The sequence below is a fragment of the Exiguobacterium aurantiacum genome (assembly GCF_001766415.1).
Classification (GTDB): domain Bacteria; phylum Bacillota; class Bacilli; order Exiguobacteriales; family Exiguobacteriaceae; genus Exiguobacterium; species Exiguobacterium aurantiacum_A.
This window is the reverse complement of record NZ_MKXO01000006.1, coordinates 1-56379: the sequence shown is the minus strand read 5'-3', so window position 1 is coordinate 56379 and position 56379 is coordinate 1. Positions and strand designations below refer to the sequence as shown.

General features: G+C 49.8%; 61 protein-coding genes, 2 tRNA genes and 2 rRNA genes (1 of these 65 only partly in view). 17 read left to right on the top strand and 48 right to left on the bottom strand.

Annotated features, from left to right (window positions below):
- Together BJU60_RS11705 and BJU60_RS11700 are read left to right on the top strand one after the other, a co-directional pair.
- On the top strand, nt 1-160 hold the 3' portion of the coding sequence (locus BJU60_RS11705) for a hypothetical protein (RefSeq protein ID WP_070329031.1). The gene continues 68 nt to the left of window position 1, outside the view; the window shows 160 of its 228 coding nt (coding positions 69-228); its start codon lies off the left edge, out of view; its stop codon occupies nt 158-160.
- Nucleotides 160-375 carry a hypothetical protein gene (locus BJU60_RS11700; protein ID WP_070329030.1) on the top strand — a complete coding sequence of 72 codons (216 nt, stop codon included), beginning with the start codon at nt 160-162 and terminating at the stop codon, nt 373-375. The genes BJU60_RS11705 and BJU60_RS11700 overlap by 1 nt, the downstream gene beginning before the upstream one ends.
- A gap of 41 nt (nt 376-416) precedes the next feature.
- On the opposite strand, the gene BJU60_RS11695 is transcribed toward BJU60_RS11700, so the two are convergent.
- The gene (locus BJU60_RS11695) at nt 417-887 is read right to left on the bottom strand and encodes a hypothetical protein (RefSeq protein WP_070329029.1); all 471 of its coding nucleotides are present in this window, start codon (nt 885-887) and stop codon (nt 417-419) included.
- A gap of 72 nt (nt 888-959) precedes the next feature.
- Here BJU60_RS11695 and BJU60_RS11690 point away from each other — a divergent pair, with 72 nt between their 5' ends.
- On the top strand, nt 960-1388 hold the full coding sequence (locus BJU60_RS11690; RefSeq protein ID WP_035386765.1) for a DUF4279 domain-containing protein: 429 nt from the start codon (nt 960-962) through the stop codon (nt 1386-1388).
- 214 nt (nt 1389-1602) lie between these two features.
- Here the strand turns inward: BJU60_RS11690 and BJU60_RS11685 are convergent, their stop codons facing one another.
- The 7 genes from BJU60_RS11685 to BJU60_RS11650 form a co-directional block, all read right to left on the bottom strand.
- Nucleotides 1603-1815: a hypothetical protein gene (locus BJU60_RS11685; protein WP_035386766.1), complete on the bottom strand. Its 213-nt coding sequence runs from the start codon at nt 1813-1815 to the stop codon at nt 1603-1605.
- A gap of 429 nt (nt 1816-2244) precedes the next feature.
- A complete protein-coding gene (locus BJU60_RS11675; RefSeq protein WP_070329028.1) occupies nt 2245-2553 on the bottom strand; it encodes a nucleotide pyrophosphohydrolase in 309 nt (102 codons plus the stop codon).
- Nucleotides 2550-4214 (bottom strand): DUF2075 domain-containing protein, encoded by a 1665-nt coding sequence (locus BJU60_RS11670; protein WP_070329027.1) that lies wholly within the window; start codon nt 4212-4214, stop codon nt 2550-2552. The genes BJU60_RS11675 and BJU60_RS11670 overlap by 4 nt, the downstream gene beginning before the upstream one ends.
- Complete coding sequence (locus BJU60_RS11665; protein WP_070329026.1) at nt 4211-5500, bottom strand: TIGR02679 family protein; 1290 nt, start codon at nt 5498-5500, stop codon at nt 4211-4213. Before BJU60_RS11665 ends, BJU60_RS11670 begins: the two co-directional genes overlap by 4 nt.
- Entirely contained in the window at nt 5497-9591 is a 4095-nt protein-coding gene (locus BJU60_RS11660; protein WP_070329025.1) for a TIGR02680 family protein, read from the bottom strand. The genes BJU60_RS11665 and BJU60_RS11660 overlap by 4 nt, the downstream gene beginning before the upstream one ends.
- Nucleotides 9588-10745, bottom strand: coding sequence for a TIGR02678 family protein (locus BJU60_RS11655; protein ID WP_070329024.1), 1158 nt, complete (start codon nt 10743-10745; stop codon nt 9588-9590). The genes BJU60_RS11660 and BJU60_RS11655 overlap by 4 nt, the downstream gene beginning before the upstream one ends.
- Nucleotides 10742-12217, bottom strand: coding sequence for a TIGR02677 family protein (locus BJU60_RS11650; RefSeq protein ID WP_070329023.1), 1476 nt, complete (start codon nt 12215-12217; stop codon nt 10742-10744). The genes BJU60_RS11655 and BJU60_RS11650 overlap by 4 nt, the downstream gene beginning before the upstream one ends.
- A gap of 263 nt (nt 12218-12480) precedes the next feature.
- On the opposite strand from BJU60_RS11650, the gene BJU60_RS11645 reads away from it, so the two are divergent.
- Nucleotides 12481-13353, top strand: coding sequence for a tyrosine-type recombinase/integrase (locus BJU60_RS11645; RefSeq protein WP_070329022.1), 873 nt, complete (start codon nt 12481-12483; stop codon nt 13351-13353).
- A gap of 96 nt (nt 13354-13449) precedes the next feature.
- Here the strand turns inward: BJU60_RS11645 and BJU60_RS11640 are convergent, their stop codons facing one another.
- The 4 genes from BJU60_RS11640 to groES form a co-directional block, all read right to left on the bottom strand.
- Nucleotides 13450-14199, bottom strand: coding sequence for a hypothetical protein (locus tag BJU60_RS11640; RefSeq protein WP_070329021.1), 750 nt, complete (start codon nt 14197-14199; stop codon nt 13450-13452).
- Nucleotides 14196-15146, bottom strand: coding sequence for a hypothetical protein (locus BJU60_RS11635; RefSeq protein ID WP_070329020.1), 951 nt, complete (start codon nt 15144-15146; stop codon nt 14196-14198). The genes BJU60_RS11640 and BJU60_RS11635 overlap by 4 nt, the downstream gene beginning before the upstream one ends.
- A 133-nt stretch (nt 15147-15279) precedes the next feature.
- On the bottom strand, nt 15280-16920 hold the full coding sequence (groL, locus tag BJU60_RS11630) for a chaperonin GroEL (protein WP_070329019.1): 1641 nt from the start codon (nt 16918-16920) through the stop codon (nt 15280-15282).
- A gap of 42 nt (nt 16921-16962) precedes the next feature.
- Nucleotides 16963-17247 (bottom strand): co-chaperone GroES, encoded by a 285-nt coding sequence (gene groES / locus BJU60_RS11625; protein WP_016510840.1) that lies wholly within the window; start codon nt 17245-17247, stop codon nt 16963-16965.
- A gap of 258 nt (nt 17248-17505) precedes the next feature.
- Here groES and BJU60_RS11620 point away from each other — a divergent pair, with 258 nt between their 5' ends.
- Nucleotides 17506-18156, top strand: a complete 651-nt coding sequence (locus BJU60_RS11620) for a CPBP family intramembrane glutamic endopeptidase (RefSeq protein WP_070329114.1) — start codon at nt 17506-17508, stop codon at nt 18154-18156.
- 16 nt (nt 18157-18172) lie between these two features.
- Nucleotides 18173-18382 carry a YdiK family protein gene (locus BJU60_RS11615; protein WP_070329018.1) on the top strand — a complete coding sequence of 70 codons (210 nt, stop codon included), beginning with the start codon at nt 18173-18175 and terminating at the stop codon, nt 18380-18382.
- A 13-nt stretch (nt 18383-18395) separates the two neighbouring features.
- Here the strand turns inward: BJU60_RS11615 and BJU60_RS11610 are convergent, their stop codons facing one another.
- Nucleotides 18396-18797: a hypothetical protein gene (locus tag BJU60_RS11610; protein WP_070329017.1), complete on the bottom strand. Its 402-nt coding sequence runs from the start codon at nt 18795-18797 to the stop codon at nt 18396-18398.
- A gap of 171 nt (nt 18798-18968) precedes the next feature.
- The gene (locus BJU60_RS11605) at nt 18969-19346 is read right to left on the bottom strand and encodes a hypothetical protein (RefSeq protein WP_070329016.1); all 378 of its coding nucleotides are present in this window, start codon (nt 19344-19346) and stop codon (nt 18969-18971) included.
- A 120-nt stretch (nt 19347-19466) separates the two neighbouring features.
- Here BJU60_RS11605 and BJU60_RS11600 point away from each other — a divergent pair, with 120 nt between their 5' ends.
- On the top strand, nt 19467-19745 hold the full coding sequence (locus BJU60_RS11600) for a hypothetical protein (protein ID WP_070329015.1): 279 nt from the start codon (nt 19467-19469) through the stop codon (nt 19743-19745).
- A 55-nt stretch (nt 19746-19800) separates the two neighbouring features.
- On the opposite strand, the gene BJU60_RS11595 is transcribed toward BJU60_RS11600, so the two are convergent.
- Nucleotides 19801-20430, bottom strand: a complete 630-nt coding sequence (locus BJU60_RS11595; RefSeq protein WP_217265642.1) for a response regulator — start codon at nt 20428-20430, stop codon at nt 19801-19803.
- Nucleotides 20431-20652: 222 nt separating this feature from the next.
- Here BJU60_RS11595 and BJU60_RS11590 point away from each other — a divergent pair, with 222 nt between their 5' ends.
- Nucleotides 20653-21633 (top strand): arsenic resistance protein, encoded by a 981-nt coding sequence (locus BJU60_RS11590; RefSeq protein ID WP_070329013.1) that lies wholly within the window; start codon nt 20653-20655, stop codon nt 21631-21633.
- A gap of 16 nt (nt 21634-21649) precedes the next feature.
- On the opposite strand, the gene BJU60_RS11585 is transcribed toward BJU60_RS11590, so the two are convergent.
- The 9 genes from BJU60_RS11585 to BJU60_RS11545 all read right to left on the bottom strand — a co-directional run bounded on the left by BJU60_RS11585 (nt 21650) and on the right by BJU60_RS11545 (nt 30682).
- A complete protein-coding gene (locus BJU60_RS11585; RefSeq protein WP_070329012.1) occupies nt 21650-22294 on the bottom strand; it encodes a response regulator in 645 nt (214 codons plus the stop codon).
- Nucleotides 22291-23346 (bottom strand): sensor histidine kinase, encoded by a 1056-nt coding sequence (locus BJU60_RS11580; RefSeq protein ID WP_083274130.1) that lies wholly within the window; start codon nt 23344-23346, stop codon nt 22291-22293. The genes BJU60_RS11585 and BJU60_RS11580 overlap by 4 nt, the downstream gene beginning before the upstream one ends.
- Nucleotides 23343-24374, bottom strand: coding sequence for a cytochrome d ubiquinol oxidase subunit II (locus BJU60_RS11575; RefSeq protein WP_070329011.1), 1032 nt, complete (start codon nt 24372-24374; stop codon nt 23343-23345). Before BJU60_RS11575 ends, BJU60_RS11580 begins: the two co-directional genes overlap by 4 nt.
- On the bottom strand, nt 24368-25771 hold the full coding sequence (locus BJU60_RS11570) for a cytochrome ubiquinol oxidase subunit I (protein WP_070329010.1): 1404 nt from the start codon (nt 25769-25771) through the stop codon (nt 24368-24370). Before BJU60_RS11570 ends, BJU60_RS11575 begins: the two co-directional genes overlap by 7 nt.
- Before the next feature lie 35 nt (nt 25772-25806).
- Nucleotides 25807-26589 (bottom strand): sulfite exporter TauE/SafE family protein, encoded by a 783-nt coding sequence (locus tag BJU60_RS11565; protein WP_070329009.1) that lies wholly within the window; start codon nt 26587-26589, stop codon nt 25807-25809.
- A gap of 82 nt (nt 26590-26671) precedes the next feature.
- Entirely contained in the window at nt 26672-28054 is a 1383-nt protein-coding gene (locus BJU60_RS11560) for an MBL fold metallo-hydrolase (protein WP_070329008.1), read from the bottom strand.
- Between the two features lie 15 nt (nt 28055-28069).
- On the bottom strand, nt 28070-28633 hold the full coding sequence (locus BJU60_RS11555; protein ID WP_070329007.1) for a hypothetical protein: 564 nt from the start codon (nt 28631-28633) through the stop codon (nt 28070-28072).
- 11 nt (nt 28634-28644) lie between these two features.
- A complete protein-coding gene (locus BJU60_RS11550; RefSeq protein WP_070329006.1) occupies nt 28645-29838 on the bottom strand; it encodes an NAD(P)/FAD-dependent oxidoreductase in 1194 nt (397 codons plus the stop codon).
- Nucleotides 29839-30034: 196 nt separating this feature from the next.
- The gene (locus BJU60_RS11545) at nt 30035-30682 is read right to left on the bottom strand and encodes a peroxiredoxin (RefSeq protein WP_070329005.1); all 648 of its coding nucleotides are present in this window, start codon (nt 30680-30682) and stop codon (nt 30035-30037) included.
- 260 nt (nt 30683-30942) lie between these two features.
- Here BJU60_RS11545 and BJU60_RS11540 point away from each other — a divergent pair, with 260 nt between their 5' ends.
- Entirely contained in the window at nt 30943-31425 is a 483-nt protein-coding gene (locus tag BJU60_RS11540) for a Dps family protein (protein ID WP_236635990.1), read from the top strand.
- Between the two features lie 250 nt (nt 31426-31675).
- Here the strand turns inward: BJU60_RS11540 and bsh are convergent, their stop codons facing one another.
- The 7 genes from bsh to BJU60_RS11510 form a co-directional block, all read right to left on the bottom strand.
- Nucleotides 31676-32650: a choloylglycine hydrolase gene (gene bsh / locus BJU60_RS11535; RefSeq protein ID WP_070329003.1), complete on the bottom strand. Its 975-nt coding sequence runs from the start codon at nt 32648-32650 to the stop codon at nt 31676-31678.
- A 129-nt stretch (nt 32651-32779) separates the two neighbouring features.
- Nucleotides 32780-32938 (bottom strand): hypothetical protein, encoded by a 159-nt coding sequence (locus BJU60_RS15265; RefSeq protein ID WP_016509914.1) that lies wholly within the window; start codon nt 32936-32938, stop codon nt 32780-32782.
- A gap of 103 nt (nt 32939-33041) precedes the next feature.
- A complete protein-coding gene (locus BJU60_RS11530) occupies nt 33042-33644 on the bottom strand; it encodes an NADPH-dependent F420 reductase (RefSeq protein ID WP_254281701.1) in 603 nt (200 codons plus the stop codon).
- The gene (locus BJU60_RS11525) at nt 33641-34114 is read right to left on the bottom strand and encodes a hypothetical protein (protein ID WP_016509926.1); all 474 of its coding nucleotides are present in this window, start codon (nt 34112-34114) and stop codon (nt 33641-33643) included. The genes BJU60_RS11530 and BJU60_RS11525 overlap by 4 nt, the downstream gene beginning before the upstream one ends.
- A 97-nt stretch (nt 34115-34211) precedes the next feature.
- Nucleotides 34212-35015 carry an ABC transporter ATP-binding protein gene (locus BJU60_RS11520; protein WP_070329001.1) on the bottom strand — a complete coding sequence of 268 codons (804 nt, stop codon included), beginning with the start codon at nt 35013-35015 and terminating at the stop codon, nt 34212-34214.
- Entirely contained in the window at nt 35012-36058 is a 1047-nt protein-coding gene (locus BJU60_RS11515) for a FecCD family ABC transporter permease (protein ID WP_016509927.1), read from the bottom strand. Before BJU60_RS11515 ends, BJU60_RS11520 begins: the two co-directional genes overlap by 4 nt.
- On the bottom strand, nt 36055-37032 hold the full coding sequence (locus tag BJU60_RS11510) for a FecCD family ABC transporter permease (protein WP_254281696.1): 978 nt from the start codon (nt 37030-37032) through the stop codon (nt 36055-36057). The genes BJU60_RS11515 and BJU60_RS11510 overlap by 4 nt, the downstream gene beginning before the upstream one ends.
- Nucleotides 37033-37160: 128 nt before the next feature.
- Between BJU60_RS11510 and BJU60_RS11505 the strand changes: the two genes are divergently transcribed.
- From BJU60_RS11505 to BJU60_RS11495, 3 genes are all read left to right on the top strand, one after another.
- Nucleotides 37161-38096 (top strand): ABC transporter substrate-binding protein, encoded by a 936-nt coding sequence (locus BJU60_RS11505; protein WP_070328999.1) that lies wholly within the window; start codon nt 37161-37163, stop codon nt 38094-38096.
- Between the two features lie 247 nt (nt 38097-38343).
- Nucleotides 38344-39435: an RNA-guided endonuclease TnpB family protein gene (locus tag BJU60_RS11500; RefSeq protein WP_070328998.1), complete on the top strand. Its 1092-nt coding sequence runs from the start codon at nt 38344-38346 to the stop codon at nt 39433-39435.
- 170 nt (nt 39436-39605) lie between these two features.
- A complete protein-coding gene (locus BJU60_RS11495; RefSeq protein WP_035386443.1) occupies nt 39606-39788 on the top strand; it encodes a PspC domain-containing protein in 183 nt (60 codons plus the stop codon).
- A gap of 39 nt (nt 39789-39827) precedes the next feature.
- On the opposite strand, the gene BJU60_RS11490 is transcribed toward BJU60_RS11495, so the two are convergent.
- From BJU60_RS11490 to BJU60_RS11465, 6 genes are all read right to left on the bottom strand, one after another.
- On the bottom strand, nt 39828-41174 hold the full coding sequence (locus BJU60_RS11490) for an FAD-dependent oxidoreductase (protein WP_070328997.1): 1347 nt from the start codon (nt 41172-41174) through the stop codon (nt 39828-39830).
- Nucleotides 41175-41367: 193 nt separating this feature from the next.
- Nucleotides 41368-41661 (bottom strand): YesK family protein, encoded by a 294-nt coding sequence (locus BJU60_RS11485; protein WP_070328996.1) that lies wholly within the window; start codon nt 41659-41661, stop codon nt 41368-41370.
- A gap of 104 nt (nt 41662-41765) precedes the next feature.
- Nucleotides 41766-44411 (bottom strand): hypothetical protein, encoded by a 2646-nt coding sequence (locus tag BJU60_RS11480; RefSeq protein ID WP_070328995.1) that lies wholly within the window; start codon nt 44409-44411, stop codon nt 41766-41768.
- Between the two features lie 140 nt (nt 44412-44551).
- A complete protein-coding gene (gene tatC / locus BJU60_RS11475; RefSeq protein WP_070328994.1) occupies nt 44552-45340 on the bottom strand; it encodes a twin-arginine translocase subunit TatC in 789 nt (262 codons plus the stop codon).
- 3 nt (nt 45341-45343) lie between these two features.
- The gene (locus BJU60_RS11470) at nt 45344-45562 is read right to left on the bottom strand and encodes a twin-arginine translocase TatA/TatE family subunit (protein WP_016509907.1); all 219 of its coding nucleotides are present in this window, start codon (nt 45560-45562) and stop codon (nt 45344-45346) included.
- Nucleotides 45562-46218, bottom strand: a complete 657-nt coding sequence (locus tag BJU60_RS11465; RefSeq protein ID WP_070328993.1) for a redox-sensing transcriptional repressor Rex — start codon at nt 46216-46218, stop codon at nt 45562-45564. The genes BJU60_RS11470 and BJU60_RS11465 overlap by 1 nt, the downstream gene beginning before the upstream one ends.
- A gap of 149 nt (nt 46219-46367) precedes the next feature.
- Between BJU60_RS11465 and BJU60_RS11460 the strand changes: the two genes are divergently transcribed.
- From BJU60_RS11460 to BJU60_RS11450, 3 genes are all read left to right on the top strand, one after another.
- Complete coding sequence (locus BJU60_RS11460; protein ID WP_070328992.1) at nt 46368-48269, top strand: ABC-F family ATP-binding cassette domain-containing protein; 1902 nt, start codon at nt 46368-46370, stop codon at nt 48267-48269.
- On the top strand, nt 48266-48679 hold the full coding sequence (locus BJU60_RS11455) for a hypothetical protein (RefSeq protein ID WP_254281695.1): 414 nt from the start codon (nt 48266-48268) through the stop codon (nt 48677-48679). Before BJU60_RS11460 ends, BJU60_RS11455 begins: the two co-directional genes overlap by 4 nt.
- A 148-nt stretch (nt 48680-48827) precedes the next feature.
- The gene (locus tag BJU60_RS11450) at nt 48828-49277 is read left to right on the top strand and encodes a flavodoxin (protein ID WP_070328991.1); all 450 of its coding nucleotides are present in this window, start codon (nt 48828-48830) and stop codon (nt 49275-49277) included.
- A 136-nt stretch (nt 49278-49413) separates the two neighbouring features.
- Here BJU60_RS11450 and BJU60_RS11445 read toward each other — a convergent pair whose 3' ends face one another.
- From BJU60_RS11445 to BJU60_RS11415, 7 genes are all read right to left on the bottom strand, one after another.
- Nucleotides 49414-49980, bottom strand: a complete 567-nt coding sequence (locus BJU60_RS11445) for a hypothetical protein (RefSeq protein WP_016509915.1) — start codon at nt 49978-49980, stop codon at nt 49414-49416.
- Nucleotides 49981-49993: 13 nt separating this feature from the next.
- On the bottom strand, nt 49994-51016 hold the full coding sequence (tsaD, locus tag BJU60_RS11440; RefSeq protein ID WP_070328990.1) for a tRNA (adenosine(37)-N6)-threonylcarbamoyltransferase complex transferase subunit TsaD: 1023 nt from the start codon (nt 51014-51016) through the stop codon (nt 49994-49996).
- Nucleotides 51013-51474: a ribosomal protein S18-alanine N-acetyltransferase gene (gene rimI / locus BJU60_RS11435; RefSeq protein WP_070328989.1), complete on the bottom strand. Its 462-nt coding sequence runs from the start codon at nt 51472-51474 to the stop codon at nt 51013-51015. Before rimI ends, tsaD begins: the two co-directional genes overlap by 4 nt.
- Complete coding sequence (gene tsaB / locus BJU60_RS11430; protein ID WP_070328988.1) at nt 51467-52123, bottom strand: tRNA (adenosine(37)-N6)-threonylcarbamoyltransferase complex dimerization subunit type 1 TsaB; 657 nt, start codon at nt 52121-52123, stop codon at nt 51467-51469. The genes rimI and tsaB overlap by 8 nt, the downstream gene beginning before the upstream one ends.
- A complete protein-coding gene (gene tsaE, locus BJU60_RS11425) occupies nt 52120-52569 on the bottom strand; it encodes a tRNA (adenosine(37)-N6)-threonylcarbamoyltransferase complex ATPase subunit type 1 TsaE (protein ID WP_070328987.1) in 450 nt (149 codons plus the stop codon). Before tsaE ends, tsaB begins: the two co-directional genes overlap by 4 nt.
- Nucleotides 52570-52674: 105 nt before the next feature.
- A tRNA-Met gene (locus BJU60_RS11420) sits at nt 52675-52751 on the bottom strand.
- 25 nt (nt 52752-52776) lie between these two features.
- Nucleotides 52777-52853, bottom strand: a tRNA-Met gene (locus tag BJU60_RS11415).
- A gap of 141 nt (nt 52854-52994) precedes the next feature.
- Here BJU60_RS11415 and BJU60_RS11410 point away from each other — a divergent pair.
- Complete coding sequence (locus BJU60_RS11410; protein ID WP_016509933.1) at nt 52995-53777, top strand: sporulation protein; 783 nt, start codon at nt 52995-52997, stop codon at nt 53775-53777.
- Here the strand turns inward: BJU60_RS11410 and BJU60_RS11405 are convergent.
- Entirely contained in the window at nt 53772-54416 is a 645-nt protein-coding gene (locus BJU60_RS11405; RefSeq protein ID WP_070328986.1) for a uridine kinase family protein, read from the bottom strand. The genes BJU60_RS11410 and BJU60_RS11405 overlap by 6 nt on opposite strands.
- A gap of 51 nt (nt 54417-54467) precedes the next feature.
- Here BJU60_RS11405 and BJU60_RS11400 point away from each other — a divergent pair, with 51 nt between their 5' ends.
- Entirely contained in the window at nt 54468-54845 is a 378-nt protein-coding gene (locus BJU60_RS11400; RefSeq protein ID WP_070328985.1) for an HIT family protein, read from the top strand.
- Between the two features lie 9 nt (nt 54846-54854).
- Here BJU60_RS11400 and BJU60_RS11395 read toward each other — a convergent pair whose 3' ends face one another.
- The 3 genes from BJU60_RS11395 to rrf (BJU60_RS11385) form a co-directional block, all read right to left on the bottom strand.
- On the bottom strand, nt 54855-55793 hold the full coding sequence (locus BJU60_RS11395) for a hypothetical protein (RefSeq protein WP_070328984.1): 939 nt from the start codon (nt 55791-55793) through the stop codon (nt 54855-54857).
- Between the two features lie 118 nt (nt 55794-55911).
- A 5S ribosomal RNA gene (gene rrf, locus BJU60_RS11390) occupies nt 55912-56027 on the bottom strand.
- A gap of 117 nt (nt 56028-56144) precedes the next feature.
- Nucleotides 56145-56260: ribosomal RNA gene (gene rrf / locus BJU60_RS11385) — 5S ribosomal RNA — on the bottom strand.
- Nucleotides 56261-56379: the final 119 nt, after the last annotated feature.

Here is a 56379-nt window from a genome sequence, read left to right as displayed (position 1 = left end):
CGTCATCGTGTTGATTGTTCGTTTTATCGGTCGTTATGAAAAACGAGCTGACACGCGACTCGATCTGGAGCGTCAAGCCGCAGCTCATCAGCAACAACAGTTCGACGTTTTAGTGGAACGTCTCGAACGAATCGAAGAAAAGATGGAGGCACGCCCTTAATGTCGACATCATTCACAATTTGGACGAAACGTCTCGTCATCACAGCCATCATCGGCGGTGTGGTGCTATTTTCGACGATTGCCTGCCAACGCGTATTTAACATGTCGGAGATCAATCTGCTGGTCGATAAGGCAGACGAACAACAGCTCAGCTATGAGTTAATCATCCATAACCCGCTCACGAACGCCTACAGCTTCACGATCGTTCAGGATTAAAGCGAAAGGGAGTAGCGCGCGCTACTCCCTTTTGATTGCTTTCATTTCGGAAAGAAACCGACTTTTCCGCGTTCATAGACTTTATGCGTCACGTGTTCCGGGTCGATGGTGGCAAGCTTTTGATCAATTTTAGAAGAAGCCATCCACGCAAATAGGTTGAACGCCACAACGAGAATTAAAATATTTGCTTGTTCCGAACGTAACAGCAACGTCACAATCAATACACAAAAGATCACAATCATGGCCATACCGCTCCAATATTCATACCAGACGAGTCGCCGATAGTCGGGAGCATCGTTGAACGGGAGCATCGTCTTCGTTCGTGCCCGTATTTTGACGAACGAGACGACCGGAATGAACAAGACGAACCAAATTAGTTCGGCGAGTCGACGCTCGCCTGTAAACCAAAAGATAAGACCTAGTAGGACAATGAACAATCCAAGAAGAAGTGCTTGGCGGGTGGAACGTTTCCCCGCTTCATATAAATGATCAAAACGTTCGCGTTGAGTCATGTTGATATTCCTTTCTTTCGATTACTTCCTTTATACTCAAATAGACTGTCATACAAAGAAAAGAGGCTGTACATGATTCCTGCACAAACTGAAGTTTTGGTCTATTTCCGACTGCTAGCCGAGGATTTCTCAATCGAAGACGTGACACATCGGCTAGGACTCATTCCTACAGAAACCTTCAAACGAGGTGAGAAAGGCTATTCTTCTCGTCCTCGCGAACATACATCGTGGTCACTTGGTACAGGATATCAGCCTTCGTTTGATGTGAACCATCAGCTTCAACACATCATTACGCAACTTCGTGGAAAAGAAACAATTTTAGATGACATCTATAACACATATGACGACCTGCAAGCGCGATTCATCATCGTGATTATGATTGAAGAAGGACAAACACCTGCGCTTTCCTTTGATTTAGACACGATTCAATTCGCCCATCGGATTCGGGCCGAGTTTGACATCGATTTGTATGCGAATCCGTATCAAGATGAGGGTTGTTAGATCTCACCTGACTAACATTCATTTGTTTAATGACACTTTCTGTTCTTGTCTCGCTAACAGAATCTGAAACCCGCACAGTAGCAGCGGGACAATCATACGTGACAAAGGAAGTCCCACGATTGGCACGAATAAACCAATTATCCCGTGAAGGATAGCGAGCCCGTACCACATTTTGGCTCGTGCATTCATTCAATTGGTCTCCTTTTGATTTGGCTCATACAACTTTACTATGTTCATCCGCAATTTTTTTCATTTGTTTCCACTGCACAAACGCATTCGCAAACCAAATGACGGTCAATAACGGAAACATGATAAACATCCAAGTCGTGCTCTCCACCTGGAGAAACGGCATGAGCAGTAAAAGCCCGATATTTAATAGACCTGCCCCGAGATATAGAAAAAATAGACGTTGATGCTTTGTTCTCATTGTGAGTTCTCCCCCTTCTCTTCACAACCACTAATCAAAAATGGAATCTTTAAGTTCGCAAGTTTCATTAAGAAATCAGATTCGAACTCTAGTTTCATATCACCGTAATAGACGACACCTAAATCTATATAGATATCATCGGCTCCACAAGAACGAAGGGTATCAATATGTTCCGTAAGAGTGTTTATCATCCACAAAAAGTCCTATATAGGGATTTTCCATTTGCTGAAATTCAAGTGGCGGTTCAAATGACGCATGATCGACCGGAGCGATCCGTTTTCCTATGCGCTCAATCTCCCCGACTTCCGTTTGTTTATAAAATTGAATACCTGTTTTTTTCTGATGCGATGCGGGGAGAGAAATGCGCTCCGATTAAATGGCAAAGAATCATAAATCAATCGGATGGGGTATTCACTTCGAGTTCCTCACTCATTTTTGCGGACTCGGATACTTCACCGCATTCTTCACGAGCTTGTCCTCAATCGCCTGCGACACGTCAATCCCTGCCGCGTGAGCGAACGTCAACGCATAAATTAAAACGTCTGCGAGCTCTTCCCCCATCTCGACTTTCTTCGTCTCGAGCGCTTCTTCACTCGACACCCATTGAAACAGCTCCAACAGTTCGCTCGCCTCGAGTGATAGCGATAACGCCAAGTCTTTCGGGTTATGATGAAACGCCCAATCGCGCTCGTCTCGGAATTCGATCACTTTGTCCATCAGTCGTTGTATTTCGTTCATGTTTGTACCTTCTCTCTTTGAATATGTAACAGTTTCTGTCGCAACGCTTCATCGCTTGCATACAAATAAAGCCCTTGAACGCCTCGCTTCATCAAAATGTTAATCGAGTTCAAGACGATTTGTTCTTTCGCCAATTCAACGTTGTCGATGCCGTCAATTCCGGCATATGCTCCTGTATCTTTATAAAAATTCGTGTCGATCACCAGGCAATCTTCCGTATGATCGTATGTTACCGACGGACCTAAAACGACCCCGACATAGTTCAAATCAAAGCCTTGAATCGTATAAATCGATCCAGCCTCGGCAAGCGTCTCCGACTTCTCAGCCCACGTCGTTTTACCGCCTGTCGTGTTCCAAGGCAACTTGTACTCCCCGTTCGACTCATAGACGTAATAGGTGTCGCCGTCCTTCTTATGAAGATAATCAAACGTCGACACGACCCGGCTGAGTCCATGCTCCTTATCTCTTCGCATGATCACCTGGTGCATTTCTTCTAACGTTTCAAAGATGCGCAACTCATAGCTTGTCGACTGAGGGAACGCCTTTATGCGCTTATCTTTGAAGGCGTTGATCCATTCGATGACATCCTCGCCCGCCTGCATCCGGAATTGGTTCGTCAGCTGATATGTCTCCGCATGCTTCGCTTTCTGTTTGAATGACTCGAGTAAACCTTGATTCCACTTGCTTTTCAATTTCAACACTTGATGCTGGTCGAAAATGACGATGACGACTTTCGCTACCTTCATCAATTCTTCGAGATGGTTATCCGCACGAAAGTTGTTGTACGCATCCGATTTCGTCAACAAAAGGTGCGCCTCATCGACTAAAATGATGTCCACCTTTTTGTCTTGTAACTTGTTGAGGAGTGGTGTCGGTTTGACAAAATTGACAGCCTTTAAGTGTTTGACTTGTTTGGCAATCCCTTTATACGTCTTAAGCATCTCTTCGTGATTGACGACCAGATAGTTCTCCGTCTGATACAGCTTCGAACCCGCCTCATTCGTCCGTGCCTGAATGGTATTGAAGATGGAACTGAGCACGACACTCTTGCCGACGCCCGCCTCTCCTTCAATGACGTATAAGTCTCCATATGTATCATCAGGCTTCGACTCTGTAATCCGTGCCTCACAAAATTCGAGCACGCGCTCTTTTAAGTCTATCTGCTCAACAGATAGTTCTTTGAAGGGAGACAATTTGAAGATGTCTTTGTTCTCGATGGCGTGCAGGTCGTTTTCGACGAGCCCATTCTTATGTAGCTCTCCCCATAACTCAGGAAACAACTCATTGTCATAGAACGATTTATTGTAATAGTTGTGCGTGAAGTCGCTCGCCGTCTTGCTTTTGTTTTGTAACGTGTACTTCTCGTCCCCTAAAAAGTAGTTGATCAACTTCGTCTCGAGATGGAACGTCGCTGACCGATTGAACGTCTCGTGCTTGACGAGATTGATTTGGTCCACATTCTTGCGTTCTGCCTGCTTCAGCTTCAAATGTTGCTTCATCCGTTTTTGGAAATGCACCGTTTCCCCGATGTACGCTTCTTTTTGTCCGTTCAGGATGTAAATGACCGGATAGTTCAAATAGTCTGCGGTTCGATTGATTGTATTTAAACTATGCTGTTCAAATGCTAAAGGAATGACTTCAATCGTGTTCAAGCTCTTCACCTACAGTTTTTCAGTATTTTTTCTGCCGCTATACTTCTCACCATCGTTTCCATCAACGCCTCCTGATACCCCGCTCTCCTTCTCACTTTCATCTCTTCCACCACGTCTTCCAACTCAACAGCGGTCACCCGAGTCAACTTCACCAATCGCTCTGCTGACATTTCAACACTCGGCTCGGACGCCACATAACTCTCCAAGTCCATGCACCAGTAATCCAACTTATCCCCGTAACGTTCTTTCAACCGTACCGCCATCTGCAGTCCTTCCGGATCAAAATCTCCGGCATACTTCAACTGGCAACCTGAAGAGACAAGTGCGTCCAACAACCGATAGGCCGCGAGTTTGAACTGTCCGTGGGTACAAACGAGCGGGGCATTCGGCACGTCATCGAGTAAACTTGAGAACACTCCTGAGTTCTCAACAATCCACACCGTTTTCCCATGACTTGGATAAATCCGGTCAACGTTCAACAACTCCCGCATCGGTACGTTCAAGACACTGTGGGTCGCTCGTGCCCCTTGCCACATCGCATGTTCTACACCCTTACTGTCGGCCGATAAATTTGCACACGACACATAGTTCGTGATGTCGTCCCGAAGTAGGTTGTACTCAAGCAACAGTTCGTTCACCCGCTCCGTGTCGCTCGGTGGCGGACCACCTTGCCCACGTTTGACGTGCAGTGCGTGAATCAACAATCGCCCTAAATCGTTTGTCCGGTCGAACGCATGCGGATTTCCGACGATGCGTTGCCCAAACACCGGCAGCCGCTCATAATCGAGCGGCAACCCGTCTAGTGCTTGCGTCAGCTGTCTACAGGACACCTCGAACTCCTCCGATCCAAGCATCCGGTTGATCCAATGCGTATCGGCTGACTTTTGTTCGATGTGGGTGAACCAATAGCCAAGCTGCGGGTACGTCAGCGCGAGCTCACGAAAACGTTCCGCTCGCTGTCCTTCGAGTTGGACAAGCGCTTCTTGTTTCGTTACGAGCGTCTCCCCGAAATACGCCTCGAGTAACTCGAGTAACGTCACCCCTTCAAACTTTGTCGTCTGCAGTTTTTTCTCGAACGCTCGAAGCGTCACCGTTTTCTTCAACCGGATCGTCGCAACGTCGTCTCCGAAGAAACGGGCGATCGCGTAGAGTTCATCATCTTTAAACGATTGAACCGAAACCGATCCACCTATTTTCCCGAGCGAGGCATACTTGTTTCGAAACTGTTCAAACAGACGCAAGAATCCTGTCGATGTTTTAAAATAGTGTGCGGCTTCTTCGACTAGCATCTTCATTGGAGTGTCTCTTCTCTCGCGTGCCGTTTCTCCCCGTCCCAAACGTAATGGAGGACGGTGACATAGTCCGCGTTTTTCGGGCGCAACAGCTCACAAATCGACAGCGACGAAATCGTATCGTAATCGCCCCACAGAATTTGGGAGTTCATGATGTAATCGAAGCCGAGCTGCTCGACAATCTCGAACATCTCGCGGATGTTGTTCTCGTCGACCCCGGCGAACGCCTCGTCGAGCGAAATGATATACGGCGCTGTATCAGCCGCCTCTTGATAACGCGAGTAACACGCTGTGAAGAGAGGGATGTACATCGCCATCGCTTTCTCCCCGCCGCTGAACTTAAAGAAGTTGTTATTTGTTAGTTCACGCTTTGGTTCATTCGTCCGCTCGAAGTACAATACGAACGAGAACCATTTCCGATAATCGAGCACTTCACGAAGCACTTGCAGGAGCGTCTGTCCATCCCCGTCTTCTTTGATCATCTGCTTCGCTTTAATCAGTTTCGACCGGAAATGGGTCGTGATCCGCTCGAAGTCCTCGTCTTTCAACAGCTTCGCATCTTGTTTCAAAATATGGACCAAATCTTTCGTGTCGAGTTCTTCCTCACTCTCTGCCGTACGTGGCCGCCATTTGATTGAGAACGTAAGGCCTGACGACGTGTTCCGACTCTCCATCAACGCATTCATTTTCTCAGTCCATTGTTCGGCGCGGCGAATACGAGAGCGGAGCTTCGTCCCGACTGATTTGAAGAGGATTTCTTCATACAGTTCTTTATCGCTCTCATTCAAGATGCTCTCTTGGCGTGCGAACTCTTCCTCGACCGTTCGTTTGACCGCTTGCGGGCTTGCCTGCTGACCACGTAAGTCGAGCGAGATGATACGACGTGTCGTCTTCTGTTGCCATATCTCGACTTCTCGTCTGAACCGGTCGTCGACGCCCTGCATCCACGCTTCAAGCGGTAGCTCTTCGGTGAAGTTTCGCATCCGATATTCCATCAAATCATTTTGTTGGTCGATGAACGCTTTCGATAAAAGTTCGTCGGCTTTTGATGCGCTACTCGTAAGTCGTTTCCTGTATACCGCTTCAATCGTTTGGGACAACACTTCGGGATCATCCCCGTCCACGTCGAGTGAGACGATTCCTCGTTTCCACTCCGCTTTTAGGGCCGTGTCCCATGCTTGCCGCATCTGTTTTGACAGCGTATGGCTATGACTCTTAGCGTCTAGCTTGGTCGCATCCGCCTCAAGTTGTGTTTCTCGAGTCGTGACGAGCTTCCACGATCTACTCAATTCAGATTCAATTCTTGCCAACTCCGCTTGAACAGCTTGACTTTGTTGATGGATGTCGTCAGCGTCCTCTTGTTTCAGCTGTTCTTCAATTTTCGCGATATTTTTTCGAACTCGTTCCATCCCGTCCTCGAGCTCGTTCAGTGTACCCATCAGTTCGATGATGTCTTCCTCTGCTTCCTCGATGGTCGTTTCAATCGTTACGAGCCGTTTGTTCGACGCGACCGCATTGTCGTGCTCCCGATGCGTCTCGAGTAATAAATCTTTATAATTCACCATCGCCCGCTTCGCTTGCTCAAACACGGATTGCGTCTTTTCTAGTTCGAACGGCTCGGCCAATGTATATACTTCACGCTTCAACACGTTGAAACGCTCACTCGTCTGTTTCAACATGTCTTCAATCTGCCGGCAACGTCGCTCCAGGCTCTCGATCTCAAATCCGACCTTTTGAATCTCTTGATGGCTCATCCGCAGATCGCGGTCGGACGGAAACACGTTCCATGCCGCGTCGGCCAATTCGATTTGTTGGCACAACCCCGCTTGCTCACCACGTAACGTCACGCGCTCGAGTTGAAGTTGTTCAATCTCATGCGTTAACTGTTCAATCTTCTCGTCTCGATAACGTTTCCGGGCAACACGTCCGAGGAAACGGACGTGTTCAACCGGCACTGCATGTCCTTTCAATTGTCCGAGTCGATACGTCCCGTCTTCTCGGATCGACGTTTCACTGTCGCCAATGAGGACGCTGCGGAGCACGTCGTCGATTCGGTCTGAAGCAATACCTGTATCGCCCGGACTCGGCTTCAAATAATCGGCTAACGTGTGTGCCATCATCTGTGGCGCCGGTAACAGGACCCGGTCGTATGTGACATCCGCCTCGGTGATTAGGGCGTCTAACATCCCGCTGTCAATCAACGCCGCTTCGATCCGTTTTTGAATGTCTACATCCACTCCGTCCACGAACTCGACGAGCGCATATAACGGTGCGAAGACGACGCCGTCGGCCCGCATCTGGTCACGGTATGCTTTCGTCATCGGATTGATGGCTGGTTCGGGATCAGTCTTCGCTTTCCATTCAGAAAGCGTCGTCTCGACGGCTTGAATGTTCGTATTGATCGCCTGTTCGGCCGCTTTCTTCAAAGCAACTTTTTCGCGCAGTCGGTTCTGATAACGGACCACATGTGGTTGAACGAGACGCAACACATCCTCATACGTCGACGGGTCATAGTCGTTTCGAAGCGTGCGCTCGATGTGCCCGACCGTCTCTCTTTCGACGTCAAATTCGGGATGTTCCTCGGTCCAGCTGTACACGTCTGCGAGATGACGCTCGATGTCTTGATCGAACGTCTTTTTCCAATCATTCTGTTCGTGCTTTTTCTGATCACGCGCTTGTTGCTCGTCGGCGAGTTGCTTGTTTTCCGTTTGGAGCTTCTGCTTCGTCTCTTCGAGCGCCCGCATCCCTTCTGCTACTTTGCTGAGGCGGTCCGTATGTTCGACCACTTCTTGTTTCCACGTCAGGAAGTCGAAGTCTTGATTCAAGCGTCGATAGTCGGAGACGTTCAACTCATGACGGTCGAACGCCGCCTGTTCCGCGTCGTACTCCATATCCTCGATCAGTCCGTCAATTGCTTGACGCGTGGCGCGATGGACCAACTGTTCTTCGTCTTGGCGCTGTTTCGTATCATGGATTTTTTGAGCGGTCTTCGTTCGCCGCTCGTCTTGACGTTGATAATCAGCCGTGATGCGCTGTAACGTCTTCCCTTCTTTCTTCAACTCGTCTTCTAAGTTCCAAACTTTGTGGGACGCCAAACGTTGACGCTGACGTTCGGCCGTCGCTTTGTCTTGCTCGAGTTGTTGAATCGATTGTTGCAACGTCTCAACCTCACGCGCCCTTGACGCTTGGAGTTCACGTAACTCGTGGAGTTCTTGTGTTTCTGTCGTCTCTCGTTCGGTCGCGATCCGGTACTCGACGGCGAGGTCGGCCACGTGACGCTCGTTATACGCATCGTACGTTCGACTCAACTTCTGCAATGCGATGAGCTCACGTTCGAGCTGCTCGAGTTGTTGCTTCGTCTGGTCCATCTGTTCGATCGTGTCGGACAAGTGGCGTAAGTCATCATCTGACAACGGTGGCAACGCCGCCTCGAGAATCTCGTAGATGACGGTCGGCCGGAAGTCTTTTGACAGTTTCGGGCTTCGCAACTGGATGAGCAGCTTGATCAACTCTTCATAGGCGTCGATCGACTCAAAGCCGAAGACGTGTTTGTTGACGAGTTGCATATAGTCACCTTGCGTCGTCACGACTTTTCCGCCTTCCCCGATAACCCGTTCGAGTTCGACCCGCGAGTACGGGATCTTACTCGTCTGCGTCCCTTGGCGGTCGAGTTTATACAACTCGATGTCGATGTTGATGCGGCGATTGTCCGTGATGACAAACCCCCAGAATTTGAGTGGCTTCCCACGCTTTGCTTGGAGCCCGATCCCTGTCGTCACGTATTGATTCGTCTCGGCTTTCTTGTATTCGATGAACAAGTAGCCCGTCCGCTCTTCCCGGTCGACGACTTCTTTTTCACCGAGTAAGTAGTCTTCCATCTTGCGCGCTCTCGAACCGAACGGGTCGAGCCGGTCCGGTGACTTCTTCCCGTCGAGTAACACGGGCAGGAAGCTCTGCATCGTCACGGATTTCCCTGACCCGTTACTGCCTCGAAGCAACAACTTCCCATCCGAGAAATCGAACGTCTCTTCTGTGTAATACCAAAAATTGAGCAAGCCTGCCCGATTCATTTGCCAGCGATTTTGCGCCCTCATTTGTTCGCCAACTCCTCTACGAATTTTTCTGGATAATACCCGACGGTGCGACCGAACCCGGACTGGATGACAAGGATCCCTGAATCGGTCTCCACGTATCCGAACTCCCATTCACGTAGGAGCGAAACGAGTTCTGCTGCTACTTTTTCCGGTGTGTCTTCCCGGTACTGTTTCGCCCAGCCCGGTCCCCACTCAAGCTGGACCGCCTCAACGATTCGTTCAAATTCAAGCAACGTGATCCGGATCTCGCCCATCTCATTGATCGGTAGTTCACGTTTCCTGATATGGTCTGCCACATGCAAGGCGGCACCCGTGATCCCTTTTTGGTTTGGGAACAACGTGTAGCGTTGTTTTTGCTCGGACAAGACGAGCATGGCCGCATTTTTGAATACTTCTAACCGGAATGGGGTGAACTTCTCGAACTCTTCCCCGAGCCGATTCCTGAAATTACGGATATAGGCAAAGTCCGGATCGTCTTTCGACTCCCGGTACACGATCGGAGAGAACATGAGCTTGCGGTACACTCGTTTCCGGCGCTCATCTTCTTTTTGACGACTCCACTCACTCGTTAAGATGTCTTGAATCGTCTCGTAGTTGAACAAGTCATCTGGATAAGACCGCATGAAGTAGCGTGCGTGGACGCTCACTTCATACAACACTTCTTCCGTCTCGCTCGTCGCGAACAAGTCGACATCCCCATCGACCGCTCGAATCAACTTCAGCTCATCGAGTTGTTTGAGCGCGCGGACGAGTGATTTGCGATGACGGTAGTTCGTCCAGTCGAGAGGCAAGTCGCCCGGGTACATCTCTTGAACGTCCTCCGTGATATGGGACAGCAAGAACTGCTCATCGACCGACTTGCTCTCCGTAAATGCTAGCGCACAACAGAAAATGGCGTAATCCATCGGTTCGGTGAACGCCTGGATGCCCATCCATGGCTTCGGGTCGACCGGGAGCTTCTCGAGTTTGATGAAATGTTGATGCACAATCAAATCGAAGCCGAACTTCTCTGTCACGTAGCGTTTCAACTGATGTTCACGTTCACGGATTTTTTGGTAGACGAGCGGTTGCTCCGCCCGAAGCACCCAAAACTGTTCGAATAGAATCCCAAGTGCCTCAAGCATCCGTTCATCTACTTTTGTTTCCCCACTCATGACGTCACCTCCTCGTCGATAAAGTGATACTCTACGTTCGGCATCTCAAGTGATCCGTCGGTCGCCCGCAGGATGACACGCTCTTCCTCGAGCGTCACGCGCACGCGGCGGCCATACTCCGTTTTGACGACCCGATCTTCCCGTACCATCGCTTTACCGAGCCACGACAATAACAGCTTCCGCACGTGCGGCTCGATGACCGGGAGCGCTTTGATCGAGATGACGCCCGCTTCGATGTAATGTTCGATCGCTTCTTTCTCTTCTTCGAGTTGCTTCAAGTGGAGTTGGCGCATCTCCGCAATCTTCTCAGACCGGTCGATGATGGCCCCGGCTTTCGTCGATTCTTTATATTTCGTCGTCCGTGGTTTTGTCTCGTGCTGCATCGGCGCCTCGTCCCACACGTCGACGTACATGTCGTCGGTCGGGACTTCTTCTCCGTACAAGTGCCGGGTGTGGAACACGCCGAACACGACAGAAGACAGCTCATGGGCCATTTCAATCGTCTCGATCCCATCGAACCACTTTGCCAAATGTTCGTAATCACGGCGCCGGCTCCGGAACTGTTGATGCCGTTCGCTCATTCGTTGGACAATCCGGGTGATCCGTCGGATGGCTTCGTTCGTCCGTTCCTGTAGACGTTCAAACTCACTCTCGCCATGCGTCGTTCCAAGGAACCACGCTCTCAAGTTACGCCATTTTTCGACTAAGTCGATCATCGGGTCCATGTCGTCTTCTTCGAACCGGAACGCCTGATGTTGGTGTCGGACGACTTGTTGGAAGAACGGTTCGAGCCGCTTCGTCGTAAGCGACGTTAGCAAGTCTTGAATTTGCATCGCCGTCCGCTGCAAGGCGATGATGAAGTCGCGTAAATACGTCGTGAATCGGTCCTTATAGACGAGGAACGCTTCCGTCTTCATCTTGTCGACGACTTTCTCACTATGGATGTAGGCGATATAGTCCGACGTGTTTTGCGTGATTTGGCGGAAGTAGAGCATTGCGTCTTCCCAAAGCTGGGCGCATTCAGCGTCGGACTGTCCGTTTGCTTTCTCGATGGCGTCGAGGACGTGATAGAGCCGCTCGAACTGCGTCTTCTCAAGTGAGCCGCCGAAACTGTCACCGAGTTGTTCGAGCTGGATCATCATCCGCTCGAATTCGACCGTGTACGGCGTGCATTGATAACGGAAACTTTTCTTTTTGTATTCTTCAATCGTCTTTGCCTTCCGGTGCTCTTGGCTCGCGATCAAGTTGCCCCATTTGACGAGCGACTCCAAATCCTGATGCAATCCGTCCATCGTGTATTCTTGAAATTCTATGTACTGACTTAAATACTCATAAATCTCTTCCGGATATAAAAATTCACGCATCCGTTCATGTTGGATGTAGAAGTAGCGCAGGATTGGGCGATAGCTCCACGCCTTCTCCGCCGTCAAATACGTCGCTTCTTTAATCTTCTTTTGCAGTCCTAGTTGCATGCGGTTGCTCCTCTCAGCTTTTCTCCATGATTAAGCATAATACAGATCCATGAGAGCGGAAATAGACAATTCCTATTTTTGGAAGAGGATGAACAATTTTGTGTTAGGTCAAATTTAATGGAATCAAAATCCTTAGTAAATAAGTAATATTGTTTCTACTCATTTTTATGAGAGAATCAAATCAATAGGTTCATCTTTCTTATGTTATGCCAAAAAGTAATAAGGTCTTTGGAGAATAGACGAAATATTAAGAGGTGAAATAAATGAACGAGAAAATCAAGTTAAGTGACGCCTTCGCCATCTATTTTTATGATTTGGAATTTAATCAAAAGAAATCTAAACAAACACTTAAATCTTATCGAAATACATTAAAGCAATTTGAACAATTTGTTTTAGACAAAGGCGTCGTTTACATTCAAGACATTACCGAAACAAAACATGCGATTCCTTACCGACGCTCACTAATTGGAAAATCAGAAAACACAGTTAGCTCATACATTCGTTCAGTCAGTAGCTTCTTCTCATTCGCAATTAAAGAAGATTGGATTATAAAAAATCCTTTTAAACTCATCAAAACAAAAGCTGCTCCTCCAAAACAAAAGACTGGGCTATCCCGTGAACAGTTCGAAAAAGTTCTATACTATGCCCGCAACGAGACCCTATACACAATTTATTTAATAGGCGGTGATGCGGGCTTACGTATCACTGAAATCCTAAATTTAAAAAATCATCATATTGATTTTAAAGGAAACTGTATTATTGTCGAAAAAGAAAATAAAAGTGATCGTCGTATCGTACCTATGACTACGCGCTTAGCTCAAGCTTTGAAGCAATATATCGAAAAAAGTCGTCCTAAATTTCAAAATTCAAATCTAGTTTTTATTATGCCGAGTGGACGACCTGTTAATTCTAACTTTGTAAATGAAGACTTAATGAGGATCAGCTCTTCAGAATTAGGATTTCACATAACTAGTGAAACGTTGCGATATAGTTTTGCCATGGCCCTTTATAGTCGAAAAGTTGATTTGATGATGATTCAAAAACTTCTAGGTCATAGAACAATAAATGCCACTGTCGCATATTTAGAAATTCCAGAACCTAACGTAAAAGACGCAATAGTGAGTTTAGAATGCTAATGTCTATTTCAACTCCCCACGCTTTCCATCCCTGATAGTTTTTAGTGACTCGAACAAAAAATAACAGGAGCGCCTTATTGATTCACGGCGCTCCTGTTATTTTGTTCGATACACTTGGTCTAACACTTCAATAATTTCAGTCGACGTAATTGGCAGTTTCAACGACTTAGGGTCGGTCGGGTCTTTGCGATACAATTCCATGAACTGATTCATATCTTCTTGAATGCGGGGTGGCAACTCACATACTTCATTGCTGATGAGTAGGGATGCCAATCGCGTCACATCATTTTTATGTTTCTTAATATCCCGTGAAGATAAAGATGGATTGTGTCTCTTACGTTCAGTCAAATCGAGCCAAGCTTTTGCCTTGAAGGGAATCAAATAACGTTCAGATAATACGACGACACCATCAATCGTTTTACGTCCCTCTACGAGCATATGGTAATAGTCTTCGTCGAGCAAAATCGCAGATAAACTTGAGACGGTATCATCGATTGGGAGCGGTGTTAAATGATTCGGAGTCTTTAATTCAAATGGTGATCGGCTGAATAACTCAATCATAAAAGGGAAATGATTGGTTTCCGGCTTATCAAAACGATAAAATTGCGGGGTTCCTGTGCTTTTTGCAGAATGTTCATACTTTCCATCACGGATAAATGACCAAAACCGCTCTCCAAACTCCGGTGTTAACACTTCAACTATCAATACCATGTCTAAATCTTTTGTTGCTCGAAACGAGGAACCTTCTTCTTCAGAGAAAATAATGTCACAAGCAGCTCCACCGATTAGAACGTAGTGGTCTTCATAATCCTGAAAATATTGTTTGAACGTTTTTAACCCTTTCATCCTCGTAACACCCTTTCCTTCAATCGTTCGATTTCAATGTCAATCCGAGGGTCTGCTTTTTCATCATCAGTTAACGACAACACGACAGATAACGGGTCCATCAGGTGAGCCGTATCCAACTTTATTTTATACTTTACAATTTGAACCACACATACAGGAGTGTCATCAGACCGGATCGTTTTCTGTTCTTTCAACTGATATTCTTTCTCGTCTTCGCGCGTCATTCCATAAATCGGGTAGTCTGTCTCATTTAACATCGTATATTCACTGAACGCGGACAGACCACTTTTCATGAATGTATCGGCTTGAATTTCTTTGTCTAATCGATATTCACGGATCACTGGATTAAACAAATACGGGAAAATTGTATCCCAAAACGTTTGTAGACCCACTTTTCTTGAGAAGATCCTTTCTTTTCCTTTCCGATGAACAAGTGATGAATCAATCGCTTCTAACTCATCAAATATTCGCGAAGCTGTCATTCGAGAGACGCCTAACCTTTGCGCCGTCTCTATTAGAGAAAGTTTTGCCCAATTTTTATAGATACTAAGCAACAGTAACCGTTGTGTTTGAACAGAAACCTTCGTCACTTCCGGTAAATCACGAAGATGTGCTTTGCTTAAGAAGGTCCCTATAAACGGCATATAGATTTGTTGCTCATTCAGAATAAAAGGAATTCCTTTTGCTGTCATCTGGTTCACTTTATACGTAGACAAGGTGTTAAAACCAAAAACGACTGGTGTACCCGTCGTCTTGCTCAATTTCCGCAAATGTTTTTCAAGTGTTACGACACTCACATTTGTTTGAGGAAGAGCCAAAAGAATATGTTGTTCCTCGATTGTCCATTGGCGAAACTCATATATGTTTTTTAGAGAAAGAGGCAACTCGAGTTTGATTTTGGCTTCCGCTAAATCAACATGTATCGTTTCTTCGACATAAGATTTCATCGGGGAATCCTCCTTAACATGTTTTTTTAATCATAACATAATTTATGTTAAGGTTTAAAAATTTATGTTAAAGACAAAATAAAAACCATCCACCAGCTTTCGCTGATGAATGGTTTCCATTAGAACGTATGACTTACATCATGCCGCCCATTCCACCCATGCCGCCCATGTCAGGCATGCCGCCGCCAGCGCCTGCTGGTTCTGGCTTGTCTGCGATGACCGCTTCCGTTGTGAGGAACATAGCTGATACTGATGCCGCGTTTTGAAGCGCTGAGCGCGTCACTTTCGCCGGATCGACGATACCGTATGCGATCATGTCGACGTACTCGCCAGTCGCGGCGTTGTAGCCGATGCCGACCGACTCGTTCTTGAGCTTCTCGACGATGACCGAACCTTCTTCACCCGCGTTTTCCGCGATTTGACGGACCGGTGACTCAAGCGCACGGAGGACGAGTTTGACACCTGTCGCCTCATCCGCTGTCACTTCAGAAAGAAGTGCGCGAACCGCTGGGATGACGTTGATGTAGGCTGTACCGCCACCTGCGACGATACCTTCTTCGACCGCTGCGCGTGTCGCGTTGAGCGCGTCTTCGATGCGGAGCTTGCGCTCTTTGAGCTCTGTCTCAGTCGCTGCGCCAACTTTGACGACGGCTACGCCGCCTGCGAGTTTCGCGAGACGCTCTTGAAGCTTCTCACGGTCGAAGTCAGACGATGTCTCTTCGATCTGGTTACGGATCGTTTGAACGCGCGATTTGATCGTCGCTTCATCGCCAGCACCTTCAACGATCGTTGTCGTGTCTTTCGTGACGACGACTTTCGATGCGCGTCCGAGCTGTTGGAGTGACGCCGACTTGAGCTCGAGACCGAGGTCTTCTGTGATGACTTGGCCGCCTGTGAGAGTCGCAAGGTCTTCCAGCATCGCTTTACGACGGTCGCCGAATCCTGGTGCTTTGACCGCGACCGCGTTGAACGTACCACGGAGCTTGTTCAAGACGAGTGTCGCGAGCGCATCGCCTTCGATGTCTTCAGCGACGATCAAGATCGGTTTCCCTTGTTGCACGACTTGCTCGAGCACTGGGATGATCTCTTGGATGTTCGAGATCTTCTTATCAGTGATCAAGATGAACGGGTTGTCGAGCACCGCTTCCATCTTGTCTGAGTCTGAGATCATGTATGGTGATAAGTATCCGCGGTCGAACTGCATGCCTTCAACGACGTCGAGTTCGGTCGTGAAGCCGCGTGATTCTTCGATCGTGATGACGCCGTCGTTGCCGACACGTTCCATCGCTTCAGCAATCAATTCGCCGACTTCTTCGTCAGCAGCCGAGATGGCCGCGACTTGCGCGATCGCTTCTTTCGACGCGATCGGTTTCGAGATCGCTTTTAGTTCTTCGAGCGCACGGCGGACCGCTTTGTCGATCCCTTTACGAAGGATCATCGGGTTCGCGCCCGCTGTGACGTTCTTCAACCCTTCACGGATCATCGCTTGAGCGAGGACTGTCGCTGTCGTCGTACCGTCCCCTGCGACTTCGTTCGTCTTCGACGCGACTTCCGCGACGAGCTTCGCGCCCATGTTTTCGAAGTGGTCTTCAAGTTCGATTTCTTTCGCGATCGTCACACCGTCATTCGTGATGAGTGGTGAGCCGAACTTCTTCTCGAGGACGACGTTACGTCCTTTCGGTCCGATCGTTACTTTTACCGCGTCAGCGAGTGCGTCGACGCCGCGAAGCATCGCGTGACGTGCGTCTTCTGAGAATTTAATTTCTTTTGCCATTGTTCATTTCCCCCTAAAAAAAGTTTTGAAGAATGGTGAGTCTTAGCCTACGATTGCTAGAATGTCGCTCTCACGAACGATTAAGTATTCTTTTCCATCATGCTTCACTTCGGTACCCGCGTATTTCGAGTAGATGACCAAATCATTTTCTTTGACGTCGAGAGCGATCCGCTCGCCTTGGTCTGTCACACGGCCTGTGCCGACTGCGAGGACCTTCCCTTGTTGCGGCTTTTCTTTCGCCGTGTCAGGAAGCACGATGCCTCCGATCGTCTTTTCTTCTTTCTCCACGACTTCGATGATAACGCGATCTCCTAGTGGTTTTAACATTGAAAAAACCTCCTCCGAATATGAATGATGTATCGTTGTATCGTAAGTTTTAGCACTCATCAAAATGGAGTGCTAACACTGTTTAGTGTAGTATGAGACGATGAAAAATGCAAGCGGGAACATCGAAAAATGCTTCCACTCGCGGTCAAGAGACCTTATTTGTTACAATGGTCAAAAGGAACGCTTAACTCTTGTGAATAAGGAAGTGTTGAATTGGCCACATTAAACTCAAACCAATCGATAAATACCCGGTTTTCGATGGCGCCTAACATTCGGATCCGGCACATCATCCCAATTCTCCTCTACGCGTTCGTGCAGTTCTTCCCGCTGCTCATTAGTGGAGTCCGTCCCGAGTGGATCACCCCGCTGTCGACCGGCCTTTGGTTCGCAATCGGCTTCAGTTTAACGATCGTCATCTCGTTCTTCTTGCTTTGGCCGGACTTGAAGCTGTATAAGCAACAAGGCATCCAGTCGAACTTAAACGACACGGTCAAATGGATCGGGCTCGGGATTTTGATGCAGTACGGGCTCGTCATCGTCGCCAACCTGATTGAGACCGCGATATCAGGTGATCTCGTAGGGTCACAAAACACCGAGCAAATCGCTGATATCGTCCGTCTCGTCCCAGTCATGACGCTCTCAGTCGTCTTGCTCGGACCGATTATGGAAGAGATTTTGTTCCGCCACATCCTGTTCGGGAACTTGAGCGCCCGGTTCGGGTTTTGGATCGCGTTTGCGGTCAGTTCACTCTTGTTCGCACTCATCCACGGCGACAACAAGATCCTTGTCTATGTGGCGATGAGCTTCGCCTTCACGGTCGCTTACGCCAAGACGCGTCGCTTGATCGTCCCGATCGCGATTCACGCGTTCAACAATGCGCTCGTCATGGTCGTATTATTCCTAATGTAGAAATGAGGTGGCACTTATGCCGCGACACTTAAAAGTCATGTTTTTGTTCAGTCTCTCGTTCGGGATTCTGTTTACGGTCCTCGCCTACTACTCGGTGCAAGAGTACGGCTTCAGTTTCTGGACGTACTTCATCATCGCCGTAGCCGCTTACGACTTCTTCAAGGTGTACCAAATCTTGACGCTCGCTCGGAAAGAGAAAAAAGACGGGTCAGACAAATCTGCATAACGAAAGCCCGGGCTTAGGAGCTCGGGCTTTTCTTCATGTAAACAATATTTGTCGTATCAATCATTTCATCGAGTATGGCGCGTCGAAGCAAAAGACCCCGTCGTACCATCACCAATCCAACGATGACGTACAGCGTATCAAGTAACGGAACGGTCATCTCATCAAAGAACCAGACGACGACAAAAAATACGAAAATCGTCACGAACGAGAGCGACGACACCAACTTCGAATCGACCGTCCGTTGTAGCGATATGATTGTCTCGGCGTCGAGCCGTTCGAGTTGCTCATGATAATACGTGTGCACGACAACACCGAACGCTGCCCACGTGATCATGATGAACTCCCCATTCCACCATCCCAATACAAACACGATTGGGTTAAAGAGCAGAAACGCAAACAATATTTTTTTCCTCATCGAGTCCCTCCTCACGATACAGACGTCCTTCCGTTCTTCATTATAAAGTGAAATGAAATAAGAGCTTTCTTACAACTTGCACTCGATCTCACGATGGAGCGGCGTCGAATGTCCGCTTCAGCCTATTGTCGTACCCGTTCTGTCATCTCGTCTTTGTCACAGCCAGATGCCTTACCTCTCATCCTGCTCCTGTTCAACCGCTTGCTCATACATATGTATCTCATTCATCAAGAACAGTCCTTTTGTCGCAAACAAATACGTCAACGCAGTCAGTGCGAGTTCTTGTGTCGATTGCGTCACGCGCGTCGCACCAAACCCGATTAAGAAGATCACAATGAACACGATGATTGCGACAAGCCATGTCTTCTCACTAGAGCGCCAAAACAAGCGTTCTCTGATCGAGGTCGGATACTGTCCGGCTTTTCGTCGGTGCCACCGATAAAACAGCACACTCGCGATGAGAAACAATAGATGCGAAGACACACCGAATAGAACCGCTGCGGCCACTAAACCAACACTCACCGCTACTGCCATGTTACGTCCGCTCATCATTTCCCCTCCTCTGTTCAATCTATACGAAGAAAAATGATCAAAGTTTCATTCACTTTTGAAAAAGACGTCAATCTACGTTATATTTGATAGACGGACTATCAAATAAGGAGAGATACGATGAAGAAAGCACTTCTCGCGATGGTCGATTCCCTATTTCTCGTCGCCTGTTCAAACGCAGACGACCTGTCAACATACGAAGAGTATAGCGTGCTCGAAGAGACGATTGATGTCGCACAATATGAACCGAAAGTCGAGACAGACAACGACGGCAACCGCGTCATTCTGTTCTATGAAGATGAACGTGTGGCGTATAAAAGTGTCTATGTGAAAGACGAACGTCATTTGAAAGTCATCAGCACAGGCGCTGAAGCCCCGCTCTATAACAATGTCCTCTGATCGACGCTCTCATTCGTGAGAGTGTCGTGTTTGTTTAGACTGTTAATTCGACGATTTATTCGTCCATCAGTCGATTTTTCAAGACATACTGGACGAGCTCATGTCGATGATTGAGTTGCAGCTTTTGCATGATTCGCCCTCGGTGATTCTCAACCGTCTTCGGACTGATGTTTAACCGCTCCCCAATCTCCGAAAGAGAGTAGCCAAGGGCAGTACAACGAGCGATCTCCTCTTCACGACGTGATAAAATCGATGCATCTTTCTTCTTGCTTTGCTGAATCATGCCACGAATAACCTCATCCTTCAAATAAGTACGATACACACGCCGTCCTTTTGCCACACTTCGGATTGCTTCCACCATTTCATCGGGATCCGTGTTTTTTGACAAAAATCCACGCACACCAATTTCTAACGCCCGCTTCACGTAAGCCTCCTCATCATGCATCGTCAACAGAATGATTTCTCCATCCGGATGTTCGTTCTGCAAAGCAGTAGCGGTCAAAAACCCATCCAACCCTGCAGGCATCGTAATATCCAGCAACGTGACGGTCGGCCTTTTTTGAATCGCCAATCGGATTGCTTCTGCCCCGTCTGCGGCTTCACCGACGACGTTGATCCCATGTGCAGTCTGTAACATTAACTTGAGCCCTCGTCGAACGAGCGCATGGTCATCTACGATTAACACCGTTATTGCTTCCATGACTCCTCCTTCTCCCTAGATTAACCGTTCCCGATGTAGGGAATTCCCCTCAACTTCTAACTATGATTCATTGATATAAAGCCATTCTTTGTCGTTTCCTTGTTTTTCATCAGTTGACTTCAGATACCCTAAATCGTATATTTCAGTTTATCAAAACCCACGTCAGTTAGCGATAAATTCTCTAACGACGGACAAGGAGATGTTTGTATGCGTAATCTATATGTACTCCCCCAAAAATTTTTGACACTCAGCGTCCCAATTGTCCTGTTTCTCGGCTTCACCATCGGTAGCCTCATCGATACGAGAGCGTTGCAGCCTTTTATTTTGATTGCGACCATCCTCATGATTTATGCGACGATGGTAGGTTTCAAATGGAGCGAGCTCACATCACGACGAGGGAATAACGTCGTCGGTTACTCCCTACTCTTAAACTTTATCGTAATCCCAGCCATCGCGTATGTCATCGGACACACGTTGCTAGTAGACGAGCCTCTCTTGTTTGCAGGTCTTGCCTTGTCGGCTCTATTACCCACAAGCGGAATGACGATTTCTTGGACGATGCTTCAAAAAGGCAACGTCTCTGTCGCCATCAAGCTGACGATTATCGGTCTTTTAGTCGGTTCCTTGTTAACCCCTTGGTACTTATATGGCATGGTCGGACAGCTCGTGGAGATCAATCTTCTTGCCACGTTTCAAACAATTGTTCTTATCATCCTCGTCCCGATGATTCTTGGTCAAGTCACTTATGTCTTGATTTTGCACTGGACCGATGAACAGACATTTAAACGCACAATTAAGCCGAATTTCGCCCCTCTCAGTGTATGGTCGATGTTATTTGTCGTATTTGCGAGCGTCAGTATGCGTGCCACAACGATTTTGGAAAATCCTGCTCTTTTAGTTCAGGCACTCGGCGCACTCATTCTATTCTACGGACTGAATTACGTGATCAGCACATGGGTCGCCGTGAAGCGATTGAGCCGAGCCGATGGCATCGCTCTCGTCAACGGGACCGTGTTACGAAATTTATCGATTTCAATCGGTCTCGCCGCAACCTCGTTCGGTGCGGAGGCGGCACTTCTCGTCACATTGGCTTTTATCGTTCAACAGCAATCCATTCCGCTTTACAGTTCCATCGCACTAAACAGATGGTTCAAAGATTCGACAGAAAAAAAGGAGATGATTTCCTGACCATTACTTCATTTAATCAAAGGTCAATCATTCGATTCTTGATTGCAAACTGCACGAGCTCGTGCCGATGTCGGATTTGAAGTTTGTTCATGACTCTCCCTTTGTGGTTCTCCACTGTTTTCGAGCTAATATTTAACTGCCTGCCAATCTCGATATTGCTGTATCCGAGAGACGAGAGCCGAACGATTTCTAGCTCTCGTCTCGTCAGAACAGATTGCTCTGATGACTTTGATTGGTTGAACATCTGCTTTAATACTTCTTCTGGGGCAAGTCCCCTATAAAAACGGTTCCCTTGATGGACTTGTCTGATTCCTTCTACAAGACGTCCCGGGTCACTGTTTTTTGACATATATCCGGGAACACCAAGCTCGATCGCACGTCTGATGTAGGCCTCTTCGTCGTGCATCGTCAAAAATATGACTTTCACTTCAGGTGCTTCCTCTTTTAGTGCCTGGAATACTAAAAATCCATCTAGTCCGCTACCCATTGTGATATCAAGAAGAACAATGTCGGGACTGAACTGAATTGCTGATTGAATCGCCTTCGTCCCGTCTTCTGCTTCTCCGACCACATCGATTTCTTCATACGACCGAAACATTAATCGGAGTCCTTTCCGGACGAGTTCATGGTCGTCCACAATCAACACTCTTATGCGATTCATAATGTACGCCTCTCGATCGGCACCGATACCGCAATCTCTGTTCCATGCCCTGGAATGCTCACTAATGTAAATGTGCCATTTAGCGCCTTTGAACGTTCTTCCATGTGACGCAGTCCTAGACCACTTATATACGCAGTATCTTTTGTATCGAAACCCTTACCATCATCTTTTACCAACAAATTAATCCATCCATCCTGTTCAAACACTTTGATTTCAACCGTCTTCGCATCCGCATATTTCACACAGTTCACAAGTGCTTCTTGCACGATTCGGTAAAGGTTAATCTCGATGATGTTATCGTAGCGTCGATTCGTAAAAGTTTGTAATCGAAAGTCTGTATACTTATATTGCGTCATAAAACTATCGACCAATACGTTCAAGGCAGATACAAGGCCAAATCGATCGATTTCAATCGGTCTCAGCTGGCGAGAATAATTTTTGACATTATCGATGAGGCGCGCCACCTCGTCAAGTACAGAGGCGATATAAGCACGTCGCTCAGGGTCTTGGACATCTGCCCGTAATGACCCCAAAGCTAATGAAATCGTGAATAATGACTGACCTACGCCGTCATGAAGTTCTTTCGCAAGACGCTCGTGCTCTTCCTCTCTTGCACGAATTAACTCCCTCATCATCCGCTCTCTCATTTCGTGTGCTTCGCGCTTTCTTCGCTCTGTCAAATCTCTCAAGACAAGTACATATGCCATCGTTCCAGTTAGAGGATCTTCTAAAATCTGAGCTGTACTCATTTCTACATCTAACATTTTCCCCGAATATATTGGCATCTCTGATGTCAGATATGGTGACTGTTTATGCTCCATCAGGTAACAGCGCTGTTCACCTGCCACCACTTCTCTATTTTGACAAAAAGAGCAATAAGGTACATCTTCTCCAACCACCCAGCCAGTGAGCATCGAGGCGGCTTCATTCATTTCTAAAATAATGCGACTAGCATCCATTACAATGATCCCATCTTTTATAACGTCAAATATTTGTCTCTCTAGTCTTTTCAATCTGTTATCACCGAACAAGAGGTGCTCCTCTCCACTCATGCTTTTCCACCTCGATTCATTCCCTTCACGTAAGTTTGGTCAAACAAGAACAAACGAAGCAACAAATATAAAGCAGGAACAAGTAAGGCGAGACCTGCGATAAATGCAATAATTAATGTGACCGCCATCGCTTCATTGACCACACCGTCTTGAATATTTATATATGGATACAAGATGTAAGGGAGATGCGTGGCTCCATATCCAAACCATGCCGCAGCATACTGTGCCATGACCGCTAAAAAACCAAGACCATACTTTTTTCTTGAAAAACTAAAATAAAGGGCGGCCAAGAAAAAGATGAAGCTCGCGAGAAATGCAATCCCATTCGTATCCATAATCTGTTCGAAGTGCCAAGGTGCATGGGACTTCAATCCGATGAACACAAAAACAGAAGCGATTATTGTCGGAATGCTCCAAAGTTTAGCCCAGCCACGCACTAAATTCTCCACTTCTACATTCTCTGCGCGATGCGCATAATAGAGTAAGAACATAGAGCTGATGTAAAGAACCGATACAACGGCCATTAAAACGACAGACCAAGAATAAAGGCTTGTGAATAACTCGATTGGTTTAAACACGACCTGGTTTTCTACTTCTTCAATAAACCCACCTTGACTGACCGTTAAAACGGTCGACATCGCGGCCGGGATAAACAGCCCCGTCGCGCCATATAAAAACACATAGAGTGTACTTTCTTTTGAACCATAATTCGCAAACGCATAAAAGCTACCTCTTACCGCCAAAAGAATTAACACAATCGAAGCCGGTACTAAGAGGGCGCTACCATAATAATAAGCCGTATCCGGAAAAAAACCGACAATCCCAACGAAAAAGAAAACGAAGAAGACATTCGTCACTTCCCATGTCGGAGAGAGATAACGTTGAATCAATGTATTGACTTGTTTTTCTCGATTCTTGATTTTGCTGTAGAAGGCGAAGAACCCTGCCCCAAAATCAATCGAAGCCACAATCAAATATCCATATAGAAACGTCCACAGCACTGTAATTCCAATCATTTCAATCATGATGAGGTCCCCCCTTCATTTGATGATTCCTCAAAGAAAGATTCACCCGTCTTCTCGTTCCGGTCTAATTCTTTTTGAATCGGGTTCTTTTTGAACATCTTAATCAAAACAGAAACTGTAACGGTACCTAATATGGCATAAAGAATCAAGAATAGGATAAACATCCAGCCGACCGAACTAGAAGTTGTCGCCGCTTCACCTGTACGCATGAGCCCGTATAGAATCCATGGCTGTCTTCCGATCTCAGCAAAGAACCAACCTAACTCAATTGCGAGCATAGAGAGCGGTCCACCTATCAAAATTGCACGGAGCATCCAAGGGTGAAACGAATCAAGACGACGAATATAATTCCCGAGCACGAATAGAAACGCAATCAAAGCAAGGAGCATTCCGATTCCGACCATTCCATCGAATAAGTAGTGGACGTATAAAGGAGGCTGATCTTCAATAGAAAACTCGTCGAGACCAGTCACTTCGTAGCTTGGAAGTCCTCCTGCTAAAATGGACAAGGCGTAAGGGACCTTGATCGCACCACGGACTTCATATCCACCTTCCCCATCTTGCTCTAACCACCCTCCAAGAATCAGTTCCGCCTCAGAGGAAGTCTCAAAATGCCATTCTGCCGCTGCGAGTTTTTCTGGTTGATATTTTGCTAAGTATTTTCCAGAGAAGTCACCAATAATCGCCGTCGCCATAGCAAAAATTAAAGCGACAGTCATCGTCAATCGAAGCGCACGACGATGATAGTGAACCCCTTCATGAGATAAGTCGTTACGGCGCAACAGATGAAACGCTGCGATAGAAGCAAGAACAAAAGCGGCTGTAAGGATAGCCGATGTGATGACATGCGCCATCTTCGTCGGCATCGCCGGATTAAAAATTGCTTCAATCGGATTGACATTCGCTAGCTTACCGTCGACTAAGTCAAACCCGATCGGTTGATTCATGAATGCATTTGTCGCAGTAATAAAAAAAGCTGACATGATTGCCCCAAAGGCGACCGGTATCCCTAGCAATAGATGATACCATGGGTTTTTAAAACGCCCCCATGTATACAGATAGATCCCTAAAAAGATTGCCTCAAAAAAGAAGGCGAATGTTTCCATGAAAAGGGGCAGGGCAACCGTCTGACCAGCTAAACGCATGAAGCTTGGCCATAGAAGAGAAAGTTGAAGGCCGATTGCTGTTCCTGTAACGACGCCTACCGCCACTGTCACGACATATCCTCGTGACCAACGTCTTGCGAGCAATAAATACTTTTCATCACTCCGACGAATCCCGATAAATTCTGCCAACAAAATCAACAAAGGAATCCCTACACCGAGTGTCGCGAAGATTACGTGGAACCCGAGCGTCAATCCAGTTAAAGACCGACTCATGAAAACCGGATCGTTGAACATATTTCATACTCCCCTTCTTTATTATATGCTTCTCATCATGCGAGCAAGTCCGACCAAATTTTGATTGCGGTCGCTAAAATAAGTAATGAAAGAATCCATTGGAGGATTTTTGTGTTCATTTTTTGACCGAGCTTCGCTCCAAGTGGCGACGCGATTACACTAGCAACAATCATGACAGCCGCAGGTTCGTATAACACTTGTCCCGTCGCCACTTTTCCGACTGTCGATCCAATCGATGAAATGAATGTGATGGCCAAAGATGTCGCAATTGTCACACGTGTCGGAATTTTTAAGACGAGCAACATGATTGGAACAAGAATAAAAGCCCCAGCCGCTCCGACGATACCAGACGCCAACCCTGTCACAAATGCAAGCGAGGCGGCCAGTGGTCGATTGAACTCAATCTCATCAGCTTTCTTAGATTCGTCCCCTTTTTTCGGAAGAAACATCATAATGACAGCTAATGTTGCCAATACGGCATAGACGATATTAATACCATTTTCAGACATATACGTTGATCCAAATCCACCAATCAGTCCGCCGATGAGGATACTACTCCCCATATATAAAATGAGCGGCTTATTTAAATATCCACCTTTTCGATATGCAAAAACTCCAGCGATTGTCGCAAAAAAGACTTGAATCGCACTGATTCCGGATACTTCATGCGCACTTAATGCAGCAAATCCTAGAGCCGGTGGAATATAGAGAAGCATCGGATATTTGATAATGGATCCACCGACGCCTACCATTCCTGAAATAAACGAGCCGATAAAACCGATCATAAAAATTGTCACAAACCATAACCAATCCAACATCTATCATCCTTTTCCTTATAATTTTTTTCATACTAAAACAGACCGGACGCAGAAACTCGCGTCCGGTGGGCCCTTCTGTTTCTTATTTGACGACTTCGCTTTCGTATCGGTTGTATCCACCAATCATATTGATAGCGTTAATGCCATGACGGCGTAAAATCGACGTCCCGATTGCTGAGCGTGCCCCGGACTGGCACTGCACGATCACTTGTTCAGCTTGAGGGATTTCCTCGATGCGACGATTTAATGAGCCAAGCATGATGTGTTGTGCGTCTTCAATATGACCAGCCTCCCACTCTGTCAAGTTTCGGACATCAATCAAATGAGCCCCCTGCTGAAGATACTCTCGGACATCCTTCGGTTCAATCTCTTCATATACATCATTGAACTTGACGTCTTCAGGTATCGCATATCCAGCTAAATTATCGATTCCAATCGAGCGAAGCGCGATTTTGATTGCCTCGATTTCCTCGTCTTCCGCAATAAGATAGAAAGGTGTATCATAGTCGACAATCCATCCCATCCAGTTTGTAAAAGATGCGTCAAATGGCACATTTACTGTTTTTTCCAAATGTTGCACTTTGAATGAATCGGATGGACGTGTGTCGACTACAAGATGCCCATTTGACACGTAGTTTGCAATTATGTCTCCCTCCATTTTCTTGACGGCTGGCAACTCATGAACAAGCGGCACGCCGACTTTGTTCACGCGCTTCATGACGGCAAAGTATCGCGGCGGTTCTGGTTGCCCCTCGAGCAATGCCTTCATAAAGCTCGCTTCATCACTAAAACGCATCGCCCAGTTGAACTCTTTCTCATACCCGACTGTCGAAGAAGGAACAGCCCCAAGTGATTTACCACAAGCACTTCCAGCGCCATGGGCCGGCCAGACTTGAAGGTAATCCGGTAGTTGTTTAAATTTCTCGATTGATTGATACATCGCCTTCGCGCCAGATTCAGAAGTGCCTACAATCCCTGCTGCTTTTTCCAATAGATCCGGTCGCCCCACATCTCCTACGAACACAAAATCTCCCGTGAAAATCCCCATCGGTTTATCCGCGCCGCCACCTTGGTCGGTAAGCAGGAACGAGATACTTTCCGGCGTGTGTCCAGGTGTATGCATGACCTCAAACTTTAAATTACCAATCGGGAAAGAGTCCCCATCCTTCAAGAGCTGAGCTGTAATACCATCTAAATTTTCGTATTTCCAATTCTCATCACCTTCATCCGAGATGTACATAGTGGCACTAGTCTCAGCTGCGAGTTCACGTGATCCAGCGACGAAATCCGCATGGATATGCGTTTCTAAAGCTCCTACGATGTGAAGACCTTCCTTTTTCGCCGTTTCAAGATAAGGCGTAATGTTTCGCATCGGATCGACCACGATAGCCTCTCCTGTTTTTTGACAACCTACTAAATATGACGCATGTGCCAATTTTTCATCGTAAAAATAACGTAGTAACATGTGTGCGTATCCTCCTTATTTTTTGTTTATCGTTTTTTCTGACATGACTTCAATTGTGGCTTGGATATATCGTAGCCCTTGTTGTACTGAAGGTTCTTTCAACCATTTCATCATCATAAAGAGCGAAATCGGTTTTGTGTCATTCATGGCCCGTCGGCGAACCTCTTCTGCAATACTTTTAGTTTCAGTTGCTTTCTCGACCAACGGCTTCGTATAGCCTTCAAGGCGATCCGCGACGATATCTCGCGTCGATTCATCTTCATAAGCGTCTTTCATAAACATAAATAATTGTTCCATTTGTTCTATAAGCGTCAATAATAAAGGAAGTTTTTCTGTCAGCTTTATCGCACTTGTCCATGTATCGATATTCAGATTTGACGTATCCATTAACACGTCAAGCTTTTCCCGTACGGCTTGATCCATTAAACTGGCGTGCCCAAAATCAATCGCGTCCTCTACTCTTCGAAGTGATCGTTCAATCTCCGGCAAGCGGGCGGCAAGCGAAACTAATGCTTTTTCGACATCTTGCTGAGTCAAGACGCTCTCGAGAGTTTGTTCTCCGTGAACTGTAAAATTCATATTACTCCCCCTCACATCGTCCCTTTTAACATGCCGTTCCAATACATGATCGGAAGGAAATCTTTTTTCAAGATGTACATACTATGTCGCTCTTTTGCTTGATTGAACGGCATCGACTCTTGGGGAACCTTCTCATAATCAAATTCAGCGAGGATTAACTTGTTATATCCTGTGACAATCGGACACGAAGAGTAACCATCATAAGAAGCCACCACGGGCATGTTGTCGATAAGTGACAGCAAATTCGCCACAACGACCGGGGCCTGCTTACGAATCGCCGCCCCTGTTTTCGATGTGGGAAGGTTTGTACAGTCTCCAATCCCAAAAACGGTATTGAACGATTGATGTTGGAGGGTATGTTTATCAACATTGACCCATCCTCCTGCGTCACTTAAGGGACTGTTTCGAATGAATTGTGGTGAACGCATCGGTGGTGTGACATGAATCATGTCATAGCGAATTTCGAATCCACGATCTCCGTCTAAATCTTCGAATACAGCGATCTTTTCTTCAGCACGAATCTCTATTAAATTGACACGAAAATGTGTTTCGATGTCTTTTCGATCAACTACCTTCTCCAACGCGTTGCGATATTTTTCAACATCAAATATTGCTGGATTTGCCGAACCAAAAATGATTTCACTCTGATCACGAAGTCCTTTTTTCTGTAAATGGTCCTCGACGAGATACATAATTTTTTGCGGCGCCCCCCCGCATTTCACCGGAGATGCAGGATGCGTAAAAAGGGCCGTTCCGCCTTTGAACTGACGTAACGTTTCCCATGTGTAATCCACATGTTCAAACGAGTAGTTGCTACAAACTCCATTCGTGCCTAGTGATTCTTTCAAACCCTTGATTTTTTCCCAATCAATTTCAATCCCCGGCGATACGACTAAATAATCGTATTGTATCTTCCCGTGTTTAGCTGTCTCTACTTGTTGCTCATTAGGTAAGAACGTGGTCACTCTATCTTGTAACCACTCAGCCCCTTCTGGAATCAACGTTTCCATATCACGTTCTGATTCTGACTTCTGGGCAGCACCAGCTCCCACAAGTGTCCAGAGCGGTTGATAATAATGTTTTTCAGCCGGATCGATTAATAACACCTCTCCGTTCAAGCTCTTTCGTTCTCTCAACAGACGCGCAGCGACACTGATTCCTCCTGTCCCAGCGCCAATAATAACGACTCGAAAACGCGTTTTCATGGAACTCCCCCTCTTTTGTTTTTCTCTCTGATTGATATCATCTCTTTTGAACAAACTACAACAATCAACCATGAGATTTATCACATTACTATCTTAGTTGAAAGCGCATGCAAGACACATAGGGGGATTCCCTCAATTCGACACGAGCCATACCCTTATCAGAGAATTCTGAGGAAGGTATGGCTCGTTTATAACTTTAAATTTCCTTTTTACAGAAATACCAATCTACACACTCGTATCGTGGGTCTTTTGCCCGTTCTTCAGCTTCTTTCTGTGTCTTAGGCGGTTTGACAATGACTTTATCACCTTTCACCCAGTTTGCAGGGATTGAAACCATATGTTCGTCCGCAGTTTGAAGTCCGTCGAGCGCACGCAAAATTTCTTGCATATTGCGTCCTAAGCTCAAAGGATAGTAGATGATTGTACGTACTGTTTGATTCGGATCAATGATAAAGACCGCTCGTGACGCCTCCGTTGTCCCGCCTTCTGGCATCAACATCCCGTAGTCCGTTGCGACTTTTTGATCAAGGTCTGCAATGATCGGGAACGTCAATTCGACACCGAACTTCTCTTTTACATTCAAAACCCAAGCAATATGAGATGACACACTATCAACACTGAGACCGATCAAGTCAGTATTGCGAGCTTTAAGTTCAGGGTAGATTTCTTGAAAAGCAATAAATTCTGATGTACAAACAGGAGTGAAGTCAGATGGGTGTGAGAAAAGAATCCACCATCTTCCTTCAAAGTCTTTATTCGTGAGCGTCCCATGCGTGGTTTTCGCTTCAAATGCTGGAGCTTGTTCACCGATGCGAGGCATTGGTTTAATAATTGTTTCATTCATAAATGATAATTCCTCCTACTTGATAATTTATATTACATGATAATTATTATCGATAATCACTTCTTCGTATATAGGGGTATTCCCTCAATTGTCACGTAGACCTTTGCATATGTTGAGCCAAGCCGTTATCGATATGGATATAATGGGTACCAAAGAGTTGTCAGAAATTCGTTTTTTATGTGTAACACTCTCGTTGCCCTTGAATGTTTAAATCGCATAATAATCGAGATGACAGCTTTTTTAAATGTGTTTGTTAAGAGATGGATAAAAATGCATTGGAGGAATTTATGATGGCAAGTCAGATTGCATTGGACACACTGAACAAAGAAGTTGCGAACTACGGACTACTCTATGTCAAATTACACAACTACCATTGGTATATTAGCGGCCCACACTTTTTCACATATCATGAAAAGTTGGAGGAACTATACAAATTAACCGCTGAACTTTATGATGACGTGGCTGAGCGTCTTCTTATGAATGATGGAACACCTTACGCAACGATGAGAGAATACCTTGATCATGCAACGTTAAATGAAGGTGACCGTAATAATTCTACGGATATGATGATTGAAGAAATAATCGAGGACTTTAAAGCGATTCGTAAAGAGATGCAAGAAGCCATGGAGCAATTCGAAGATGGAGATGAAGCCATCGAGGATACTTTTGTATCACACATCGAACAACTTGAAAAAGAAATCTGGATGCTCTCTACAGCACTAGGCAAAAAAACGAAGTTATGATGATTTACTATTTGGTAGAATGATACTGTTTTTAATAACTAGATAGGTGAACATAAAAGACTATCGTGCACTCAGAATACATTTGAGGCAGCGTAGACATAAAAATGGTACACAGAAGCAAACGACGACTGTGTAAAAACGTAAGAGACTGAGCGTCTATACGAAAATTGGCAACACGAACGATAAACCTCCGCTCTATAACACACAAGCTCTCTCGCTTCAGCTTTCTGCTGGGCAAGAGGGCTTGTTGTCAGTTCGCGTAATGAATCTGTTGCCCGGTGACGAGCGGGTAAACAATCAGCCGCGTCCCGTCTAAGTCTTCATTGAACAGCGACACGGCCGTGATCTGGCTGTTCTCATACGTTTGATAGTAGTAGATGCCTCGGTCCATATTGCAGCAAGACGAGTAGGTCGTATATTCGAACGTCCCATCTGCTGCCTCGTTCAGCCCCCGTGTCTGCATCACGGTGTCCAACAGCTTGAAGAACTGGCTGACGCTCTCGGACTCGGCCTGCCCGGAGACCGAGTTGAATTTGGCGAACGTCGCTCGTACGAATCGCGACGTCGACGATAAGTCCCCGGGTAACCCATGACCGCCTAAGCCGAGGCAATACGGTTCGAGCTCGAGTGCTTTCGCAAACGTGTTGTCCGGTAGCTTCGTCGACAGATGGCGGTAGTCGTTCAAATTGAACAGTTGATAGTCGAACGAAGGATTGTTCGTCAATACGCCGACCGGATTGTCGTACACACGCAACCCGTTTTTAAGTGGTTCCACGACAATCGACTGCTGTTGGTCGGCAATCATCCAATGGAGCGGATGCAGCCGCAGTTCATTGCTGAAATCGATGTTGACTAAGTTGATCGTCTCGAGTCGTTGCTTCGCCTCGCCCACCGTGGCACACTTTCCGAGTATCCACGGGATGAACTCGAACGGAGACACATTGTCTAACCCGCTCGCTTCCGGTTTGAAGTCGGCGTTGCCCGGAAAATTAAGACCGGCCATACTGAGACCAGATTCATTTGTCGCATCATAATAGAGCGGATAGTCGTCGACGATTGTCGCCATCCCGATCATCGCGTAATGATGAGGGGCATCGCCAACTCGTCTATATTTAAAGGGATAGTTCCTGGGCGTGATCGTCACTTGCTCGTGATAAGAGACGTTCAGGTCAAGATTGCGTCCGAAATAATGGTCTTTTGTCGAATACGTGATGGCTGTACACATAACAGGACTCCTTCCGTTCAAAAACAGACAACGACACTCTTTGGTCTATTCACGTTATCTGGAGACTTCAACCACAGTTCCTGACGACAAAAGACCGGTCAAGCTGTCGCTTTACCGGTCTCATATGCTTTATAACACGATAAACCCGACCGTCAATAGTCCATACATGAAGCCAAGGACAATCACGCTGATGGCGATCGATTTATACTGCGGATACTTATGTAACACGACCGCTCCCGCGATGATGTGGATGAATGCGACGATAAACGTCAAAATGGCAAAGCCCATACGTTTCCTCCTACAGCTAAAATAGCGTTCGCCATCATTATAACCATACCGACCGCCTCAATCTATAACAAGACAGCCACGCAAGCACGCGGCCGTCTTTTGGTTAGAAACTATTCTCTTTTAAGTAGAATGCGAAATTGCGATGTTTCCGCTCTTTCGTCGCGTAATGAATCCATAGCCAGGCGAGCGACTCGAGTTCACGGGCGAGCTTCAAGTGGTGGAGCGTATGCGCGTCGAAGCCGATCTTCGAGGCCAAGCCTTGAACGGCCCGGACCGCCTCCTGATCGTCCCCGGCGATAAACATCATCGACTTGTTCGGATTCTCCAAGTTCTCGACCCCGGTCTGGTTGAACGCCTTGACGATGCGGACGTGCGGGGCCAAGTCCTGCAGATGTTCGGCCCCCGACTTCCCATCCGGCCGCTCAATCGCGTCAAACTCTTTCGCGATCGGGTTCGTCACATCGATAACGATCTTGTCGTTCAAATCCCGGAGCGACTGAATCAAATCGATCGCCGCCGCGAACGGTGTCGTCAGTAACAGAACGTCACTGTTTGACGCTACTTCTTGGAGCGACATCGTTCCCTCTCGTTCCGTCCGAGTCCCGTATAACACGTCATAGCCGACGTCCTCGAACTTGCGGCCGAGCGTCCGCCCGACCTTGCCGGCTCCTAATATCCCGATCTTCATGTATCGAGTCCCCCTTATAATTCTTCGTCCGTCCGCGTAATCGTCCCACCGAGTTCGCTTGCGAGCCCGTCGAGCACCGAATGGTCAAACTCTTCCCCAATCCCCATCACACCGGTCTGCCCGGGCTCGATGTTGCCGACGGTCCGTTTGAACGTCTCTTGAATGCTTTGGACGTGTTTCAAATCTTTCGTCCCACCGATCAGTCCGCCGGTGAGCGTCCCGAACAGAATTCCGAACGGTCCCCCGAGGATACCAACCGCCATCCCGATCAACGCGCCTTTCGTCGACTTCGTCACCGGTTTCAACTGCACCGCGTCCTCAAATGAAAACGCCCCGTTGTCCTCGCGCTTGATGACGACGAGTTGTTCGAACCCGATAAGCCCGTCGGCGTGATACTTTTTCAACTTGCTGAACGCCTGATACGAAATCGCCTCTTCTGGAAACGTGAACGTGACGATATGGTACGGCTGTTTTTCCTTCTTACTCATGTCGGCTCCTCCTTTTACACATACAGGGACACATCAGCTTTCCTTTAGTTCTTCCCCGGGTTCAGACGAAAAAAAACCTAGTCCGAAGACTAGGCGTTCAAGGATGTTTCTCATTCAATTCATAATGCGAGTACGGGATACAGAGCGGCGTCCCGTACAGCGGGTCTTTCGTGACGACGACTTTTAAGCCGAAGACGTCTTTCATGAACGTCTCATCGACGACGTCGTTCGGATCGCCTTGACGGTAGACGTTGCCGCCCGCGAGTGCGATGACGTGATCAGCGTAACGACAAGCGAGATGCAAGTCGTGGAGCACCATGATGATCGTCTTGCCTTCCAACCGGTTCAACCGGTACATCAAGTCGAGGATCTCGATTTGGTGCGACATGTCGAGGTACGTCGTCGGCTCATCGAGAAGGATCGTCTCCGACTCTTGGGCAAGCGCGAGGGCGATCCAGACGCGCTGCTTCTGCCCACCCGACAAGTTGCTGACGAGCGTGTCTCGAAGCGAGACCGTGTCTGTGAAGGCGAGCGCCCGCTCGACGGCGCGCTCATCGTCTTCCGAATAGCGCTTGAAGAACGTCTGGTACGGATAGCGGCCGAAGCGGACGAGCTGTTCGACGGTCAGGCCGTCCGGAGCGACGTTCACTTGCGGCATGAACGCCATGAGCCGGGCCGCTTCCTTCGCCCGGTAAGCGTCGAGCGGCTTATCGCGGAACGAGACCGTGCCTGCTAAAGCGTCGCGCTGCCTCGCGAGCGTCGATAAAAGCGTCGACTTCCCGCACCCGTTCGCGCCGATGAGCACGGTGATCTTTCCGTGTGGGATCGAGAACGTCAAATCGTCGAGCACCGTCTTCTGTTCATAGCCGATGGCGACTTGCTGTAAATCAAATGTATTCATCTCATGCTTCCTTTCATCATACGGCGAAGTAAATAGAAGAAGTACGGCGCACCGATGACGGCTGTCATCACACCGGTCCGGAGCTCATACGGATAAAAGATCGTCCGCCCGATCGCGTCCGCCAACACGACGATTGTCGCCCCGACGAGGAGCGTCGCCCAAACATAAGGCAGTTTCAATCCTTGGCGGGCGATATGCGGCGCCATCAGTCCGACGAAGCCGATGGCGCCGACGAAGGCGACACCGATGCCGGCGAGTAAACACGACAACAAGAGCGTCCCCCGCTGGATCCCGCGCACCGGCACCCCGATGCTCGTCGCGACCGCCTCACTGATGTGGAGCGGCCGGACGTGCCGTTCAATCAAGAAAGCAGCGAGTAAAAATAAGATCGCGAGCGGGACCATGATCGTCAGTTGCTTCCACGTCGCTGCGTACACTGTACCGGTCAACCATTGTTGAATATCGTTCTTCCGATAGACGTTCGAGGCGAGCATCATGAACTGGACGAGCCCTTGCGAGAAGATGCTGATCCCGATCCCGATGAGTGCGAGTCGGACCGGCGGGACGCCGCGCTTCAATAAATAAAACAAAAACGCCCCGACCACGAGTGCCCCGGCAAATGAGGCGAACGGGATATAGGCGAGCGGGACGGACAACTGATTCGTCCGCTCGTCGGTGAAGACGGTAAAGAACGTCGCCGTCGCCACCCCGGCCCCGCCGACGATCCCGAAAATCTCGGGTGAGGCGAGTTCGTTTTTAATGGTCAACTGTAACAAATGCCCGCTGACGGCGAGACAAGCCCCGGCGGTGATCGCCATGAGCACGCGCGGCATCCGGAACTCGTAGACGATGAGCTCCGCGAACGCGTCACCCGATCCGACGAAGAGTGCCCCGAGTGACCACGGCGTCAAAAACGTTTCTCCGATGGCGAGACCTAAATAAATGGCAATGATGAGACCGACAAGTAAAGCAACCGCCAAGACGACTTCACGCCTCCTGAGCGTGAACGAGAACGGTCCTTTTCGAAAACTGTATGATTTCATGACTTAAAGACTCCTTGTCTAGCACTGACGAGATAGATGAAGAAAGCTCCACCGATGACGGCGAGCACGACACCGACCGTGACTTCGCGGGGGAATAAAATGATACGTCCGAAAATATCGGCCGCGAGCAACAGTACACTTCCGAGCAGGGCGCTCCCGAGCAACCTCGCGAAAAACGCCGTACCGAACATGTACCTAGCAAGGTGCGGGGCGAGCAATCCGACAAAAGCGATCGGACCGGCCAGCGCGACACCGAACGCCGACAAGACGACGGCGAGCGTCACGGCGACGAACTTCACAACCCCAACGTTTTGACCGAGCGAACGGGCGACTTGATCACCGAGCGACAACGTCTCAAGTTCTTTACTGATGAAGATGACGAGCACGGTCGCGCCAATCATCCATGGCAAGAGCGTCGTCACGAGCGTCAGCGATCGTCCTGCGACTGACCCGGTCAGCCAAAATAGCACTTCGTCGAGCGCCCCTTCCTCATACGCGATAATCGATTGGGTGAACGAACTGAACAGCGCCGCGAGCGATGCGCCGGCGAGCGTCATATACATGACGTTGCCACCGTTCGCGCTGAGGAGATAGACGATGACACCGGCGATAAAAGCTCCAATGAGTGCGGCCGTCGTGAACGAGGCGATACTGCTGAACCCGAACAGCGTCACGAGCACGATGGCGAGACTCGCCCCGGCGTTGACGGCCAAAATATCGGGTGACGCGAGCGGGTTGCGCGTCACGAGTTGAAACAAGAGTCCGGCCAAGCCGAGGACACTCCCGACGACGAGGGCGACGGCGGTCCGCGGAATCCGATTGTCCTCTAAGGCGATCATCGCCTTAGAGGATACGTCACCACCTAAGCCGAGCACGTCTTCGTGACCGACCGGGATGACGCCGACCCGTAAACTGATATAACTCAAGATTGGTAATGCGATGATCAAGGCAAATAGTTTGATCCACGGTTTCATCATTTCCTCACTTCTTTCCTCCCCTACCATAGCAAAATCTCGCTGTTAGAAAAAGGGGTTGACAGTGATAATCATTATCACTTATAGTCGGGAAGGAAAACTTACTATACAGAGGAGACTTTATCCATATGAAAAAACTTACATTAGCGTTACTCACGCTCTGTCTGACCGTTGTCCTCGCTGCTTGCGGCGGGTCGGAAGAGGCGAGCAACTCGAACGAATCAGAAGAAGCAGCGACGCGCACGGTCGAGCACGCCATGGGCACGGCTGAAGTCCCAACAGAACCGAAACGCGTCGTCGTCTTGACGAACGAAGGGACCGAGGCGTTGATCGCCCTCGGTGTCAAACAAGTCGGTGCCGTCAAGTCATGGAACGGTGACCCGTGGTACCCGCACATCGAGTCTGAGATGACAGATGTGACGGAAGTCGGGACAGAGAGCGAGGTCAACCTCGAGGCGATCGCGAAACTCGAGCCAGACCTCATCATCGGTACGAAGCTTCGCCAAGAGAACATCTATGACAAGCTGAACGCGATCGCACCGACGGTCATGTCAGAGACGCTTAAAGGCGACTGGCAAGAGAACTTCGCGCTTTACGCGAACGCCCTCAACCTCGAAGACAAAGGAAAAGATGTGTTAGCCGACTACGACCAACACGTCGAAGACACGAAAGCCGAGCTCGGCGACGCTGTGAACAAAGAACTGTCGGTCGTACGTTTCCTTCCTGGCGCGTCACGCATCTACTTCACGGACAGCTTCTCAGGCGTCATCTTAGGCGACGTCGGCGTCAAACGCCCAGCGTCACAAGACCGCACGGAATTCGCTGAAGAAGTCACGTTGGAACGCATCCCCGAAATGGACGGCGACCATATCGTCTACTTCACATACGGTGGTGCGGACGGATCGAAGACGGCCGAAGAATGGCAGTCGAACCAGCTTTGGAAAGACTTGAAAGCCGTCAAGGCCGGTGAAGTGACCGAAGTGAGCGACGATACGTGGAACACGTCAGGCGGCGTCTTGTCAGCCAACGAAGTACTCGACGAACTCGTCACCATCTTAAAATAAGCAAAAGCGCGCCAAGTCGGCGCGCTTTTTTTAACATAATTAAGCGAGAATTCTCCCACCTCTAAGCGTCTGGGGCGAGGCCCAACGTAGGTGGGAGATGAATCGCCCGTACATAAACCTCTTGGCCACCCCTGTGACAGATATGACGAACATAAGTTCGTAATTCCGTCAGATTTCCCTTCCCCCGTCGCGGGTATCGGATGAGGAAGGCGTTCATCACGATCATCGGCCGAGAGGAGGGGGAGACATGCTGAAGGGCTACAAATACAGGCTCCACCCGACGGCGGAACAGGCCGATTTTCTGGTCAGGACGATCGGCTGTGCCCGGTTCGTCTACAACAAGCTGCTCGAGGACCGCATCGCCCTCCACGAGGAGGCGAAGGCGAACGGCGGGCCGAAGCGGAAGCCGCCGACGCCGGCCTCCTACAAGCCCCTGTTCCCGTTCCTCGCCGAGGCGGACAGCCTCGCGCTCGCCAACGCGAAGCTTCACCTCGACGCGGCGTTCGCGAAGTTCTTCGCCGGGACGGCCGGCTTTCCGGTGTTTAAGTCGAGACGGAAATCGCGCGCCTCCTACACGACGAACAACCAGCACGGCACGATCCGCATCGAGGGGGACCGGGTCCGGCTCCCGAAGGTCGGGTTCATCCGCTTCACACAGCACCGAATCTTCGACGGGGCCATCCGCTCTGCGACCGTGTCGATGACGAAGACGGGCAAGTTCTTCGTGTCGCTCCTCGTCGAGCAGGACGACGAGCCGTGGGTCCCGGCCGAGCACAAGATCGGGATCGACCTCGGCCTCGGGCACTTCGCCGTCATGACGAACGACGCGCTCGTCACGGAGAAGATCGCGAACCCGCGCAACCTACGAAAGGCCGAGGCGCGGCTCAAACGCACGCAGCGTGCGCTCTCCCGCAAGAAGCCCGGCAGCCGGAACCGCGAGAAGGCCCGGCTCGTCCTCGCGAAGAAACACGAGCAGGTCAAGAACCGACGGCACGACTTCCTCCACAAGCTGTCTAGACGCATCGTCGACGAGAACCAAGTCGTCGTGGTCGAGACGCTGAAGCCGAGGGAGATGATGCAGGACCGCCGCCTGGCGAAGTCGATCGGGGACGCCGGGTGGGGCGAGTTCGTCCGCCAGCTCGCCTATAAATGCAGGTTCCACGGCCGGACGCTCGTTCAAGCCGATCCGTGGTTCGCCTCGACCCAGGTCTGTTCGGCCTGCGGCGAGAACGGCGGCAAGAAGGACCTGCACGTCCGCGAGTGGACATGCGCCGCATGCGGCGCGCACCACGACCGCGACGTCAACGCGAGCCTCAACCTGTTGGGTCTCGCCGACTGAAACACCCCAGGGCAGGGACTGCCCGACGAGCTTGGTCCACAACCGTGGCTGGTCAAAGCATGGTCTTCCCAAGAAGCTCCCACTTCAAGTTGCGAAGCAAATAAGTGGTGAGTAGTTCACTACACATATGGTAAAATTTACATATCAAATTCGAGATGGGAGTCTACTTTATGCAACGTGCTCTTCGAAAATCCGCGACCGACCGTTCTCTCGCCGGTGTCTGCGGCGGCATCGCCGAGTACTTCGGCATGTCCTCGCTCGGCGTCCGGTTACTCTTTCTTATCATGCCCGGAAACATCCTCGTCTACATCATCCTCGCCAACTCGATGCAGGACGCGCCACGTTACCTATAAAAAAAAGATTCGAAAGCGGCTGCTTTCGAATCTTTTGCGTTATGCGTTGACTTTGTCTTTCATCGCCGCGAGCGCTCCACTGTTGATGAAGTGCCACGGCTTGTTGTAGTGCGGTTGGAAGAAGAAGTCGACGTAGGCGAGCTCTTCGACCGTCATCTCGTTTTGGATCGCGAGCGACAGCGTGTTGACCGCTTGCGTCATGTCCGCTTTCGAGAGCACTTGCCCCCCGACGACACGATGTGTGCCGACTTCATAAACGAGTTTGAACTGGACCGGTTCGGCCGTCGGCATGAACTCTGGACGGTACGCGTCCTCGATCACGACGCTCTCGACGTCGAGACCGAACAATCCGGCCGCTTCTTCCGTGAGACCTGACGAAGCGATGTTCCAGTCATAGAGACGAAGTCCCGACGTCCCTTGCGTCCCTTGGTAACGGACACGTGGCGTGACGAGGTTCTCGGCGACGAGCGTGCCCATGCGGACGGCGTTCGTCGCGAGCGGGATGTAGGCGTGTGTGCGCGCCGGGTTGTAGTAGACGGCACAGCTGTCACCAGCTGCGAAGACGTCCGGGTTGCTCGTGCGCATATATTCGTCGACGATGATGGCGCCGTTGCCGAGCATGTCGACTTGTCCTGCGAGCAGTCCCGTGTTCGGGCGGAAACCGACACATAGAATGACGAGGTCGGCTTCGAACTCACCTTTGTCGGTGACGACGTGCGTGACGTTTCCGTCTGTGCCGCGGAACGCTTCGACCGTTTGGCTGAGCTCAAGGTCGATACCGCGTGACGTCATGTCGGCTTCAAGTTGGTCCGTGAACGACTTGTCGAGGTACTTGTTCAAGATGCGGTCAGCACTGTCGATGAACGTGACGTGCTTGCCGTACACTTCGAACGCCTCGACGAGCTCGACGCCGATATAGCCGGCACCGATGACGGCGATATTTGTCGCACCCTTAGCCCGCTCGATGATGCGCTGAGCGTGACCATAGTTTTTGCAAAGTTCGATCCCAGTCATCTCGATGCCAGGCAGCGTCGGGACGATCGGCCAAGATCCTGTCGTCACGATTAAACGGTCGAACGTGTCATATACGTCTGCACCCGTCTCGAGGTTTTTGGCGTGGACCGTCTTCGCTTCCGCATCGATGTTCAACACGTCATGCTTCATGCGCATCGTCGCGCCGAGTTCTTCGAGCTCGGTCGGTGATGAGTAGAACAATTCTTCAGCGCGTTTGACGACGCCGCCGACGTGGAGGGCGATCCCACACGAGAGGAAACTGACGTTGTCGTTCCGCTCATACACGGTGATGTCGAGATTGTCGTGCTTGGCGAGTAAGCCTTTGACTGCTGCTGTTCCTGCGTGTGTACATCCGATGACTGCGATTTTCATATGGTAGTCTCTCCTTTGAGTTGTAGGCAAGTTAGTGTTTGTGACAAATATCACATTCGCTTTCTGAACTTAGTGTACTATTTCACAAGAAGGTTTGACAATCCCTTTGCTCAGTTTTTCACGTAATTATGTCTAAAGTTTGAACGACGGTTATGACGACAAAAAAACCGCTCCGCGACCGGAACGGTTTTGATCATGAATTGGACGTGCGTCTCGCTTTCACCCAGTGATAGATGACGACACCGATATAGGTGACGAGCCCGATCACGTACAAACTGAAACCGATCAAACTCCAGCCCATCCCGTCCCAGCCCCGGACGAAGACGAGCCCGACCATGAACAGGACATAGCCCATCACCACGAGCGTCAACGGAAAGACGAGTCTCCGCCTGTATAGTAACTTCAAAAAAGATAGCACGACGAGTAAGAGCACCGTCGTCAACATCCCTGTGACGATGAGCGCGTCCCCGTAATATTCCCAAGCCATCGCTTCTCCCCCTGACTTGTGTTTGATTGGTTTCATCGTATCACTTTCTTGTCACATTCCCCATCTCAGAAAAAAGCCATCCGCTTCAGCGAATGGCTCCTCTATTACCGTACATAAATTGTTTTCGTCACACTCCGACCTTGCGGCGTCACGAGACGGAGCGTCAATTTCGTCCCTTTCTTTTGTGAGGCGAAACTGAGCGTCGTCGACGTAGCCGTCACCGTCTTCTTGGTGAGGACGGTCGAGCCACGTGTGAGCGTCAACGTGCCGTATGCGACGTTCGAAGTCGCCTTGAGTGTCTTCGACGCACTCGACGGAATCGTTGTCATGAGTGTAGGCGTCGGACCAACAGTCACTTTCGACGTCTGCACATGGCGGAACAGTCCTCCTTGACTCGTCAAGGACAGCGTCCCGTTAATCGGCTGACGGGTGAAGCGGAGCGTCACTCGCCCGGTACTGCTTGCCTTCGCCGTAGCAAGTACTTTCGAACCGTTCTTCAACGTGACGGTACTGTTCGGAATCACGTATCCGACCCAAAGCGACTTCTCATCGTTGATTGAGAGCGTCGACAGCGATGTCTTCGGCAAATTGACCGAGACGTCACGCGACTTCGATCCGACCGCCGCTCGGACACGAATCACATCTCCCGGTTTGGCCGGGACCGTGTATCGCGTCGTCGACAGACGTTTCGCCGTGACGAGCTTATCATTCACGTAAAATCGAACAGTCGCCGTACTCGTCTTCTTGATCGTGAGCGTCGCCTCTGTCTTCGTCATCAGCGTGTCCGTCACACTGAGCGTCGGTGTGAACGCTTGGACCTTTTTCGTGAGTTGGTACGTCGCATCGCCGCTCGAGCGTGTGACGAGAATGACCTCCCCTTCTTTCAGTGGGGTGTCGAACGTGTACGGCATCGCGCGTGTTGTCGCCACATGCGTACCATTTCGATAAATGCGATAGGCCTGATCGGTACTCGATGTGACATTGATGGATTTGTCATACATCAACGGTGTCCGAGTCCACGAAAACACAGGCGGTTCCACTCTTGTCTCAACGGTTGTGAGCCGGAACGCTGAAGCGGGTGCCTCTTTTAATTTGTAGTAGACTTTTGTTCCGGTGTCTACAGGCATCGTATTGAACTCTTTAATCGAAACGAGCCCGTCCTCATCTGCCTGCTCATTCAAAACTTCGTAGTATTTCCCACTGCGAATCAACACATCCACCGAGGCGTTCGGCGTCGTTTTCAACGTGACACCTGAAGTGACCGTTTTCGTCAGAACCGAGATGCCGTTCGGTGACGTGTCCTCACTCTCCTTGACCGTCTGAAGTTCGATTGGTTCGGCGTACACGCCCGACTTACTACCGATTTTCACAGTCACGCGAGATCCCGGTGTGAACCAACGCGCAGGTTGCCACGTATAGCGCCCTGATTCATCCGATTGGACCGTCGTCGATTGATAGTTCAACAATGAATCCGATGAATTCGATTGATACAAGTTTTTCGTCACGCTGACAAACACCGGCGTGTTCGGCGCCGTCTTCCCACTGATCGGACCTAATACGCCCGACGGTGGATCGAGTGTGAGGGGTACGTAATTCGACGCCCATAAATCTAAGCGTCGGTCCAAATCATTCCACTCGAAAATCATGTCATAAGAACCATTCGTCTGCAGCGTCAGTTTGTCTTGCTCCCAGACGAATGGATCGTCTTGGTAAGCTAAACGGGCCTTCAACTCGGTACCCGAGACAGGTAAAACCGTCCCATCGACAAGTGTCACGGTTCCGTTCACTTCATAGGGACGACCTACTTCATAACGTGCCGTCGTTTTCGGCACGTTGACAAGCAGTTTCCATGGTGCTTTCCATAACGACTCCGGCGTATAACCTACCGTGCGGTTTTCAGAAAAGACATACCACGGTCCGTGCTGTCGGACGTCCGCGTCATCGATCGGCGCTTCTCGCCACTCATTCGTCGCCACGTTATAACTGACATAAAACGTCGTGTACATCTTTCGAATCGTGAAGTAGTAGACGCCGTCTTTCCAACTTAGATTCCTTACGTCTGGCGCATCTTTCTCAATCCATCGTTTCGTCGCTATATCGAATATATTGAGATGTTCCCAGTCACCGGATTTTGTGACGACCCACTGGTTCGCTCCCTTGATCAACGACGCTCCCCTCACCTGGCCCGTATATGAACCAAGCGTCTCGAACACTTCACCCGTCACTGTCCGTTTCGTGATTTGGCCATCCACGAATGCGAGGACATTTCCGTCGTCGAGCAGTCCGTATGCTTCATACATACTCTCTTTAGTGATCGACCCGAGGATGTCCCCTGCCATCGACGTGGTGACATATTTTTTGTCGTCGGTCCATAAAACTGTTTCCGCCGACTGATTGATCGCAACGACTGCATCCAGACCGCTTCCCGGCTCAATCGGAAAGCTTGAACCTGAATCGGTATGGATATCCCATACCATCCATTGTTGCCACCCTTCCAAAATAAATCGACCGTCCCCGACTGCGTGAATGTTGTGCAAGACGGACACTCGAATCGGTAATGTATAGACTTCACCGGTCTTCACATGGACGAGCGTCTCAGGATCTCCTGAGCGCCACACATATTCACTATTTCCTACCACTTCTCCTGCCGGAATGACTTCAGGCTTGGCATAACCCTCTGCCCGAACGTCTAATCCGGGCGCTGCCACCATGACGAGCACAACGAGTATGCTCCATAACCATTTGTTCATCGTTCTCCTCATTTCTGTTTATGAATACATAACTTTCAAAAATAATCCATTTTTAATTCAACCTTCCTAATTTTAAGTTGTTTTTTCAAAATTTAATAGCCCTAAAATTAAAAAAAACACCACGTCACATGACGTAGTGTTCACTTCTCATTCATTTGCTTCATCAAATCCATCTGTTCTTTCACCATCGCCTCTTTCTCACGTCGGAGCACACCGCGGTACGTCACACGCGAGATCGATAAGCTGATCTCATATAAGAAGAAGAGCGGCAGCGACACCATGAGGTGCGACGTCAAATCCGGCGGCGTGATGAATGCCGCGATTACGAACAAGGCGAAGTAGGCGTACTTCCGAATTTTTGAGAGGAAGTACGGCGTCACGACACCGATGCGCGTCAAGAACATCGTCACGACCGGAAGTTGGAACAACAGTCCAAACGGGATCGTCAGTTGCAACAGGAACGTGAAATAGTTCGTCGCCCCGATGATTTGCGTCAGACCGAGGTCTTGCCCGAGGTCCGTCGAGATATCGAGGACGAGCGGGAACAACCAATAGTAGGCGAATGCGAGACCGATGAGGAACAAGATAAAGATGACCGGGATATAGGCGAGCGTCCATTTTCGTTCATTCGGATGCAGACCAGGTGCGACGAACGCCCACAGTTGATACAGTAGAAATGGACCCGATGCGACGAGCCCGATGACGAGCGCCAAGTTCAAGTAAATCATGAGCGGGTCCGCGACCCCAAAGGCGTTCAGCTCGAGCCCTCGTTCGACGAGGTCCGCCTGCAGATAGGCGAGCACGTATTTGACACTCGGCAAAGCGATCAGAAAGAAGGCAAAGACGACAAATGCCGACAGCATCAGTCGTCTCCGCAGCTCTGTCAAGTGATCGGACAGTGCCCGTTCTTGATCAGGTTGATGGCTCATGGCTTACTGCTCTTTCTTCTCAATTTCTTTCTTGTCGGTCTCATCGTGCTCTTTCATCATACCGTTCGTGGCATTTTTGAACTCACGGAGCGTCTGCCCCGCTGCCCGGCCGAACTCTGGCAATTTCTTCGGCCCGAAGAGGATGAGCGCGATGATGGCGATGACGAAAATACTGACGCCACCTGGGATACCGACGACGAGTGATGATTGTAGAAATTCCATTATTGATGGACCCCCTCAGCGGATGGATAGTGTTGCATAAAGTAAATGAGCGACTGGAGTTCGATCGACAAGTCGATATGATGGACGCGGACCGTGTCCGGTACAGTCAATCGCGCCGGCGTGAAGTTCAAGATCCCTCGAACGCCATAGCGGACCAAATCATCGGCGACCGGCTGCGCGTAAGCGGACGGGACCGTGAGGATGGCGACATCGATTTTGTTTTGCTTCATAATCTGTTCCATCTCATCGACGTGATGAATCGGGACACCTGACATCGTCGTGCCAACTTTTGTCTCGTCTGCGTCGAACCCGACGACGATATGTGTGTTATTGTTTTTAAGGAAGTTATAGTTGACGAACGCTGTCCCGAGATGACCGACCCCGACCAAGGCGACGTTCGTGATCTCGTCTTGATTCAGCGTCTTACGGAAAAATTCTAACAGATACTGTACGTTATAGCCATATCCCTTTTTACCGAGCGCACCGAAGTATGAGAAGTCACGGCGAATCGTTGCCGAATCGACCTTGACCGCCTCGCTCAGTTCAGCAGAAGAGACACGCTGTTTCCCTGACGAATGTAGGCTTTGGATAAACCGATAGTATAGTGGCAACCGTTTGGCTGTCGCTTGCGGAATCTTTGGTTCGTTTTGACTCAACGGAAAGAGCCTCCTTTTTACGACGCGTTTCAAACGAATCTGATTTCATACACCTTGATTGTAAACGAATTCACATAAGCACTCAATGAATATACCTGAAAAGGGGAAGAAATAAAGTATACTAAACAGAGAGAAAGGGGTTTTTTCACTTGATCCTACTGCAAGTCAACAACCTATCCAAATCGTTCGGCGTCGAGCCGATTTTAGAGAATGTCAAACTAGAAATCCAAGAAGGCGAACGCGTCGCCCTCGTCGGCCGCAACGGCGCCGGCAAGTCGACGCTGTTAAAAGTCATCGCCGGCGAGTACAACTATGACTCGGGCGACATCATGAAGCCAAAAGACGTGACGATCGGCTATCTCGCCCAAGACTCAGGTTTAGAGTCGAACGAGACGATGTGGAACGAGATGCTCACCGTCTTCACCGACTTGATCGAACAAGAGAAGACAATCCGCCAGATGGAGCAAGACATGGGCTCGGAGCGCATCTTGAACGATCCGGCCGCCTACGAGCGTCTGCTCGCGGCTTATGACGAGGAGCAGCACACGTTCAAAGACCGCGGCGGCTATCAGTATGAAGCGACGATCCGCTCGATCTTGCACGGGATGCGGTTTTATCCGGACGACTTCGAACGTCGGATCGATACGCTCTCGGGCGGACAGCGGACACGTCTCGCCCTCGCGAAGATGCTGTTGCAAAGCCCCGACCTGCTCATCTTGGATGAGCCGACGAACCATTTGGACATCGAGACGCTCAGCTGGCTCGAGAAATATTTGAGCGGCTATAAAGGTGCCGTCCTCATCGTCTCCCACGACCGTTACTTCCTCGACCGCGTCGTCTCGGTCGTCTACGAGCTGTCACGCAACCGCAGCCGCCGCTTCGTCGGGAACTATACAAAGTTCCTCGAGCAGAAGGCCGCGCTTTACGAGCAAGAGAAGAAACAGTTCGAGTCGCAGCAAGAAGAGATCTCCAAGATGCAAGACTTCATCCAACGGAACATCGCCCGGGCGACGACGACGAAACGCGCCCAAAGCGTCCGCAAGCGCCTCGAGAAGATCGACCGCATGGACGTGCCGGACGGTGACGAACGGAGCGCGGTGTTGTCGTTCTCGATCAAACGCCAAAGCGGGAACGATGTGTTGAGCGGCAGCGACCTCGCCATCGGCTATGAGGAACCGATCGCACAACACTTGCGTTTCCAACTGCAACGCGGCGAGTCGGTCGCCCTCGTCGGCCCGAACGGAGTCGGCAAATCGACGCTCCTCAAAGTGTTGACGAAACAACAACCGGCACTGACCGGTGACATCCGCTACGGTACCGGCGTCGAAATCGGCTACTACGACCAGGAACAACAGAACTTGTCGGACGCGAACCGCGTCATCGATGAGATTTGGAACGACTGGCCGCTCATGCGCGAGCAAGAAGTCCGCAGTCTGCTCGGCCAATTCTTGTTCAGCGGGGACGACGTCATGAAACGCGTCCAAGAACTCTCCGGCGGCGAACGGGCCCGGCTGACGCTCGCCAAGCTCAAGCTCGAGCAGCCGAACTTGCTCGTCTTGGATGAGCCGACGAACCACTTGGACCTCGACTCGAAGATGATCCTCGAGAACGCGCTCGTCGACTATCCCGGGACGATCCTGTTCGTCTCTCACGACCGTTACTTCATCGACCGGCTCGCGACGCGTGTCTTAGAGATCACGCCGAACGGCATCGACGAGTACCTCGGCGACTACTCGTATTACGTCGAGAAGAAAGAAGAGCTCGAGGACCTCGCCCGGCTCGCCCGCGAGGAGACGAAACAAGTCGTCGTCAAGAAACAGCGCGCCGACAAAGAGCAGCAACGCGAAGAACGCCGGCTAAAACAGCGGGTCGAAGAGATCGAGCTGACAATCGAGCGCCACGAAGCTCGGCTTGAAGAAATCGAGCAGCTGTTATGCGAACCGGACGTGTTCAACGACTTCGCCCGCGCCCAAGAGCTGTCGACCGAGTCCGACGCGACGAAAGAGTCGATCACGGAACTGTTCACAGAATGGGAGGAACTCCATTCATGATGCGTTCCCGTGCCATGCGGATCGATTGGATGCATGCGTTCCTGACCGGGTTCGTCTACATCGTGCCGAGTGGGACCGAGTATATCTCGGAACTCATCCGCGGCGAGGCGACGAACGTCCCGATCATTTTGTTTTATTTCCTGCCGATCGTCGTCGGGTTCATCATCCAGACATGGTCCGGTATCGTCATCAGCCTGTTCAGCGGCTTGCTCATGAGCACCCTGTTCATCCGGCTCGTCATTTGGCCGGTCGATGTCACGGTGCATAGCTTTTATACGCCCGGCTCGGTCTGGGGCCACTTTTACCGAGAGACACTGTTCATGTGGGTGCTCGCGCTCCTCGTCTATACGGTCAGCCGGATCAACACGTGGCATCGCGAGACTTATAGGAAACCTAAAAAAAGCGCATGATTCCTCATCGAGGACCATGCGCTTTTGTCTATTATGTCGGTTGTTACCGACTGTGCGAACGAGAAAGCCCACTCCTCCTTATTCTTAAAACAGAGATTGACAATGAGAATCATTTTCAATTATCTTATAGGTGAGGTGAGGTGAGGTCATGAAACTATTAATCGGTTACGTCAGTATGTCTGGGAATACAGAAGACATCGCCAAACTGTTAAAAGATACATGTGAGCAAATGGGCCACGAGGTCGTCATCGCCGAGCTCGATGGATTATCGGTCACTGAATTACGTGACTACGACGGCGTACTGCTTGGTGCGTACACGTGGGGTGACGGTGATTTACCGTATGAAGCAGAGGATTTTGTCGACGATTTGGAAACGACGACACTTAGCGGCCTTCCCTGCGCCGCCTTCGGTTCGGGAGACACCGATTATCCGAAATATTGTGCCGCTGTCGACACGATTGAGGCCGCCCTCCTAGCTTCTGGAGGAAACATCATCACGCCTGGTTTAAAAATCGAGTTCGATCCCCACACAGACGAGCAAAAAGAAGCTTGCATTGCGTTTGCGAAAGCATTTGTGTCCCCTTTACTGCTCACATAAACAAGAGGAGCCAGGTCTGATATGCGAGACTTGGCTCCTCTTGTTTATTCATTCTCGCTCTCCCTTTTCTCACACGATCAACATACGAATAGCCTGTTCACTTCGGTATCGAGTGAACAGGCTATTCTGGCTGAACTTAGAAGTAGCGCAACGGTTGGAAACCGCGCTTGTGGAAGTCGAGCTTGATGCCGTCTTCCGTGATAAAGAACACGTACTCGTTCGTATCGACGTCACGGACGAATACTTTATAGAACGTCAGTGTCTCTTCGCGGTTCGTCACATAACGGGCCTCATGTGCCGAGATGACTTGCGCGAACAGTTGCTCTTCATCGAACTCCTTGACGAGCGCATCAAACTTGGCCGCCTCTTCCTCGGTCGCCTCACGGCCCGGGAAAAGCTCGTAATAGGCGTCGCTCGCTTTCGGCTGCACGCCGAGGTTACGATCGACGACGATGACACTCGTGATGTCTTGGTCATTTAAATTTTTATAACCGTACAGCGTGTCGACGAGTGTGTTCTCACCGGTCACACGGGTGATGCCTTCGAGCGTATCAGCGCCCGTCAGCGAACGGACCCGCGTCTCTTCTGGGACGATTTCTTCTACATAAGCGATATTATAAGCGCGGATGATCTCACGTACTTGCAAAAACGTCGCAACGACGAGCAATACGATGAGCCCTCCAATGATGATACGTTTCGTCATCTCTCTGTTCCCCCTAGACTGTCATGCTCTCTTCTAAGGATAACCCAGGAACCGCATTCATCGCCAGTGTATCGCGCTTGCCGCGCACATACGCGTGATGCGCCGCCACACCGATCATGCCGGCGTTGTCCCCGCACAGATTGAGCGGCGGGATGACGAGACGGATGCCTTCCCGTTCCGTCGCTTCCTTGAGGGCGGCCCGGAGCCCACGGTTCGCCGCGACCCCACCGGCAACGAGCAGCTGCTTCGCGCCTTTTTCTTTCACGGCCCGGATCGCTTTCTCCACTAGCACCTCGACGACGCTCGCTTGGAAGCTCGCCGCCAAGTTTTCTGGTACGACCGTCTCACCGCGTTGTTCGGCGTTATGGACGGCGTTGATGACGGACGACTTGAGTCCGCTGAAGCTGAAGTCAAAACTGCCGGCCTCGAGCCGGACGCGTGGGAACTTATACGTGTCTTCCCCGCTAGCTGCCAACTGGTCGATGGCCGGGCCACCTGGATATGGGAGACTGAGCGTGCGGGCGACTTTGTCGTACGCCTCACCAGCCGCATCGTCACGTGTCTCACCGATGACTTCGAACACACCGTGCTCCGGCATGTAGACAAGCTCGGTGTGGCCACCTGAGACGACGAGACAGACGAGCGGGAACTGCATCTCTTCGACGAGTTCATTCGCATAGATGTGTCCGGCGATGTGATGGACACCGATGAGCGGTTTACTGTGGGCGAACGCGAGCGCTTTGGCCGCGCTGATCCCGACGAGAAGGGCACCGACGAGTCCTGGTCCTTGCGTGACTGCGACCGCGTCGACGTCATCCATCGTCACACCGGCTTCGCTAAGCGCGTCATCGATGACGTACGTGATCCGCTCGACGTGGTGACGCGAGGCGACCTCGGGTACGACACCGCCGAACCGTTTATGACTTTCAATCTGCGACGAGACGACGTTCGATAAGAGCGTCTTGCCGTCACGAATGAGGGCGACCGACGTCTCATCACAGCTCGACTCGATCGCGAGAATGAGCGATGTGTTCATAGTGATTCACTTCCTAACTTCGCCCAGTAAATATAGGCGTCTTCATTATTGTCTTGATAGTATCGTTTCCGGCGACCTGCGTTCTCGAAGCCGAACTGTTCATATAATTTTTGGGCGCCGATGTTTGAGACGCGCACCTCGAGCGTGAGCGCGGCGAGTGACTTCGAACGAGCGAACTCGACGAGCTGCGTGAGGAGCATATTGCCGACGCCTTGGCCCCGGTATTCCGGTAAGACGGCGATGTTCGTGATATGCCCTTCGTCGACGATTTGCCAGACGCCGATGAACCCGATGATGCGGCGCTCATGGACGGCGACGAAATAAATCGCCTGCTCGTTCTTGAGCATCTCGTTCATGAACGCTTCTTTCGTCCACGGGGTGGCGAATGATGCCTCTTCAACTTTCGTGACTTCTTCGACATCGAGCCAGTTCATCCGACGGATTTTGATGTCAGCCATTATTTTGTCCCTCGAGCCATTTTGCCTCGGCCTCAGCGAGACGAAGGTATTCCGGTTCGAACGCGTGCACGTCCGCCGTCGCTTCACCTAAAGCGACGAGATCACCGGCCCGACCATAACTGTGGGCGGCCGGCGCTTCTGTATAGTCATATGCTGCAAGCACGTCACGGAACGGCTCGACGTCACCGACGACGACGAACGGTCCCGTCATGTTCGCTTGTAGCCAATCGGCGACCGAGGCGTGACTGTCCGGCGTGACTTGTGCGTTTTGTTGATAGTGCCCGATATAGGCGTTGCCGCGCCGTGCGTCAATGAGTGACACGACCGGAAGTTCGGTGTTCGGGGCCGCCGCCATGAGGCGGAGCGCCGATACGCCGACGAGCGGGAGTTTCAATGTATAAGCGATTGTCTTTGCCGTCGTCACGCCGATGCGGATGCCGGTGTAAGACCCAGGTCCCGTCGTGACGATGATGCGTTCGAGCTCGGTCGGTGTCCATTTGACGGCCGCCATGAGCTGTTCGATCATCGGCATGAGCGTGACGGCGTGGTTTTTCGAGACCATGACCGTCGCTTCTGCCTGGATGCTTCCGTTCTCACTGAGGGCGACGGACAGACGTGTCGTCGCCGTGTCGATCATCAGTTGCTTCATGCGAGCACCTCCTTGACGAGCGTGTCATACGCTTCACCAGTCGGTATGAACGTGATTGAACGTTCCTCGTCGCCTGTCCGTTCGATCGTGATCGCGAGCCGCTCGGTCGGTAGCGACGACTCTATCAAGTTCGACCATTCGACGATGGCGACGCCGTCACCATTAATGTATTCTTCGAGACCGATATCGTCCCCGGTGTCCTCGAGACGATAGACGTCCATATGGTAGAGCGGCAAGCGCCCTTGGTATTGTTTCATGATGGTGAACGTCGGGCTGTTGACGTTACGCGTCACGCCGAGTCCTTTGGCGAACCCTTGGGTGAACGTCGTCTTGCCGGCACCGAGGTCCCCGTTAAGCGTTATGACCGTTCCCGCTTTGACGAGCGCGGCGAGCTTTTCCGCTACGGCCTGCGTCTCTGGCGCGGAATGGGTAATCAATGTATACATGATGTTTCTCCTTTAGTCGATTCTAGCGATACGTACTCATTGTACACTCAATTTTAGGCAAAAAAAAACACGAAACGTCATCGTTTCGCTATCTCATTTAAAAATTGGTTGCGGGGGCTGGATTTGAACCAACGACCTTTGGGTTATGAGCCCAACGAGCTACCAGACTGCTCCACCCCGCGACGACATATGAAATTAAATAAAAATTGGTTGCGGGGGCTGGATTTGAACCAACGACCTTTGGGTTATGAGCCCAACGAGCTACCAGACTGCTCCACCCCGCGACGATTTGAATTGTTTCGACATCCTCTATAATAAGCGAGACGGTTATAAAATGCAACCTTTTTCTTAATGTTTTTTGGAAATTAGAATCGGGAACACTTAAAGGAGTGTAACTTTATTAACAGAAAAGGAGCGCGACCGACATGTCGAAATGGGGCAACCGCTTTAAAAAATGGTTCTTTTCCGAGTTAGATGCGTCCGTTTATTTCCATACGATCCCGTTCGTGCCGAAGCAAACCGTTCACGGGACGCTTCGCGTCTTGAACCCGACGTCAAAAGTGATCCGTCTGCATGAACTGACGCTCAACTTCCTGACGACGTTCAAAGACATCACGCTTGAAGGTAACGAATTCAACCGCGAGGCCGACATTCAGGAAGTCCCGATTCGCCTCACGGCCGTGCTTGAGCCCGGGGCAGAAGAACACATCCCGTTCACGTTCGACTTGACGATGTATGCCCCATCGACATCGGGCGCCCCTTATAGTGTCGAAGCGACTGTTTGGGACACCGATGGTAAACGCGTATGGTTCGACGTCGTCGAAAACATCGAGATCGAACCACTCCCTGAGTTGAAACGATTGCTCGAGGCGACCGAGCATGCCGGACTCGAGCTCATGTTCGTCCGTAACGTCATCGACCCGCTCGGTGAAGAACGACCTTATCCGTTCGTCGAGAAGTATGGGTTCAAGCCCGTCGGCGACTGGGCCGATGAGTTCGAGGTCGTGAAATCATTCTGGCGCATGGATGAAAATGGGGTCGACGTCTATTACTGGCTCGACAATATCGAACGACAGCGCACGCTCGACTCGATGGCGACCGACGTCGAACTCCGGCACCGATCCCTCACCTGGGAACAACTCGAGCACGAACAAGACCGACTCGGACTCGGGATCCAAGATACGCTACGCAGCCACCGCTCTTCATGAGCGGTTTTTGTATGGACTTTTCTCAATCGTCCACCTGTCACCACTGATCGAGACGATCGTTTGAAAGTTGTCGCGATACGGATGCATGAACAACTCGTATTGCAGACGCCGTTCTTCATGCGATGCTTTCAAGTATTCCATCTCCATCCCTCGCTCCGTTATGTCACGAGCAGCGCGTCGGGCGAACTCCGTATCCCCATCTGTATATAGATAGACCGATAAATCCATATACCTTGGATCGAGAAAGGCGACGCTCATCCCCTCGACGATGGTGACCTGCTTCTCGGGATCGATCCACGTCCGTTCGAGATACGGGACATCCATCGTATAAAACCCGACCCCTTCCCGTACCATCCGGACGTCCCGCTCGAGCGACAACAAGTGATGCGCCGCCGGATGACAAGCCGTCATCTTATAGTGATGCACCTTCCCATCGACCGTATAGTCGATTATCGCACTCTTCCGAAGCGTCGAGTCCGTGATATACGGGTCGGTGTTAATGTAGTTGACCTCCCCGAGACGTGTTTGTAACTGTTTGGCGAACGTCGTCTTCCCGGCACCCCCGTGACCCGAAATCCCGATGAGCGTCCGTTCGTTCAGATCAATTTGATCGATGATTTGATTAATGAATCGCTCCATAGTAAATCCCCCTTTGATACACTATACACAGAAAGGAAGTGTACCAATACAATGTCGAACTGTCCATTTTGTCATCCACATCTCGATCCGTCCCAACGCATCATCGCTGAGAACGACACGTGCTACTTTCTGATGCATGACCGCGAACAAGACGTCCTCGTCGGTTCCGGTGTCATCGTCCCGAAACAGCACCGGGCGACAACGTTTGAGTTAACACCGACGGAATGGAGCGATACATACACCTTGCTTCATGACGCCAAGTCTTTCCTAGAGGAGACGTACGGTCCTGACGGCTATACGCTCGGCTGGAACGTCGGTACAGCGTCCAATCAGACAGTTCCCCATGCTCACTTGCACATCATCCCGCGCTACGCAGACGGACCACATGCCGGCAAAGGGTTACGTCACTGGCTGAAGCGGCCGGAATGATCAAACAGCTCATCGTGTGACGATGAGCTGTTTCCGTTTCTCTTCCATGTCTTCGAGTTGTCGTTCCATGCGCTCGACATCTCTCGTCATTTTCTCAATCAGTTTGGCGATCTCGCGATCGAGTCCGTTCACCTTGTCGAGTGAATCATTGATTCGTCCGTGCATCGTCCATTCAGAAAAGATATCATCGAGGAAGTAATCGGCGAACTGAATGAGTGATCCGCGTTCGATGTGTAAGCCGCTGACGACTCCTTTCACATCAGTCAATTCACGCGCGAAACGCTCAAGTGCGGATTGGAGTTCATGCATCTTCCGTTCAGAAGCATCGATCGCGTCATGTTTCATCGCTGTCGCAATCAAGCCACCCCCGAAGAACGTGTCATATGTCGACCAACTCTTCGCACTATCGAGATGTTTGAGCGTCTTTGAGATGGCAGCTCGCGCATCCTTACCAGCTGCAATGGCTTCTTTATATTCAATGATCGCTTCGGTCGTCTCTACCTGTTGATTCGTGAGACGGTATAACGCTTCTCTTACGTCACGATCCTGCTTCAGGTGACCTTCTTTTTCTTTTATAAACGCTTCCCATTTTGCATCGATTCCGTTATATGCCTTAAAGGTTTCATACAAATCACGACGCTCAAGCACTAACTCATCAATCATCGCCTCGTGTTCTCGTAGCTTGAATTCTGCCCGGGCCGCTTCTTCTAGTTCAATCGTACGTTGCTCGCTAAACGTTCCACGCAACTTACGCCACGCATTGACGAGTGAGAATGTCTCTAAGTCATAGACATCACGCTGTTCTTTCGTGAATGTATTGAGCAACTGTTTTCGAACGGTCTCATGTTCGACAATTTGTTTGTCGAGAGTTTTCAGTTTACGAGCTAATCGGTCTCGTTTAGCAAGGCTTTGTTGAAGTATCAACTGGCGTTCATATAATTCATTCATAGTGGTAACTCCCTTTCTTCTGTAACCCTTGTCTAGTTGTACGATAAAATCCACCATAAAGTTTCAAATAAACGACAAAAAAGGACGACCAAGCATGTGCTTGATCGTCCTTCATATTGCCCGGCAACGTCCTATCCTCACAGGGGGAGACCCCCAACTACTTTCGGCGCTGAAGCGCTTAACTTCCGTGTTCGGCATGGGAACGGGTGTGACCGCTTCGCTATCGCCACCAGACAAGTACTATAATACCGCTGTTTAATTAAAAAGTCAACGCTTTTTCTAAAAATAGTTTGTTTTATTATACATGAAACAAAAGGACGACCAAGCGTGTGCTTGATCGTCCTTCATATGGCCTGGCAACGTCCTATCCTCACAGGGGGAGACCCCCAACTACTTTCGGCGCTGAAGCGCTTAACTTCCGTGTTCGGCATGGGAACGGGTGTGGCCGCTTCGCTATCGCCACCAGACAAGGGAATTGTTCCCTGAAAACTGAAGACTCATCAAGTTCAAACCGTTTCTAGATCAAAGCCTCGACCGATTAGTATCATTCAGCTCCACACGTCGCCGTGCTTCCACCCATGACCTA

Coding starts and splice junctions, on each gene's coding strand:
- BJU60_RS11700 (WP_070329030.1), top strand. CDS start 160: ATGTCGACATCATTCACAATTTGGACGAAACGTCTCGTCATCACAGCC.
- BJU60_RS11695 (WP_070329029.1), bottom strand. CDS start 887: ATGACTCAACGCGAACGTTTTGATCATTTATATGAAGCGGGGAAACGT.
- BJU60_RS11690 (WP_035386765.1), top strand. CDS start 960: ATGATTCCTGCACAAACTGAAGTTTTGGTCTATTTCCGACTGCTAGCC.
- BJU60_RS11685 (WP_035386766.1), bottom strand. CDS start 1,815: ATGAGAACAAAGCATCAACGTCTATTTTTTCTATATCTCGGGGCAGGT.
- BJU60_RS11675 (WP_070329028.1), bottom strand. CDS start 2,553: ATGAACGAAATACAACGACTGATGGACAAAGTGATCGAATTCCGAGAC.
- BJU60_RS11665 (WP_070329026.1), bottom strand. CDS start 5,500: ATGAAGATGCTAGTCGAAGAAGCCGCACACTATTTTAAAACATCGACA.
- BJU60_RS11660 (WP_070329025.1), bottom strand. CDS start 9,591: ATGAGGGCGCAAAATCGCTGGCAAATGAATCGGGCAGGCTTGCTCAAT.
- BJU60_RS11655 (WP_070329024.1), bottom strand. CDS start 10,745: ATGAGTGGGGAAACAAAAGTAGATGAACGGATGCTTGAGGCACTTGGG.
- BJU60_RS11650 (WP_070329023.1), bottom strand. CDS start 12,217: ATGCAACTAGGACTGCAAAAGAAGATTAAAGAAGCGACGTATTTGACG.
- BJU60_RS11645 (WP_070329022.1), top strand. CDS start 12,481: ATGAACGAGAAAATCAAGTTAAGTGACGCCTTCGCCATCTATTTTTAT.
- BJU60_RS11640 (WP_070329021.1), bottom strand. CDS start 14,199: ATGAAAGGGTTAAAAACGTTCAAACAATATTTTCAGGATTATGAAGAC.
- BJU60_RS11635 (WP_070329020.1), bottom strand. CDS start 15,146: ATGAAATCTTATGTCGAAGAAACGATACATGTTGATTTAGCGGAAGCC.
- groL (WP_070329019.1), bottom strand. CDS start 16,920: ATGGCAAAAGAAATTAAATTCTCAGAAGACGCACGTCACGCGATGCTT.
- groES (WP_016510840.1), bottom strand. CDS start 17,247: ATGTTAAAACCACTAGGAGATCGCGTTATCATCGAAGTCGTGGAGAAA.
- BJU60_RS11620 (WP_070329114.1), top strand. CDS start 17,506: ATGGCGCCTAACATTCGGATCCGGCACATCATCCCAATTCTCCTCTAC.
- BJU60_RS11615 (WP_070329018.1), top strand. CDS start 18,173: ATGCCGCGACACTTAAAAGTCATGTTTTTGTTCAGTCTCTCGTTCGGG.
- BJU60_RS11610 (WP_070329017.1), bottom strand. CDS start 18,797: ATGAGGAAAAAAATATTGTTTGCGTTTCTGCTCTTTAACCCAATCGTG.
- BJU60_RS11605 (WP_070329016.1), bottom strand. CDS start 19,346: ATGAGCGGACGTAACATGGCAGTAGCGGTGAGTGTTGGTTTAGTGGCC.
- BJU60_RS11600 (WP_070329015.1), top strand. CDS start 19,467: ATGAAGAAAGCACTTCTCGCGATGGTCGATTCCCTATTTCTCGTCGCC.
- BJU60_RS11590 (WP_070329013.1), top strand. CDS start 20,653: ATGCGTAATCTATATGTACTCCCCCAAAAATTTTTGACACTCAGCGTC.
- BJU60_RS11585 (WP_070329012.1), bottom strand. CDS start 22,294: ATGAATCGCATAAGAGTGTTGATTGTGGACGACCATGAACTCGTCCGG.
- BJU60_RS11580 (WP_083274130.1), bottom strand. CDS start 23,346: ATGAGTGGAGAGGAGCACCTCTTGTTCGGTGATAACAGATTGAAAAGA.
- BJU60_RS11570 (WP_070329010.1), bottom strand. CDS start 25,771: ATGTTCAACGATCCGGTTTTCATGAGTCGGTCTTTAACTGGATTGACG.
- BJU60_RS11565 (WP_070329009.1), bottom strand. CDS start 26,589: ATGTTGGATTGGTTATGGTTTGTGACAATTTTTATGATCGGTTTTATC.
- BJU60_RS11560 (WP_070329008.1), bottom strand. CDS start 28,054: ATGTTACTACGTTATTTTTACGATGAAAAATTGGCACATGCGTCATAT.
- BJU60_RS11555 (WP_070329007.1), bottom strand. CDS start 28,633: ATGAATTTTACAGTTCACGGAGAACAAACTCTCGAGAGCGTCTTGACT.
- BJU60_RS11550 (WP_070329006.1), bottom strand. CDS start 29,838: ATGAAAACGCGTTTTCGAGTCGTTATTATTGGCGCTGGGACAGGAGGA.
- BJU60_RS11545 (WP_070329005.1), bottom strand. CDS start 30,682: ATGAATGAAACAATTATTAAACCAATGCCTCGCATCGGTGAACAAGCT.
- BJU60_RS11540 (WP_236635990.1), top strand. CDS start 30,943: ATGGATAAAAATGCATTGGAGGAATTTATGATGGCAAGTCAGATTGCA.
- bsh (WP_070329003.1), bottom strand. CDS start 32,650: ATGTGTACAGCCATCACGTATTCGACAAAAGACCATTATTTCGGACGC.
- BJU60_RS15265 (WP_016509914.1), bottom strand. CDS start 32,938: ATGGGCTTTGCCATTTTGACGTTTATCGTCGCATTCATCCACATCATC.
- BJU60_RS11525 (WP_016509926.1), bottom strand. CDS start 34,114: ATGAGTAAGAAGGAAAAACAGCCGTACCATATCGTCACGTTCACGTTT.
- BJU60_RS11520 (WP_070329001.1), bottom strand. CDS start 35,015: ATGAATACATTTGATTTACAGCAAGTCGCCATCGGCTATGAACAGAAG.
- BJU60_RS11515 (WP_016509927.1), bottom strand. CDS start 36,058: ATGAAATCATACAGTTTTCGAAAAGGACCGTTCTCGTTCACGCTCAGG.
- BJU60_RS11510 (WP_254281696.1), bottom strand. CDS start 37,032: ATGAAACCGTGGATCAAACTATTTGCCTTGATCATCGCATTACCAATC.
- BJU60_RS11505 (WP_070328999.1), top strand. CDS start 37,161: ATGAAAAAACTTACATTAGCGTTACTCACGCTCTGTCTGACCGTTGTC.
- BJU60_RS11500 (WP_070328998.1), top strand. CDS start 38,344: ATGCTGAAGGGCTACAAATACAGGCTCCACCCGACGGCGGAACAGGCC.
- BJU60_RS11495 (WP_035386443.1), top strand. CDS start 39,606: ATGCAACGTGCTCTTCGAAAATCCGCGACCGACCGTTCTCTCGCCGGT.
- BJU60_RS11490 (WP_070328997.1), bottom strand. CDS start 41,174: ATGAAAATCGCAGTCATCGGATGTACACACGCAGGAACAGCAGCAGTC.
- BJU60_RS11485 (WP_070328996.1), bottom strand. CDS start 41,661: ATGGCTTGGGAATATTACGGGGACGCGCTCATCGTCACAGGGATGTTG.
- BJU60_RS11480 (WP_070328995.1), bottom strand. CDS start 44,411: ATGAACAAATGGTTATGGAGCATACTCGTTGTGCTCGTCATGGTGGCA.
- tatC (WP_070328994.1), bottom strand. CDS start 45,340: ATGAGCCATCAACCTGATCAAGAACGGGCACTGTCCGATCACTTGACA.
- BJU60_RS11470 (WP_016509907.1), bottom strand. CDS start 45,562: ATGGAATTTCTACAATCATCACTCGTCGTCGGTATCCCAGGTGGCGTC.
- BJU60_RS11455 (WP_254281695.1), top strand. CDS start 48,266: ATGATGCGTTCCCGTGCCATGCGGATCGATTGGATGCATGCGTTCCTG.
- BJU60_RS11450 (WP_070328991.1), top strand. CDS start 48,828: ATGAAACTATTAATCGGTTACGTCAGTATGTCTGGGAATACAGAAGAC.
- BJU60_RS11445 (WP_016509915.1), bottom strand. CDS start 49,980: ATGACGAAACGTATCATCATTGGAGGGCTCATCGTATTGCTCGTCGTT.
- tsaD (WP_070328990.1), bottom strand. CDS start 51,016: ATGAACACATCGCTCATTCTCGCGATCGAGTCGAGCTGTGATGAGACG.
- rimI (WP_070328989.1), bottom strand. CDS start 51,474: ATGGCTGACATCAAAATCCGTCGGATGAACTGGCTCGATGTCGAAGAA.
- tsaB (WP_070328988.1), bottom strand. CDS start 52,123: ATGAAGCAACTGATGATCGACACGGCGACGACACGTCTGTCCGTCGCC.
- tsaE (WP_070328987.1), bottom strand. CDS start 52,569: ATGTATACATTGATTACCCATTCCGCGCCAGAGACGCAGGCCGTAGCG.
- BJU60_RS11410 (WP_016509933.1), top strand. CDS start 52,995: ATGTCGAAATGGGGCAACCGCTTTAAAAAATGGTTCTTTTCCGAGTTA.
- BJU60_RS11405 (WP_070328986.1), bottom strand. CDS start 54,416: ATGGAGCGATTCATTAATCAAATCATCGATCAAATTGATCTGAACGAA.
- BJU60_RS11400 (WP_070328985.1), top strand. CDS start 54,468: ATGTCGAACTGTCCATTTTGTCATCCACATCTCGATCCGTCCCAACGC.
- BJU60_RS11395 (WP_070328984.1), bottom strand. CDS start 55,793: ATGAATGAATTATATGAACGCCAGTTGATACTTCAACAAAGCCTTGCT.